Source organism: Pseudoneobacillus rhizolycopersici (assembly GCF_054786815.1).
The window spans coordinates 1-57,671 of record NZ_JBTOOE010000007.1 but is presented as its reverse complement, the minus strand read 5'-3'; the positions used below and the strand labels follow the sequence as shown (position 1 = coordinate 57,671).

Sequence of the window (57,671 nt, the reverse complement as noted above, 5' to 3'; positions counted from 1 at the left end):
TGGCAAACGCTCTTAGCCCATCTAAGGTGTTAGATGTAATTGTTAATGAGGCAGACAAAGCGACTACGGTAGTTGTCCCTGATTACCAATTATCGTTAGCCATCGGGAAACGTGGTCAAAATGCACGCCTAGCCGCAAAATTAACGAATTGGAAAATAGACATCAAATCTGAAACAGATGCACGTGAGGCAGGGATATATCCTCGTGCTGAATCTATTAAATTATTTGATGATGAAGATTTGGATGATTATGACTTTCAAGAGGACGAAGATTTTTAAAAGGAGTGAATGTATGTGAACAAAGGGAAAAAAGTTCCGATGCGAAAATGCGTGGCAACTGGGGAAATGAAACCCAAAAAAGAACTCGTTCGCATCGTTCGCTCAAAAGAAGGAATCGTGAGTATCGACCTTACTGGCAAGAAGTCAGGTCGAGGAGCATATCTATCGAAAGAGAAGGAAGCTGTATTATTAGCTCAAAAAAAGAATATTTTGGCTAATCATCTAGAAGTAAAAATAGAAGATTCCATTTACCAAGAATTATTGGATATGATTGAGAAGGAGAAACGACTATCCTAATGAAATCAACAGGGTGGATGTCATTATTGGGTTTAGCCAATCGAGCACGGAAAATTATATCTGGTGAAGAGCTTGTCCTTAAAGAAATTCGTAATGGCAGAGCCAAACTAGTCTTACTAGCAGCAGATGCTTCTGCAAATACAACAAAAAAGATTAATGACAAATGTCTTTTTTACCAGGTCCCGATAAAAAAAGTTGATAATCGAAATAGTTTAGGTCAGGCAATTGGGAAGGAAGCACGCGTTGTAGTTGCTATATTAGATAATGGATTTGCCGAAAAACTAGTCACGTTGCTCGATTAATTTTTGCGGGGGTGAAGGAATGAGTAAAATACGTGTTTATGAATACGCCAAAAAACATAATGTTTCAAGTAAAGATGTTATTCATAAATTAAAAGGTATGAATATCGAGGTTTCTAATCATATGGCCACGATTGAAGATGAGACTTTAATGAAATTAGATAAAATTTATGTTAAGAGTACTACCATTGGTCAGGAGAAACTGGCGTCGAATAATCAACACAAAAGTGGCAACAAGTCACAAAATAAACCACAACAACAGGTGAAAACATTGGGAAAAGAGATACCTAAAACAAAAGTGAATATAGATGAAGAAGATAAAAATATTGATCCAACAAAGGTAAAAGTAATAACTCCTCCTAAAAACAAAGAAGGAAAAAAACACGACTCTGAATATCAGTCTAAGGAAAATAAAGCGTTTAAATCAAATAACAATAACAATAACAATAACAAAAACAAAAAGCCTCAGCACCAAAATAAAAGGCAGCAACCAGTTGCACAGGCTCAACCACAGCGGAAAAAGGAAAAAGAACTTCCAGCTAAAATTACCTTTAGTGAATCCTTGACAGTTGCGGAGTTAGCGAAAAAATTACACCGTGAACCATCGGAAATTATTAAAAAGCTTTTCTTATTAGGCGTAATGGCAACGATTAATCAATCTCTTGATAAAGATGCGATTGAGTTAATTGCTGGTGAATATGGAGTAGAAGTTGAGGAAGAAATCAAAGTCGATATAATGGACCTAGAAAACTACTTTGTAGAAGATGAAGGTGCCATTCTTCGCGAACGTCCTCCTGTAGTTACCATTATGGGACACGTTGACCATGGGAAAACGACCCTATTAGACTCGATTCGAAATACTAAAGTCACTGCTGGAGAAGCAGGTGGAATTACCCAACATATTGGAGCGTACCAAGTTACTGAGAAGGGTAAGAAAATCACCTTCTTAGATACCCCAGGACACGCAGCCTTTACGACAATGCGAGCACGTGGTGCCAAGATTACTGATATTACCATACTAGTTGTAGCAGCTGATGATGGTGTGAAGCCACAAACAGTCGAGGCGATTAGCCATGCCAAAGCAGCAGAAGTACCAATCATCGTTGCCATTAATAAGATGGATAAGCCATCGGCAAACCCAGATCGTGTCATGCAGGAATTAACCGAATATAATTTGGTTCCAGAAGCATGGGGTGGGGACACAATCTTTGTTCCGATTTCTGCCTTAAACGGTGAAGGAATCGATCAACTCTTAGAAATGATCCTACTTGTTGCTGAAGTGGAAGAATATAAAGCGAATCCTAATCGCAATGCAGTTGGAACAGTTATTGAAGCCCAATTGGATAAGGGACGCGGTTCTGTTGCAACCCTTTTAGTTCAAAATGGAACATTAAAAATTGGGGATCCAATTGTAGTTGGTAATACTTTCGGTCGTGTTCGAGCAATGGTCAGTGACATTGGTCGTAGAGTAAAAGAAGCTGGTCCATCAACACCAGTGGAAATCACTGGATTGAATGATGTACCACAAGCTGGAGATCGCTTCGCCGTTCTTGTTGATGAAAAAACAGCTCGCCAAGTAGGAGAATACCGAGCACAACAAGCTGTTTTAGCACAACGTGGCGAAAAATCCCGTGTAACATTAGAAACGCTCTTTGAACAAATGAAGCAAGGTGAAATGAAGGATTTAAATATCATCGTTAAGGCTGACGTTCAAGGGTCTGCTGAAGCACTTAGTGCGTCATTACAAAAAATTGATGTAGAAGGCGTGAATATAAAAATTATTCACTCTGCCGTTGGGGCTATTACTGAATCCGATATTACATTGGCTTCTGCTTCTAATGCCATTGTAATTGGCTTTAATGTACGACCTGATGCTAATGCCAAACGCACTGCCGATGCGGAGAATGTTGATGTTCGTCTTCACCGCATCATTTATAAGGCAATGGAAGAAATCGAAGCGGCAATGAAAGGGATGTTAGACCCAGAATTTGCTGAAAAGGTGATCGGTCAAGCTGAAGTTCGTCAAACCTTTAAGGTTTCAAAAGTTGGTACCATTGCTGGTTCATACGTAACCGACGGGAAAATTACTCGTAATAGCGGAGTTCGCTTAATTCGTGATGGCGTTGTCATTTTTGAAGGTGTCATTGATGATTTAAAACGTTTCAAAGATGATGCGAAAGAAGTAAGCCAAGGTTACGAATGTGGTATTACAATTAAAAACTTTAATGATGTTAAAGAAGGCGATATCATTGAAGCCTATATTATGGAAGAAGTGGAACGAAAATAATGATTGGCTTAGCCGAGTGTGAGTGCATAATATATAATGCATCTTCTCTAAAGGATAAAAGAGCTGTATTGCAACGAATACTCACTAGGGTCAAGCAGAAATTTAATGTATCCGTCTCAGAGATTGATTATCAAGATGTATGGCAACGGACAAAAATAGCGATTGTTACTGTTGCCTCTAATAAGGTGTCTGCTGAAGTAGAAATTCAAAATGCCCTTAAACTAATTGATTCCTTTCCTGAGATTGAACGTACCATTACGGAATTTGAATGGTTATAAGGTTTGAGGTGAAGTGATGAGTCTTAGAGCAAATAGGGTTTCTGAGCAAATGAAGAAGGAACTTAGCGATATCATTGGGCGAAAAATAAAAGACCCACGTATCGGTTTTGTGACTGTTACAGATGTTCAAGTGACAGGAGATCTTCAACAAGCAAAGGTTTATATCTCTGTATTAGGGGATGAAGAACAACGTGAAAATACGTTAAAAGGATTAGCTAAAGCAACTGGGTTTATTCGTACTGAAGTTGGCCAGCGTATCCGCCTTCGTAAAACCCCTGAAATTATCTTTGAATTTGACGAATCAATTGATTACGGTAATCGGATTGAAAATTTGCTCCACCAAATTCAAAAAGATACGAGAGATAAGGAAAAACAAGAGGAATAAACTTAGCGGGGCTGTCCGAATGGAATGAATAGTCGATTCCTTTTGGTAGCCCCTTTTTTCTTAATAGGGGGTAATGTAGATGGATGGTATTCTCCCGCTTTTTAAACCAGCTGGAATGACATCACATGACTGTGTTTTTAAGCTTAGAAAAATACTAAAAACAAAAAAAGTAGGGCATACTGGAACACTTGATCCAGAAGTAACAGGTGTACTTCCGATTTGTATAGGAAGAGCTACCAAAGTGGCTGAATACATAACAGATGCTGGTAAGGCGTATGAAGCTGAGGTAACGCTTGGTTACTCAACGACAACCGAGGATGCAACAGGAGAAATGGTTGAATCCCGAAAAATTACTACAATTATTTCAAGAGAAACCATACTGTCCATATTAAATTCATTTCTTGGTGTGATAGACCAAACACCACCAATGTATTCAGCCGTAAAGGTTAATGGGAAAAAATTATATGAATATGCAAGAAAGGGTATTGAAGTTGAACGTCCAACACGGAAGGTAACAATATACTCAATCGAATTATTGGATGAACGATCTGAATTTTCAGGTGACACAATTTCATTTCGAATTCGAGTTTCTTGTGGTAAAGGAACGTATATTCGGACATTGGCAGTCATGATTGGGGAGCGATTAGGTTTTCCTGCCCATATGTCACAGTTAACCAGGATTCAGTCAGCTGCCTTTTCATTAAAGGATTGTTATTCACTCCAAGAGGTGGAGGACCTAATGCAAAGTGGAATGATTGAAACGGCATTACAGCCAATAGAGTTTGGTATTTCGCATTTGCCGAAAATAAAAATAAGTGATAAAGTAGCAGAGAAAGTGAAAAATGGGGTTGCCTTGCCGATATCCGAATATATGGTGACTACGGAAGGTCCGATTGTCATTATGAATGAAAAAGAAAAGGCCATAGCAATCTATATCCAACATCCAACAAAACCATCAGTTATTAAACCATCTAAAGTGTTGGTTACTGATCATACCTAGTAGTTTCAATAGAAAAGGTGAGTCATATAGTGGAAGTTATTTATTTAGAATACCCTCATCAATTATCAAATATGCCACCTTTAGCTTGTGCAATAGGGTACTTTGATGGGGTTCATCTAGGACACCAAAAAGTGATTTTAGAAGCGAAAAATCAAGCAAAATTGTTGGGTATTAATAGTGCTGTTATAACATTTGATCCTCATCCTTCCGTTGTTTTAGGAAAAAACATCCAGCATGTCCAATATATTAGTCCTTTAAAGGATAAAGAAAAGCTGATTGGTGAATTAGGGATAGATTATCTTATCATTATTCATTTTACATTGGAATTTGCCCATCTATTACCTCAGCAGTTTATCGATCAATATATTATTAATCTTAATATTAAGCACCTGGTTGCTGGTTTTGATTTTACTTATGGAAAGTTCGGGAAAGGAACGATGGAAACATTACCTTTTCACTCACGAAATCAATTTTCTTATACAGTAATAGAAAAACTTACCAACGATGGCGAAAAAATAAGCTCTACTTTAATTCGCTCTTATATTAATAATGGAAAGATGGATTTATTAGTCCCATTATTAGGTCGATATTACACAACAATGGGTGAGGTTATCCATGGTGATAAACGAGGGCGAACAATTGGATTTCCGACTGCAAATATAGATTTGCTTGATGATTATCTAGTTCCTCCATTGGGGGTTTATGCAGTAAAAATTAAAGTAAATAATCATTGGTTTATAGGTGTAGGAAATGTTGGGCATAAACCGACTTTTAAACTTGAAGCAGGTTTGAAACCATCGATTGAAATTCATATTTTCGATTTTGATGAGGAAATATATGGTCAAATCGTTCATATTGAGTGGCATAAATACATTCGCAAAGAACAAAAATTTAATGGAATAAATGAATTAGTTGCTCAAATACAAAAAGATAAGCAAACAGCCTTAAACTATTTTCAGGAAAATTAGAATTTGAGAAAATTAGATGTTAGACTTGCTTTTTACTCGAGAAAGTTGTATTCTAATAAACGTATCATGAACCTTTGCTTGGCAAAGCGTATCTCCGACGCTTGCTCGGTAACTGGGGATTTGAAATTATTTTTAGGAGGTGAAAAGGATGGCAATCACACAAGAACGTAAAAATGAGCTTATCAACGAGTATAAGACACATGAGAACGATACTGGATCTGCAGAGGTTCAAATCGCTGTCCTTACAGAATCAATCAATAATCTAAATGAGCACTTACGTACTCATAAGAAGGACCACCATTCTCGTCGTGGATTATTGAAAATGGTTGGTAAACGTCGTAATCTTTTAACTTACCTTCGTAACAAGGATGTTCAACGTTACCGTGAGTTAATTAATAAGCTTGGATTACGTAGATAAGACAAGGTAAGAAAGCGGGATTTTTCCCGCTTTTTTAGTGTTTATTGAAAATTACATATACATAATGATTTTAAGTATGCCTCTATGGGTCATACTAATATTGGACATTTTTATAGCGAAATGCTTTTGTATATAGGTTTTAGTTAACTTGAAATATGATTAATTTGCATTATGAATGATGAGAGGGGTAAAAGAAAATTATGGACCAAGAAAAACATGTTTATTCCATAGAATGGGCTGGTCGGCCACTTGTAGTTGAACATGGCCAATTGGCAAAACAGGCAAGTGGTGCTGTTTTAATTCGCTATGGAGATACAGTTGTATTAAGCACCGCAACAGCTTCAAAAGAGCCGAAAAATTTAGACTTTTTTCCGTTAACGGTAAACTATGAAGAGCGTTTATATGCAGTCGGAAAAATTCCTGGGGGCTTTATTAAACGTGAAGGTCGTCCAAGTGAAAAAGCAATCTTAGCTAGCCGATTAATTGACCGACCAATTCGTCCGTTGTTTGCTGATGGATTTCGAAATGATGTTCAAGTTGTAAGTATGGTAATGAGTGTTGACCAGGATTGTTCGTCAGAAATGGCAGCAATGTTTGGTTCATCCCTAGCACTTTGTGTTTCGGATATCCCATTTGAAGGACCTATTGCCGGCGCGATTGTTGGCCGTATTAATGGAGAATTTATTATTAACCCAACCGTTGAGCAAACCGAAAAAAGTGATATTTATTTATCAGTTGCCGGAACAAAAGATGCGATTAACATGGTTGAAGCTTCAGCCAATGAAGTACCAGAAGAAGTTATGTTAGAAGCGATTATGTTTGGACATGAAGAAATTAAGCGCTTGATTGAGTTCCAAGAAAAAATAGTCGCAGAAATCGGTAAAGAAAAGCGAGAAATCGTTCTTTTTGAAATTAATCGTGAAATTGAATCAGCAGTCCGTTCATTATGTGAAGCAAAGATGATTCAAGCAATTCAAGTACAGGAAAAGCATGCTCGTGAAGATGCTATTAAGGAAGTTAAAAACGAGGTTATGGCAAAGTATGAGGCTGAGGAAGCCGATGCAGATACGATTAAACAAGTGAAACAAGTTTTGGACAAGATGGTTAAGGAGGAAGTTCGTCGTTTAATTACCGTCGAGAAGGTTCGTCCCGATGGTCGGAAAATTGATGAAATTCGCCCACTATCATCTGAAATTGGATTATTGCCACGTACTCATGGGTCTGGGTTATTTACCCGTGGACAAACTCAGGCGTTAAGTGTATGTACACTTGGGGCTCTAGGGGATGTACAAATTTTAGACGGATTAGGACTGGAAGAAGAAAAGCGATTTATGCATCACTATAATTTTCCACAATTTAGTGTTGGGGAAACCGGCCCTTCAAGAGGTCCAGGTCGACGCGAAATCGGCCATGGTGCACTAGGGGAAAAAGCACTTGAACCAATTCTTCCTGATGAAAAGGATTTTCCTTACACAATTCGCCTTGTGTCTGAGGTACTAGAATCGAACGGTTCAACCTCTCAAGCAAGTATTTGCGCGAGTACTTTAGCTATGATGGATGCTGGTGTACCGATTAAAGCTCCTGTTGCTGGTATTGCTATGGGTCTTGTAAAATCGGGAGAACATTATACTGTACTAACCGATATTCAAGGAATGGAAGATCATCTAGGGGATATGGATTTTAAAGTAGCTGGAACTTCCAAAGGTGTAACAGCTCTGCAAATGGACATAAAAATAGAAGGTTTATCGAGATCCATTTTAGAAGAGGCACTTGCACAGGCAAAAGTAGGAAGAATGCAAATCTTGGAATCAATGCTAAGTACGATTTCCGCTCCAAAAACTGAGTTATCGCAGTACGCACCTAAAATTTTAACAATGGCTATTAACCCTGATAAAATTCGAGATGTTATCGGACCAAGCGGTAAACAAATCAATAAAATTATTGAAGAAACTGGCGTAAAAATCGATATCGAACAAGATGGTACAATCTTCATCTCCTCTACAAATGAAGAAATGAATCAGAAAGCGAAACGAATTATTGAAGATATTGTCCGTGAAGTGGAAGTTGGACAAATGTACTTAGGGAAAGTTAAACGAATTGAAAAATTTGGTGCATTTGTTGAGATTTTTTCTGGAAAAGATGGACTTGTTCATATTTCTGAGTTAGCCGAGGAACGGGTAGGTAAAGTTGAAGATGTGGTATCAATCGGTGATGAGATTCTAGTAAAGGTAACAGAGATTGATAAACAAGGAAGAGTCAATCTATCTAGAAAAGCCGTATTAAAAGAACAGAAAGAAAAAGCTGAACAACAATAGGCATGAAGTCAGGTGCACCCTGACTTTTTGTTTGTATATAAAATGAATAAGTTGTCCTTTTATTTCATAATGTTTATGGAAGGAGGACGGTAAAATGGTCAATAAATGGTTAAAAATCGTATTGATTTTTATTTTTACTTTAGTAATTATGAAAAATCCTTTTACAAATGAATATGTTGAAACAATAAAAATGGTGTCCATTCCCGTTACAAAACAGCAAAATTCATTAAAGACCGAGATAGAATTACAAGCAAAAAATTATGAAATCCCAGCAGCAGACGCTAAAATCGATAGGGTTTGGAAAGCGATTCCAGGTTATAACGGCTTAAAGGTTGATATTGAACAATCCTATCAGAATATGAAAAAATTGGGCATTTTTGATCCTAAAAAATTGGTTTTTCAACAAGTATCTCCAAAAGTTCATTTAATGGAATTACCTCCATCTCCTATTTATCGTGGACATCCAGATAAGGAGATGGTAAGTTTTATTATTAATGTCGCTTGGGGAAATGAGTACTTACCTGGGATGCTCGAAACGTTAAAAAAACATCATGTACATGTTACCTTTTTCCTTGAAGGGAAATGGACGCAAAAAAATCCTGAGTTAGCTAAGATGATTGTAGCTGCAGGACATGAAATCGGTAATCACTCTTTTTCGCATCCTGATATGAAGATTCTCTCTGCCCCTCGTACCCGAGATGAAATCATTCAAACGAATAACGTGATCAAAGCAACAACAGGAATCGAGCCAAAGTGGTTTGGACCACCTTCAGGAAGCTATCGGGATGAAACGGTGAAAATTGCAGCTGAATCTGGAATGGGTACCATTATGTGGACCGTTGATACGATTGATTGGCAAAAGCCTCCGGTTGATGTTTTAATCGATAGAGTTATGAAAAAAATTCATAATGGTGCGCTAATTCTCATGCATCCAACCGATTCAACAGCGAAATCCATGGATCAGTTAATTACATTGATTAAACAGAAAAATTTGCAAATTGGTACAGTTTCGCAAGTTTTAGATGAAAGAAGAATAGTGAAAAATAATCTATTTATTGGAGAAGATAAACCATAAAAGAACCTGCATAAGAGAAAATGTGTCTTCCCAAGGAGGAATCTTTGTTGATAAAAAAATATACTTGTCAAAATGGAGTTAGAGTTGTACTTGAACATATTCCTACTGTCCGTTCTGTGGCTATAGGCGTATGGATTGGCACTGGTTCAAGAAATGAAACCCCTGAAAATAACGGAATTTCCCACTTTTTGGAACATATGATTTTTAAAGGGACGAAAACAAAAACAGCTAGGGAAATTGCTGAATCCTTTGATAGTATAGGTGGTCAGGTAAATGCTTTTACCTCAAAGGAATACACTTGCTACTATGCGAAGGTTTTAGATACCCATGCAGATTTTGCCTTAGAAACCTTAGCTGATATGTTTTTTAATTCGATTTTCGATGAAGAAGAATTAAAAAAAGAGAAAAAAGTCGTTTATGAAGAAATTAAAATGTATGAGGATACCCCAGATGATATCGTCCACGATTTATTAAGTAAGGCTATCTATGAGAATCACCCTCTAGGCTACCCGATTTTAGGGACAGAGGAAACATTAGCAACCTTCTCGGGTGACACTTTAAAAAATTATATGAACGAATTGTACACACCTGATAATGTCGTCATTTCCATTGCGGGAAATGTTACTGAATCTTTTATTAAGGGCGTTGAAAAGTTTTTTGGATACTATGAATCAAAAAATTCCGCCGTTGTTGAAAACAAACCAAGTTTCCATTCTAATCAAGTTACTCGCAAGAAGGATATTGAACAAGCTCATCTTTGCCTTGGTTATAAAGGACTTCAAGTTGGACATGAGGATGTTTATAGTCTGATTGTGTTAAATAATGTCCTTGGTGGGAGCATGAGCAGCCGTCTATTCCAAGATGTTAGGGAACAAAAAGGACTAGCATACTCCGTGTTTTCTTATCATTCGGCATACCAAGATAGTGGGATCTTAACGATATATGGTGGCACAGGCAGTAGTCAATTGGATGTATTGTTTGAAACTATTCAAGAAACTTTAGGTAAATTGAAAAATGAGGGAATAACCGATAAAGAACTCACCAATTGTAAGGAACAATTAAAAGGAAGTTTAATGTTAAGTTTAGAAAGCACAAACAGTCGGATGAGTCGTAATGGGAAAAATGAATTACTCCTGAAGAATCATCGTTCTTTGGATGAAATTGTTAACTTGATTGATCAAGTATCAAAAGAGTCTGTCAATCGTTTAGCAGATTCCATTTTCTCAGACCAATACTCTGTTTCGATAATTAGTCCTGAGGGCGAATTACCAGAAAAATTAAAATAATATCAAACAATACCCCTAACTGCTATGGTTAGGGGTATTAAATTATTTGATTGCAAAAGTCTAAATAGAATGGACTTCCTATAGACTATTACTAAGTGAATAAAAGGAGGAAATTCATTTGAGACTAAGTGAATTAAGTGGAAAAGAAATTGTGGATGCAAAAAAAGCCGAACGACTTGGTGTATTGGGCCAGACTGATTTAGAAATAAATGAAAAGTCTGGTCAAATTCAAGCGCTCATCATCCCATCCCTCAAATGGTTTGGCTTACGCAAAACGAATGGAGAGGTAAGAGTGCCATGGAAACATATTAAAAAGATTGGCGCAGACATGATTATTATTGATATCGATGAGGAATAGGAAAATAAGAAAGAGCCCAAGCAATCAAGTTATTGCTTGGGCTTTTTCTTTAGACCAATCACCGATTTTTAACCCAGTACATAGTATGTTGAAGTAGCTCATTGTAAATCAAGATTCTTTTTGCGATTTTTCAAAAAAGAAGGTGAATATTAAATGCTTACAGGAATGCAAATTGCTGTAATCGGTGGGGACGCAAGACAGTTAGAGATAATTCGTAAATTGACTGAGCTAGATGCAAAATTGGTATTAGTTGGCTTCGAACAACTTGACCATGCCTTTACTGGAGCAATTAAAGAAAAAATCAGTGAAGTTGATTTTAGTCAGACAGATGCAATTTTACTACCTGTGCCTGGAACAAATTTAGAAGGGCATGTGGAAACTATATTTTCAAATGAAAAGGTTGTTTTAACAGAGGAACTTCTTTTAAAGACACCACCCTATTGCACCATATATTCGGGTATTAGCAATTCCTATTTAAATGGAATAGCAAAAAGTTCTAATCGACGTTTAGTTCAATTATTTGAACGCGATGATGTAGCGATCTATAATTCGATTCCTACAGTTGAAGGAACGATTATGATGGCCATTCAACATACAGATTTTACGATTCATGGATCTAAGGTTGCTGTTTTAGGCCTTGGACGTGTTGGAATGAGTGTAGCTAGGACCTTCCATGCTCTTGGGGCTAAGGTTATGGTTGGGGCACGGAAAAGTGAACATCTTGCCAGAATCACCGAAATGGCACTAGTTCCATTTCACCTAAACAACCTTGTAGCGGAAGTAAAGGATGTAGATATCTTAATTAATACGATTCCTACTATGATTGTAAATGCGAATGTCATTTCGAAAATGCCTCCTCATACACTTATCATCGACCTTGCCTCGAAGCCTGGAGGTACTGATTTTAGATACGCAGAAAAACGCGGAATTAAAGCGCTTTTGGCTCCAGGTTTACCCGGAATTGTTGCTCCAAAAACAGCTGGGCAAATATTAGCCAACATACTTTCGCAGTTATTAAAAAAGGACCTATTAGGTAGGAAGGAGAAATAATAATGGATTTAAAAGGTAAGCGCATTGGGTTTGGACTAACAGGCTCACATTGTACGTATGATGCTGTTTATCCGGAAATCGAAAAGTTAGTCAACGCGGGTGCGGAAGTGATTCCAGTTGTTACGTTTACCGTGAAAAATACAGATACACGTTTTGGAAAAGGTGAGGATTGGATCGAAAGAATCGAGAACTTAACAGGAAATAAATCAATTGATTCGATCGTAAAAGCAGAGCCTTTAGGGCCAAAAATGCCACTAGATTGTATGGTTATCGCACCACTAACGGGAGTTTCGATGAGTAAATTTGCTAACGCTATAAATGACTCACCAGTATTAATGGCAGCAAAGGCAACTTTGCGCAATCAAAAACCTGTTGTTTTAGGAATCTCAACTAATGATGCCCTTGGCTTAAATGGCGTAAATTTAATGAAATTAATGGCAGCGAAAAATGTTTTCTTCATTCCCTTTGGTCAAGACGATCCAGTCAAAAAACAGAATTCGATGGTAGCAAGAATGACTTTGTTGACCGAAACTGTCGAGGCTGCATTAGAGGGAAAACAGTTACAGCCAGTTCTAGTTGAAAGGTTCCGTGACTAAAGTTAAATCTTTTTTCCTTCATGAAAACATTATTCTTTAATAGTGTTGTATGATAAAATAAATCATATTATGAAATGGAGGCAATTTTGGCCTCCTATTTCTAATCAATTAAAGAATAGAAACTAAAAAGGCTGTGTTCATGGTAAATGTTGTTTAAAGCACCAGTAGCGGAAATTAACAGACTTCATTAACACAGCCTTTCGAAAAAAGGTGGAAGGAGACACCAAATGGGACTAAATAATGGATTGCATATAGCTGTAGTTGGAGCAACTGGAGCAGTTGGTCAACAAATGATTCGAACATTAGAAAGTCGTGATCTACCAATCACAGAACTTTCGTTTTTATCATCGGCACGATCAGCCGGTTCAAAAGTTACATTTAAAGGTAAGGAATATATCGTGCAAGAGGCGAATTCGGAAAGCTTCAAAGGGGTTGACATTGCCCTTTTTAGTGCAGGTGGGAGTGTCTCTAAAGAACTGGCACCGGAAGCTGTAAAGCATGGTGCAATTGTGATTGATAATACGAGTGCATTTCGAATGGATGAAAACGTGCCTTTAGTGGTTCCAGAAGTCAATGAATCTGACTTAAACCATCATTCCGGAATTATCGCAAATCCAAATTGTTCTACGATTCAAATGGTGGTAGCATTAGAACCAATCCGTCAAAAATATGGCATTAAAAAGATTATTGTGTCTACTTATCAGGCTGTTTCAGGAGCAGGTACTGTAGCAATTGAAGAGTTAAAAGACCAAACAAAGGCTATCATTAGCGGTGAGAATTACGAGCCAAAGGTATTACCGGTTAGAGCAGATAAAAACCATTATCAAATTGCCTTTAATGCCATTCCACAAATTGATAAATTTACTGATAATGGCTTTACTTATGAAGAAATGAAAATGATTAATGAAACGAAAAAAATTATGCATTTACCACAACTGCAAGTCGCAGCGACTTGTGTTCGTTTACCGGTTGAAACAGGACATTCCGAGTCAGTTTATTTTGAAATTGAATCCGAAGGTGTTTCCGCAAATGAAATAAAAGAACTATTAAAAGATGCACCAGGTATCGTTTTACAGGATGATCCAGAAAATCAACTATATCCAATGCCTGCCTATAGTGTCGGCAAAAATGATGTATTTGTAGGAAGAATTCGAAAAGACATTGATGTAGATTTCGGATTCCATATGTGGGTTGTTTCCGATAATTTGTTAAAGGGAGCTGCCTGGAATTCTGTCCAAATTGCGGAAAGTCTAATTAAGCTGGGCTTAGTTAAGACAGAATAAATTTTACAACCTTCTCCTAAGATATGAGGTGTGAAGTATGAAACTAGTTGTTCAGAAATTTGGAGGAACTTCCGTTAAGGATGAAAAAAGTCGGGAATCTGCCCTTCGCCATATAAAAAAAGCAATAGCGGATGGCTATAAGGTTGTAGTGGTCGTTTCCGCAATGGGAAGAAAAGGCGACCCATATGCCACTGATACCCTCCTAGCATTAATTGGTGGGACAGGTAGCCCTATTAGCAACCGTGAGCAGGATTTATTATTGTCATGTGGGGAAATTATTTCAAGTGTAGTATTTACGAATTTACTCCTACAAAATGGAGTAAAGGCGATTTCATTAACAGGGGCTCAAGCCGGCTTCAGAACAAACGATGATTTCGCGAATGCCCGGATTATTGAAATGAAGTGTGACCGACTGTTAAAAGAGTTGGAGCACCATGATGCTGTTGTGGTTGCAGGTTTCCAAGGCGCTGCGAAAAATGGGGATGTAACAACGATCGGTCGTGGGGGAAGTGATACATCCGCTGCGGCTTTAGGAGCTGCATTAAATGCAGAATGGATTGATATTTTTACAGACGTTGATGGGATAATGACCGCAGACCCTCGAATCGCCGAAAATGCAAGGCCATTGCCAGTTGTAACTTATACTGAGGTTTGTAATATGGCTTACCAGGGGGCAAAGGTAATTCATCCACGTGCAGTTGAAATTGCGATGCAAGCTAAAATTCCGATTCGGATTCGCTCTACTTATTCCAATGGATTAGGTACATTGGTAACGACTATTAATAAAGGGAATCAGGGGACCGATATTAAAGAAAGACCAGTAACAGGTATAGCCCATGTTTCTAATGTGACCCAAATTAAGGTATTTGCTAAAAAGGAACAGTATGATTTGCAATCTGAAGTTTTTAAAGCGATGGCTCAAAATAAGATTAGTGTGGATTTTATTAATATTTCGCCAAATGGAGTCATTTACACCGTTTCAGATGAAATGGCAAATAAAGCTATTCAAATATTAACATCTATTGGCCATGAACCAGTAATTGAGCGGGCTTGTGCTAAAGTTTCAGTAGTAGGAGCTGGAATGGCTGGCGTTCCTGGTGTAACATCAAAGATTGTGACAGCATTATCTGAAATAGGAATCCGAATCTTACAATCAGCAGATAGCCATACGACAATATGGGTTCTTGTCAAGCAGGAAGATTTAGTCACAGCAGTTAATGCTCTACATGATGCTTTTCAATTACAAGAAGAAACGGTAAAGTATGAACTATAGATTAATAATTAAGGTTGGTGGGAGTTATGGTAATGTTTGGCCGTGTATCAACAGCTATGGTAACACCTTTTGACAGAAAAGGGCATATTGATTTTGCGAAAACAACACAGCTTATTAACCATTTAATTGAAAATGGGACCGATTCACTTGTCGTAGCAGGAACAACCGGGGAATCCCCTACTTTGTCAAAAGAAGAAAAGGTTGCTTTGTTCCAACATGTAGTTAAAGTGGTGGATAAACGAATTCCAGTGATAGCGGGTACTGGAAGCAATGATACCTACGCTTCCATAGAATTAACAAAAAAAGCAGAAAGCTTAGGCGTCGATGCTGTCATGTTGGTGGCACCGTACTATAATAAGCCAAATCAGGAAGGACTATACCAACATTTTAAAGCAATTGCTGAAAGTACTAGTCTACCGGTTATGGTCTATAATATCCCTGGTCGAGCGGTTGTGAATATTTTACCTGATACGATTGTAAGACTTTCAAAAATTCCAAATATTGTTGCCGTAAAAGAAGCAAGTGGTGATTTAAATGCAATGAGCCATATCATTGCCAATACACCTGAAGATTTTTTACTGTACAGCGGTGATGACGGGATAACGGTACCAGTACTTTCCATCGGTGGTGTCGGTGTTGTTTCGGTAGCTTCTCATGTGATGGGGAATGAAATGCAGCAAATGATTGGGGCATTCCTGGAAGGTAATCATGTTAGCAGTGCTAAATTACACCAAAAGCTCCTTCCAGTGATGCAAGGTTTATTTGCCGCACCAAGTCCGGCTCCTGTTAAAACAGCATTACAATTAAAAGGATTAGATGTTGGTTCCGTACGTTTGCCACTGGTTCCTTTATCTGAGCAAGAACGCAATACTTTAGCAAATCTTATGAAGTCTTTATAGAGTAGAAGAATAATAGGCTGACAAAGAAGTGATATCTTTTTGTCGGCCTTTTTATTTTATTTATAAAAAAGGGGCTGAAGGTTGTAATCATTTTCTATCATCAAGTATACTGGAGATAATTAATCATCGAAAATTAAAATTAGGAGGAAAGAAAATTAATGCATAGAAATAAACATAAAATTAAATTTGTTGCCCTAGGGGGGGTAGGGGAATTCGGGAAAAATATGTATCTTGTTGAAATTGATGAAGACATATTTATACTCGATGCTGGGTTAATGTTCCCAGAAAATGAGATGCTAGGAATCGATGTTGTTATACCTGATATCAGCTATCTTCAAGAAAATAAGCATCGCGTCAAAGCAATTTTTTTAACTCATGGTCATGAAGACCATATAGGAGCACTTCCTTATGTTCTTCGGGAAATTGAAGCCCCTGTTTTTGGGACAAAGTTAACTTTAGCATTAGCAAATGCCCAGATAGTTGAGCAAGGCTATTTATCGTCATTTCAATTTGAAGAAGTTGACTCGCAAACAAAACTGCAATTTGGTTCTGTACAAGTTTCGTTTTTTCGGACGAATCATAGCATTCCCGATTCAATCGGAATTGCTATTCATACGTCATTGGGGGCAATTGTGTATACTGGTGATTTTAAATTTGATCAGGCTGCATCAGAATTATATCGCCCTGAAGTTGGGAAAATGGCTCAAATAGGTGAAACGGGTGTTCTGTGCCTATTATCTGATAGTACTGAAGCCGAGCGTCCTGGATACACTACCTCTGAAGCAATTGTAAAAAAGGATTTATCAGACGCTTTTTATAATGCAAATGGACGAATTATTGCCGCTTGTTTTGCTTCAGACTTAAATCGAATTCAGCATATATTTGATACCGCAGCCTCTTATGCTAGAAAAGTTGTAGTTGTTGGAAACAACCTCCAAAGAATCTATCATATTGCGTTAGATTTGGGATATTTAGCTATAGATAATGATTTAATCATTCCATTTTCAGAAATGAATCAATATCCTGATGACCAATTGGTAATTTTAACGACTGGTGTATTGGGAGAACCATTTGAAGTGTTACAAAAAATGGCGAAACAGATTCATAAGCAAATTAATATAAAACAAGGGGACCTCGTCCTTATTACCGGCTCGCCGTTAAGGGGAACAGAAGTAGCCTTGTATAAAACTATGGATCTACTCTACAGGGCAGGCGCCAGCGTTATTTCAAGTAAACATTCGATCCAGGCATCTAGTCATGGAAGTCAAGAAGAATTAAAATTTATGCTTAATCTAATGAAACCTAAATTCTTCATCCCTGTTCATGGTGAGTATCGGATGTTAATCGCTCATAGTAAATTGGCTAAAACAGCAGGTGTACCAAAAGATAACATTATTATTCCGGAAAATGGCGAAGTAATAGAGATGTCTGAAACAGAAATTAGTTATAGTGGAAAGGTTCCTTCTGGAAAAGTTTTGATAGATGGTAATGGTGTCGGTGATGTAGGTAACATCGTTTTACGTGATCGAAAGCTGCTTTCTCAAGATGGGGTATTAGTCGTAGTAGTGTCAATCAAGAAAGCTGATAGAAAAATTGTAGCCGGTCCGGAGATTATTTCAAGAGGATTTGTATATGTAAGGGAATCAGAAAAGCTTATCGAAGATTCAACCAAACTAGTACAAGCAGCTATTGAAAAGTATTTACGAAAAGAAAGTTTTGATTGGGGTGGAATTAAACAAGAAACAAGGGATATTTTGAATCAATACTTATTTGAAAAAACAAAACGTAAGCCAATGATATTACCAATCATTATGGAGGTTTAACGATAGCACTGGGCTTCCCAGTGTTTTTTTTTTGCCTTTTCACATGTAATAACCTTTTATGGATAATACTAACTGTATTGACGTCATGAAGGGAGAAAAGAACATGGATATACAACGTTTTCATAATGATCTAAACGAGGAAGGTCAGGAGCCAGTAAAAGAAGATAAACCTTCGAGTTTAATCGAGAAAATACAGCAACTTGGACAAACAAATGTACCTCAGCTTTCTAATGACTCAAAGATCCATTGTTTAACGATTATCGGCCAAATTGAAGGGCATTTGACATTACCACCACAGAATAAAACCACAAAATACGAGCACATTATCCCCCAATTAATTGCGATTGAGCAAAATCCAAATATTGAGGGACTTATTATTGTTTTAAATACCGTGGGTGGAGATGTAGAAGCGGGTTTAGCGATATCAGAAATGTTAGCATCTTTATCTAAACCAACTGTTTCAATTGTCTTAGGAGGTGGTCACTCAATTGGTGTACCAATTGCAGTATCTTGTGATTATTCCTTTATCGCAGAGACAGCGACCATGACGATTCATCCAGTTAGATTAACGGGATTAGTCATCGGTGTCCCTCAAACATTTGAATACCTTGATAAGATGCAAGAGAGAGTAATAAATTTCGTAACCAAACATTCAAATATTAAAGAAGAAACATTTAAGGAATTAATGTTTGCGAAGGGAAATTTGACTAGAGATATCGGCACGAATGTAATCGGTAGAGACGCAGTGAAATATGGCTTAATTGATGAAGTGGGTGGAATAGGTCAAGCGATTAGGAAATTAAATGAATTAATTGACCTACAAAAAAATGAACAGGATGGAATGATCCAATGATCCATTATACGATGTTGCCTCAGGAACTCATCTATCCCAATGATTATTCTGGGTTGAATAATCAATTGACACTTGAATATAATGGGATCCCCTTATTAGTAGGAAAAACAGATACCAATGAATATCAAGTAATTCAAATATTGAGTACTGATCCAAAACATTTCTTAGATAGTCGCTGTGCACCAGGTGCTAAAATTTCGATGATTCAATAAGCTTATCGTAGTCACTCGCAATATGATATAATAGGAAACAAAATGATAGAGCAGCCATAATGGCTGCTCTACTTTCCAATTTAAGGGTGATGATTTTGGCCAAAAGGAAACGTAGAGGAAAAACTACTAAGGATCAATTTAAAGAAACGATAAAGTTTGAAATAATAGGTTTACTATTATTTACACTTGCCATTCTATCCTTAGCGAAAATTGGAAGAACCGGGGAAAAGACAATCCTTTTCTTTCGCTTTTTCTGGGGGAACTGGGATTTTGTTGGGGTTTTATGGTTAATGGGTTTAAGTATTTATTTTATGGTGAAAAGAGCTGTTCCTCATTTTTTTCACATCAAAATGGTAGGAATGTACATCATAACTTGCGCCATTTTAATCCTAAGCCACTTAAATATTCTTGAGTTAATGTCAAGCGACGGTAAATTTGCTAACCCAAGCGTTGTAATGAACACCTTTGAAAACTTTAAAGTAGAATGGGAAGGTAAACCGAACCCGAAAGGCTTGGGTGGTGGGATGATAGGAGCCGTATTAACGGCCGTCTCCTACTATCTATTTGATGAAGGTGGAACAAAATTAATTACTTTCCTATTAATTATTATAGGTTCTGTCCTCATAACCGGCCGCCCAATTGGCGAATTTGTTTCAAAAATACTTCAATTAACAGGGTCATTTTTTAGCAGTCAATGGAAACAATTTTTACAAGATTTTTCAGAATGGAAAAAGAATATAATCGAAAAAAGACTAGAAAAGAAAAAAGCGAATCAGAAAGGCGTAACTGAGCGTCCGGAAGAAACAAAGGTAGTTCCGATACTTTCACAGGCTACAGAAGAGAATACTGTCAATCCAGAACCGATTATTTCTAGTTTTACTGAAAAAGTTTTTCCTAACCTAGAAGAGAGCGAACCAAGGTCCAATCCGGAAATGGTTGAAAAGGATGAAGAAGTCGTCCCCCCAATTGCCTTTACGGAGGTTGAAAATCATGCTTATGAGCTTCCGCCCCTACATATCTTAAAAATGCCCAAGCAAACAGACCAAAGTGGCGAATATGAACTCATTCATGCTAATGCAGCGAAGCTTGAGAGAACTTTTCAAAGCTTCGGTGTAAAGGCGCGAGTAACCCAAGTTCATCTAGGGCCTGCTGTCACAAAGTATGAGGTTCATCCGGATGTGGGTGTAAAGGTTAGTAAAATCGTCAGCCTTAGCGATGATTTAGCTCTTGCTTTAGCTGCTAAGGATATTCGGATTGAAGCGCCAATCCCTGGAAAAAGTGCAATCGGGATTGAGGTCCCAAACTCTGAGGTAGCTATGGTTTCTTTAAGAGAAGTATTAGAAGCTAAACAAAATGACAAACCGGATTCCAAACTTTTAATCGGTTTAGGTCGTGATATTACTGGTGAAGCAGTCTTAGCTGAATTAAATAAAATGCCTCATCTTTTAGTTGCAGGGGCTACAGGAAGCGGTAAAAGTGTATGTATTAATGGAATTATTACAAGCATTTTAATGAGGGCTAAGCCCCATGAGGTAAAACTTATGATGATAGATCCTAAGATGGTTGAATTAAATGTTTATAATGGAATTCCTCATTTACTAGCCCCAGTTGTTACCGATGCCAAAAAAGCATCTCAGGCTTTAAAAAAGGTAGTTAACGAAATGGAAAGAAGATATGAACTTTTTTCCCATACGGGAACTCGGAATATTGAGGGATATAATGATTATATAAGGCGGATTAATTTAGAGGAAGGCGAGAAACAGCCACTATTACCTTACATCGTTGTAATTGTGGATGAATTGGCCGATTTGATGATGGTAGCTTCCTCTGATGTAGAAGATTCAATTACAAGATTAGCTCAAATGGCACGCGCTGCTGGTATTCACTTAATTATCGCAACTCAACGGCCATCCGTTGATGTCATTACTGGTGTTATTAAGGCAAATATACCATCGAGAATTGCTTTTGCGGTTTCTAGTCAAACTGATTCAAGAACGATTTTAGATATGGGAGGAGCTGAAAAGCTCTTAGGACGTGGTGATATGTTGTTTTTACCAGTTGGTGCATCAAAACCTATAAGAGTCCAAGGGGCATTTTTATCCGATAGTGAAGTCGAGGATGCTGTGGAGTTCGTCATTGGACAACAAAAAGCACAGTATCAAGAGGAAATGATACCGGAAGATGTTCCCGAGGCAACTGGTGCTGTGGATGATGAATTATACGAAGAGGCTGTTGAGTTAATCATTGAAATGCAAACCGCTTCCGTATCTATGTTGCAGAGAAGGTTTAGGATCGGTTATACGAGAGCGGCTAGATTAATTGACGAGATGGAAGCCCGTGGAGTCGTAGGACCATATGAAGGAAGTAAGCCAAGAGTCGTATTAATATCAAAATCTAAGGAAGAGGCAAGTAGTTAGAACTAGGTCAGATTACCTAGTTCTAACTACTTTTTTTGTAAATATATTTACAATAAAGGACGGTGAAATCGTTTTCAAAGCATGATTGAGTATTTAAAAATATTCATTTTGTCAAGTGGTATAAGGATTCTTAAGCAATATTCCTTTTTTCGACAAATTGTTGAAACCCTATTTATTTATCATAAAAAAAATGTTATAGTAATTTCGATTAGTAGGAATGATAATACATCTGAGGTCTGATGTCTTAGGGAAATAGTTGGAGGAAGTTTGCATGTCTATTAAGTCAGATAATCGTCACTTGTATTTACAGGTAATTGAACGATTGAAGCAAGATATTGAGAAGGGGATTTACAAAGAAAGAGAGAAACTTCCTTCTGAATTTGATTTAGCCAAGCAACTCGGTGTAAGTCGGGCAACTCTTCGAGAAGCTTTGAGAATTCTTGAAGAAGAAAACGTTATCATTCGTCGTCATGGTGTCGGTACGTTTGTCAATGCACGACCTTTATTCACATCGGGAATCGAACAATTAACTAGTGTTACAAGTATGATTAAACATGTAGGTATGAAACCTGGGACTATCTTTCTAAGTTCATCTTCTCAAAGCCCTACCGAAGAGGATATTCGTCGCTTTTCCTGCTCTAAGGATATGGAGGTTATTGTGATAGAACGGGTTCGGACTGCAAATGGTGAACCGGTTGTTTATTGTATCGATAAAATTCCGGAAATTTATTTACCGGAAACCTTCTCACATGATGAAGAATCGATTTTCTCAATCATTGAAGAAGTTACGAATCGAAAAATAACCTATGCCGTTGCTAAAATAGAACCAATCGGTTATCATGAGAAAATTTCTCCAATCTTGGAGTGTGATCCTGAAACAGCATTGCTTGTCTTAAAGCAAATGCATTTCGATGAAATGGATAATCCTGTGTTATTTTCGGTAAACTATTTCAAAGCTGATAAATTTAGTTTTCATGTGTTGAGAAAGCGAATTTAATTTTTTTGAACAAATGAAAACGGAAACATGTCGGTAAATATTAAACATTCCTACAACTAATCATTTAAAACATAGGGGGTAATACTGTGAAAAAACGCAAGTTTGGATTAGCCATGTCAATGCTTTTGGCTGCAGGAACTTTGTTATCGGCTTGTAACAGCTCTGACGAAGGTAAAGGTGGAGACAAAGAACCCAAAAAAGATGCACTTAAAGTAGGTATGGTTACTGACTCAGGTACAATTGATGACAAGTCATTTAACCAAGGTACTTGGGAAGGTATCTTACAAGCTAAAGATGAGCTTGGAGTTAATACAAAATATCTTAAGCCAACTGGTACTACTGAAGCAGATTATTTAAAAGAAATCGGTAACCTTTACGATGCTGGATACAAATTTATCGTAACACCAGGATTTAAATTTGAAACAGCTGTTTTCCATGCACAAGATAAATATACAGATGCAAAGTTTGTCATTATCGATGGAAACCCACATTCTGGAGACTACAATCCAGTTGTTAAGGACAATACTGTAGCTATTTTCTATGCAGAACATGAGTCAGGTTTCTTAGCTGGTGTTGCAACAGCTCTTCAACTTAAAGAGGGAGACGCTGGATTCATCGGTGGTATGGAAATTCCTCCAGTACAAAAGTTTAACTGGGGCTTCCAACAAGGTGTTAAGTACGCTAATGAAAATTTAGGTACAAATATTACGATTAAACAAGAAAACGTAGTTTACCAAGGTAGCTTTGATAATTTAGCAGCCGGTGGACAAATCGCAGCTCAAATGTTTGACCGTGGCGTAAAAGTAATTTTTGCTGCTGCTGGTGGTGTAGGTGTTGGTGCAATCAACGAAGCAAAAACACGTGTGAAAGCTGGCGAAGATGTTTGGATGGTCGGTGTTGACGTAGACCAATATGCTGATGGAGTATATGAAGGCGACAAATCTGTCATTTTAACTTCAGCTATGAAAAAAATCGGCCATTCTGCATTTGAAATGATTCAACAAGAATTAGATGGTAAATTCCCTGGTGGTCAAACTTTAGTATTCGATGCTAAAAACGATGGTGTTGGTATCCCTGAAAATAACCCTAACCTAAGTGAAGAGACTATTTCTGGGGTAAATGAAGTTTACGGAAAGATTAAAAATGGTGAAATTACTGTTGCTGGTGAACAAGGAGATTTATTTAAGTAATCAACTAAACAAAAGGGACGGTCTCTTCCGTCTCTTTTGTACATTATCTCGCTAAATTTTGAAAATTAAAAAATGGATTAAACCAACTAAAAATACCAAGGATTTCAAAATTAATCACCATTGCCGTTCGTGAAAGGGGACTCCCTAATTTTGAAGGAAAAGAAGTCTATAAAAAAAGGTGAGTGCTACTATGAGTTATGTTGTTGAGATGTTGAATATAAGGAAAGAATTTCCAGGGATAGTGGCGAATGATAATATTACCCTCACGTTAAAAAAAGGGGAAGTTCATGCTCTATTAGGTGAAAACGGAGCGGGAAAATCTACCCTTATGGGTGTTTTATTCGGTATGTATCAACCGGAACAAGGTGTCATTAAAATTAATGAACAAGAAGTAAAGATCACGAATCCAAACGTTGCTAATCGTTTAGGAATTGGAATGGTTCACCAACATTTTAAATTGGTTGAGAATTTTACTGTCACGGAAAATATTATTCTCGGAAGTGAACCTTTAAAAAGTGGTCTTGTATTGGATACAGAAAAAGCGGCTAAAAAAATTGCTGAATTATCTAAGTACTACGGATTAAATGTTGACCCTTATGCCAAAATTGAAGATATTTCAGTTGGGATGCAACAAAGGGTTGAAATTATGAAAATGCTATATCGCGAAGCGGAAGTTCTCATTTTTGATGAACCAACGGCAGTTCTGACACCAAGTGAAATTGAAGAATTAATGAAAATCATGCGCAATCTGATTAATGAAGGAAAATCTATCATTATTATTACCCATAAGTTAAAGGAAATTAAAGCAGTGGCAGACCGTTGTACGGTCATTCGCAGAGGAAAAGGTATTGGGACAGTTAATGTAAAAGAAACTAGTGAAGCAACCCTTGCTGAAATGATGGTTGGTCGTCACGTAAACTTCAAAGTGGATAAGAAAGAAAGTACACCAGGTAATGTGGTGCTTAAGATAGATTCTGTTTCGGCAAAAAATAATCGAAAAGTAATGGGTCTTAAGAATTTCTCTCTGGAAGTACGAAAAGGTGAAATAGTCGGAATTGCCGGAGTGGAAGGAAATGGACAATCCGAATTGGTCGAAACCATTACAGGCCTTCGTAAAGTTGAATCTGGTAAAATTATGTTAAATGATGAAGAAATAACTAATTTACCTATTCGTCAAAGAACTCAAAAAGGGATAGGTCACATTCCTGAAGATAGACAAAAACGTGGTCTAGTCTTAGATTATACGTTGGAATCAAATATGGTTATTGAGGTTTATAATAAACCTCCATTTTCAAAATTTGGCTTATTAAATTTTTCAGCCATAAAGAATTATGCTAAAAAGATCATCGAAAATTTCGATGTTCGTTCAGGTGAAGGAGCTGCTTCGATTACCAGAACGATGTCAGGTGGTAACCAGCAGAAAGCCATCATTGGACGAGAACTCGAATTAAATCCAGATTTATTAATCGCTGTCCAACCAACACGTGGATTAGACGTTGGATCTATTGAGTATATCCATAAACGACTAATTGAACATCGCGATAGCGGAAAAGCAGTTTTGTTAGTTTCATTAGAATTGGATGAAGTATTACAACTTTCAGACAGAATCGCAATTATTAATAATGGCGAATTAGTTGGAGAAGTAGTGGCATCTGAAACGAATGAAAATGAGGTTGGACTAATGATGGCTGGTGTAGGTAAGGAGAAGAGCGTATGAGAAATACGATAGTAGCTTTAATTTCTGTTCTTTTAGGTCTATTAGCGGGTGGAATACTGATGTTCCTTATTGGCAGTAACCCAATCGAAGGATATACCTATCTGATTCAAGGTGGATTAAGAAATATTGAACGGGTAGGTAATACTTTAGCAACTGCCACTCCGTTAATTTTTACTGGTCTTTCGGTTGCATTTGCCTTCCGTACAGGACTATTTAATATTGGGGCTTCTGGTCAAATGTTGATTGGTGGACTTTGTGCAACTGCCATTGGTTTATCTTTAGACCTATCAAGACCGATATTATTGATAGTAATGATATTTGCTGGATTAGCAGGAGGTGCTCTTTGGGCATTTATTCCGGGTCTAATTAAAGCTAAATTTAATGTTCATGAGGTAGTTTCTACCATCATGATGAACTGGATTGCTTATTGGACTGTTTACTATATCGTTCCTGGATATTTCAAAGGTGGTACAGAGACGGAATCGGCTAAACTTGCTTCTGAAGCTACTTTGATTACGCCATTTTTAACGAAAATATTTCAAGGTTCGTATATCAACTTAGGAATTTTTCTTGCTGTAATTGCTGTAATTATTATTGCATTTATTATTAATAAAACAACCCTTGGTTTTGAATTAAAGGCCGTTGGATTTAATCGTCATGCTGCAGAGTATGCGGGAATGCAAGTAAATCGAAATATTATTATGTCTATGCTTATTTCTGGAGCACTTGCTGGTCTGGGGGGAGTGGCTCTTTATACTGGAAACGCTTCAAGTATCCAGATTGGTATATTACCATCTCAAGGCTTTGACGGGATAGCAGTAGCTTTATTAGGTGCTAATTCTCCTATTGGCGTCTTTTTCGCAGCTGTATTTTTTGGGATTCTTTATTCAGGTACAGGTTTCATGAACGCCATGACGGAAATTCCACCTGAAATCGCCAATACAATTATTGCTATCATTATCTATTTTGCTGCAACTAGCGTTCTGATTCATCGATTATTGAATAAGAAGCGTTCAACTAAGAAGGGGGAAGCATAAAATGTGGACGATTATTGAACAGATTTTTCCATATGCCATCGTATTTACAATCCCTCTTCTCATAACAGCATTAGGTGGTTTATTTAGTGAACGAAGTGGTATTGTTAATATTGGGTTAGAAGGTTTAATGGTTTTTGGGGCATTTGGAACAGCCATTACGGTTTATTACCTTCAAGACAAAATGGACAACTATACCTTAGTACTATGGATTGGTATCTTAGTAGGTGTGATAATTGGTACTTTGTTTTCTTTATTACACGCATTTGCTAGTATTAATTTAAGCGCGAACCAGGTTATTAGTGGAACAGCTATTAATATGATTGCTGCGGCTCTAACAGTATTTCTAGCTAGAAACATTACAGGAAGTGGAAATATACGTTTAAGAAGCAGTTTTGATCCAATGAACATACCAATATTACATGACATTCCTATTATTGGCCCACTTCTATTTACAAGAACCTATCCGACTACTTGGTTTATTTTGGTAGTTCTATTAATAAGTACATTTGTTTTGTATAAAACAAAGTTCGGACTTCGTTTACGTTCTTGTGGTGAATTCCCACAAGCCGCTGAAGCAGCAGGAGTAAATGTAAGAAGAATTCGTTATATGGGTGTTATGATTTCGGGAGCTTTTGGAGGACTTGGGGGAGCAATTATTATTGTTACCTATGCTGGAGAATTTACAGGTACGGTTTCCGGTCTTGGATTCTTAGCTCTTGCGGCATTAATCTTTGGTCAATGGCGACCATTTGGTGTATTAGGAGCAACATTGTTCTTCGGTTTTGCAAGTACAATTGCTAACGTATCACAAGTAATTCCAGAATTGGGAGCTATACCGCCAATTCTTCTGAAAATTTTCCCTTATGTTGTTACATTAATTGCTTTGGTTATTTTCTCTAAATCTTCACAGGCACCTAAAGCTGCTGGGGAAACATTTGATTCAGGAAAACGATAATTTATTGTTAAAAGGACTAGCATTTTTTGCTAGTCTTTTTATTTTTTCGGAAATTGGGAAAAATAAGTGTAACAGACTTTACATAAGATGAAATAGTGTCTACATTTCAGAGGGGGCAAGATTATGTCATTGTTACCGGAAAAGATTATTAAGTTGAAGGGATATAACCTTCATCTTGTTAAAACACCAAAATACAAAACGAATACAATTGTTTGGAAAATGAAAGCTCCAATCACCAGTGAGGATGTAACCTTAAGAGCATTACTTCCGCATGCCCTTCAAAGCAGTTCAAAAAAATATGCGACAACGACTGAGCTTAGGTCATATTTAGATGAGCTATATGGAACAACACTGTTTGTTGACCTTTCCAAAAAAGGTGAGTATCAAATAATTAGTTTTGTAATGGAAGTGGCGAATGAAAAATTTTTAACCGATTCTACACCATTACTTCAAAAGGCAATGGAGTTTATGTCTGAAATTCTCCTTCATCCCAATACAGAAGGCGATTATTTTAATAAAGAAACTGTAGAAAAAGAGAAAAAAACCTTAAAACAAAGAATTCAATCTGTTTTTGACGATAAAATGCGCTATTCTAATTTGCGTCTTGTTGAAGAAATGTTCCCTAACGAACCCTATTCACTTCCGGTGAATGGGGTCCTTGATCAAGTTGATTCAATAACGCCCCAAGGCTTATATCAATATTATCAAAAGGCATTTAGAGAGGATGAAATTGATTTATATGTGATTGGGGATGTTAATGAATCGGAGGTGGAACAAATTGCAAATCGACTTTTTCAATTTGAACCTCGTTCGCCAAAAACGATTGGCGATTATGATCGTAAAAAAATCGATTCTGTTCATGAGGTAAAAGAAGAACAAGATATAAAACAAGGTAAATTAAATATTGGTTACCGTACCAACGTTGTTTTTGGTGATAACGATTATTTTGCACTTCAAGTCTTTAACGGTATTTTCGGGGGGTTTTCGCATTCCAAGCTTTTTATCAATGTTCGGGAAAAGGCAAGCTTGGCCTACTATGCTGCCAGTAGAATTGAGAGCCATAAAGGAATCTTAATGGTGATGTCTGGTATTGATTTTAAAAATTTTGATCAAGCTGTAGGGATTATTAAAGAACAAATGGACGCCATGCAAAAAGGAGAATTCACTGACCAAGAGCTGTCCCAAACGAAGGCTGTTATTGAAAATCAATTATTAGAAACGATTGATACTTCGCGAGGGATTGTAGAGGTTTTATACCATAATGTAGTTGGTGGTCATTCCATTGGTCTTGATCAGTGGTTAGAAGAAACGAGAAAGGTGACAAAAGAAGAAATTGTAGCTGTTGCAAAAAAAATTGAGATGGATACGATATACTTCTTAACCGGAATCGGGGGAGGCAAATAAAATGAAGAAAATTACATTTAATCAGCTTCAAGAGGAGTTATTTTATGAAAAATTACCGAATGGATTAGAAGTATATATCTTACCCAAAAAAGATTTTAATAAAACCTATGCCACCTTCACAACCAAATATGGTTCCATTGATAATCATTTTGTACCAAAAGGGGAAAATGATTTTGTAAAGGTGCCGGATGGTATTGCCCATTTTCTTGAACATAAACTTTTTGAAAAAGAAGATGGTGATGTATTCCAACAGTTTAGTAAGCAGGGAGCTTCAGCTAATGCATTTACTTCATTTACAAGAACGGCCTATTTATTTTCAAGCACTTCAAACTTTGATCGGAATTTGGAAACGTTAATTGATTTTGTCCAAGACCCATACTTTTCGGAAAAAACAGTCGAAAAGGAAAAGGGAATCATTGGCCAAGAAATAACGATGTATGATGATAACGCTGATTGGCGGTTGTATTTTGGGATCATTCAAAATATGTACCAAAATCATCCTGTTAAAATTGATATTGCAGGAACAATTGATTCTATTGCTGAAATTACGAAAGATATGCTTTATCAATGCTATTACACTTTTTATCATCCAAGCAATATGCTCTTATTTGTGGTTGGTCCTGTTGATGTAGATGAAACGATGAAGTTTATTAAAGAGAATCAGGCTAAAAAACCGTTTGAAGAACAACCCGAAATCAAACGACAATTTGCTGAAGAGCCAGAACAAGTAGCTGAAAAAAAGAAAATTTTACAGATGAATGTTCAAACACCAAAATGTTTAGTGGGAATAAAGGCGCAAAATGAAGAGTTGAGTGGAAAAGAAATGCAAATAAAGGAGTTAACAATAAATTTATTGTTAGACCTCTCATTTGGTAAAAGCTCTGAAAATTATCAAAAGTTGTACTCTGAAGGATTGATTGATGAGACTTTCTCTTATGATTTTACAGCGGAACACGGCTTTGGCTTTGCGATTCTTGGTGGAGATACTCGAGAGCCCGATCAATTGGCCGCAAGTCTAGAGAATATGTTAATAGATACCGCAAAAGGAACCGGGATTACAGATGAAACGTTAAATAAGGCGAAAAAGAAAAGGATTGGTGCATTTTTGCGTTCCATCAATTCCCCGGAATATATTGCCAATCAATTTACACGGTATGCGTTTAATGAAATGGATCTATTCGAAGTGGTGCCAACATTAGAAAAGATAACAGTGGAAGATGTGAAATCGACGGCAGCAGAGTTTATTTCAGAAGAAAGGTTTACCGTTTGTCAGGTAGTGCCAAAAAAATAATGAAGTTGGAATGACTTTAAAAGTCATTCCCTTTTTTCGGATTAAGCTATCGCTTGTTATTTTTATACGTTAAAATGAGGATAAAAACGGGGAATGAAGGATGAAACGATTTATTTTTATTACTGGTGCAAGTGGGGGAATTGGCAAAGCCATTGCAACTCAATTGGCAAAAGAGGGTTATAACTTGTACTTACATTACCATCAAAATAAAGCTCAAATTGCCGATTTACTAAATGAATTGAAAGTCTATAAAGGAGAATACATTCCCATTCAGGGTGATTTAAGCAACGAAAGTGAATATGATAGAATGGTTTCAAATATTTTTTCATTAGATGGGATTGTACATTGCGGTGGACATACACATATAGGTTTATTGACAGATATTGACCGGGAATCTGTGGAAAGATTAATTAAAGTTCATATCACAGCACCATTGTTATTAACAAAAATGCTTTTGCCTAAAATGATTAGGAAAGGGAAAGGAAATATCATTGTCATTTCATCGATTTGGGGACAGACTGGAGGGGCTTGTGAAGTCACTTATTCCACTGTCAAAGGTGCACAAATTGCATTTGTTAAGGGGTTAAGCAAAGAGGTTGCACCTTCGGGGGTAAGGGTAAATGCGATTGCACCTGGAGTAATTGATACAAGAATGAATCAACATATAAATGAAGAAGAAATGAACTTAATTAGTAGTGAAATTCCAATGGGAAGGTTAGGTAAACCAGAGGAAATTGCTAATGGGGTTTCGTTTTTACTTTCTGATATGTCCTCCTATATTACGGGACAAGTCCTAGCTATTAATGGTGGTTGGTACACTTAAAATGGCTAAAAAACCTTCTATTTTTCAAAGGAAGTCGCGTATAAATTATTACATAGGTCACATAATATACTTGTACTACTTATATAGGAGGTATATATATGTCTGTTTTAGATAACTGGCAACAATGGAAAGATTTCCTAGGAGAACGCTTGGACCAAGCACAAGACCAAGGAATGAGTAATAATGTTATTACTGATTTGGCCTACCAAATTGGTGATTATCTTGCTGGGCAAGTAGAACCTAAAAATGATCAAGAAAGAATTTTGTCTGATCTTTGGTCAGTGGCAAGTGAGGAAGAGCAGAAAGCTATTGCTAATATGATGGTGAAATTAGTCCAAAAATAGTTTCAAAAAAGAGAGGGTGAAACACCCTCTCTTTTTAGCGTTATCTTTTGTTCTTTGGTGTTTTTTCTTTCATAATAAGTTAAAATCAGATATGATAGGTAGGGAGGTTTTTGCGAAAAATGTCGTTTAGACTTCTTTCTTAAACCCTGTTGCTATTTTAATTTCGTTTCGAGCTTTCAATAAATTCAGGAGGGTTCTTATGGATAAAAAAGAATGGTATTTAGAATATGAAATTCAAAAAAATCGTCCTGGTTTATTAGGAGATATTTCATCGCTTTTAGGGATGCTCTCTATCAATATTATCACGATTAACGGTGTGGATGAAGGTCGAAGAGGATTATTAATTTTAGCAAAAGATGACTATCAGATCCAAAGATTAGAGTCTATTTTAGCAACGATGGATACAATAAAAGTAATAAAAATAAGGGAACCGAAGCTTAGAGATCGTCTAGCTGTACGACATGGGCGTTATATCCAAAGAGATGCAGATGATAAAAAAACGTTTCGGTTTGGTCGTGATGAACTTGGATTGTTAGTAGATTTTATGGCAGAATTATATAAGCAGGAAGGCCATAAATTAATTGGCATTCGAGGAATGCCTCGTGTTGGGAAAACAGAATCAATTGTAGCTGCAAGTGTTTGTGCGAATAAACGATGGCTTTTTGTTTCGTCGACATTATTAAAGCAAACGATACGTAATCAGCTCATTCAAGATGAATATAACGTAAATAACCTCTTCATTATTGATGGAATTGTCTCTACTAGGCGTGCAAATGAACGCCATCTTCAGCTGGTACGTGAAATTATGCGCTTATCTGCCGTTAAAGTGGTGGAGCATCCAGATATATTTGTTCAAAATACAGAATACACATTAGATGATTTTGACTATATCATTGAATTAAGAAGCCATCCTGACGAAGAAATTACATATGAAGTAGTAAATCAAAATCAGATGTTCTCTGACTCGGATTTTGGAGGATTTGATTTTTAAAATGGAAGGTGTTTGCATTGACAGAATTAGGTAATCGATTAAAGGAAGCTCGGGAAGCAAAAGGTATTACCTTGGATGAATTGCAGAATTTAACAAAAATTCAAAAGCGGTACTTACTTGGTATCGAAGAAGGCAATTATAAAATTATGCCTGGAAAATTTTATATACGGGCATTTATTAAGCAATATGCTGAAGCAGTGGATTTAAATCCGGAGGAAATCTTTGACCTTTATAAAGAGGATGTTCCTTCGATTGTAAGTACAGAATTGCCAGAACTTTCTCGTGTTAAAACTAGAAAAAGCATCCCCGAAGGAAATTCAAAAGTACTGGATTTGCTACCTAAAGTATTAATTATTGTATTTCTTTTAGGTGCGGCAGGCTTGGCCTATTATTTTCTTCAAAAATATGCAGGAGACCAATCAAATGAACAACTGGAAACAGACAGTGAGCCAGTTCAATACCAGGTTGATAATGCAGGTGAAAAACAGAAGAAGGAGCCAGATTCAGAAGATAAGTCAAATGATGTTGTAACAGATAATCCCACACCAGAAAGTCCCAATAGTCCAGATAGTAATGATCCTATTGAAGAAACACCTGATACACCCTCTCAGGAAATCTCTGTCGTTTCTTCCAGTGGATACAAAACTACATATGAATTAAAGAATACCGATCGTTTCGAATTAAAATTAGTTTCTACAGGTGAAACTTGGGTAAATATGAAAAATGGTAAAGGTTTTTCTTTATTTCAAGGAATGTTGAAAAAAGGTGGGCAAGAAAGTCAAACGGTTGATTATTCAAAAGAATCAGAGGCTGTTTTGATTATCGGAAGATCTATAGACACAGAAATATATGTGAATGATCAAAAAGTCGAGTATGCGATTGCCCCAGGCGATGAAGTTCGCCAGGATATCGTGATTCGTTTTGTTCCTACTGTTGAATAGACATCTTTCAGATGGCTATTCTTTTGTGTGCTTTCATGTAGGAACAAATTTGATCGGACGTTTGATATTGGTAATTGGAGGTTTTAGGGATGAATATTCCAAATAAAATAACGGTTTCTAGAATTTTACTTATTCCCTTGTTTTTAATTATTATGTTAATGCCATTCAACTGGGGAGAAATGTATTTTCTTGGTGTTGATTTACCCGTTACACACTTTGTAGGAGCTTTAATATTTATATTTGCCGCCTCTACAGATTGGGTGGACGGTCATTATGCGAGAAAACATAATCTTGTAACCAATCTCGGTAAGTTCTTAGACCCGCTCGCGGATAAGCTCTTAGTATCCGCCGCATTAATAGTATTGGTTGAATTTAACTATATTGCATCTTGGATTGCGATTGTTATTATTAGTCGTGAGTTTGCCGTCACTGGATTAAGATTAGTTCTAGCCGGCCAAGGTGAAGTGGCCGCAGCGAAAACGCTTGGGAAAATTAAAATGTGGGCACAAATTGTGGCCATTTCGGCATTTCTTTTACACAATACCATTTTTGAATATTTTTCCATTCCGTTTGATGAAATTTCCATGTGGGTGGCTCTTATCTTTACGGTTTGGTCTGGCTGGGATTATTTTGTGAAAAATAAAGCTGTATTTAAAAATTCCAAGTAAGTTGGTAAGGAGGATTCAGCCTTTGAATGCTGAAATTATTGCAGTTGGTTCTGAACTTTTATTAGGGCAAATCGTTAATACGAATGCCCGTTTTTTGTCTCAACAATTAGCTGAATTAGGTGTAAATGTATATTATCACACCGTTGTTGGGGATAACTCCGAAAGACTTAAACAGGCACTTAAGATTGCCGACACTAGATCGGATATTATCCTCCTAACAGGAGGTCTTGGGCCGACTAAAGATGACCTAACAAAAGAAACAATTGCTAATCACTTAAAAACTTCATTAATTATGGATGAATTTGCTCTTCGTTCTATTGAACAATTTTTTGCAAAAACCAATCGAGTAATGACCGACAATAATAAAAAACAAGCACTAGTTTTAGAAAACTGTGAAGTTTTGCAAAATGACAATGGTATGGCCCCAGGTATGTTATATAAACATAATGAGAAAATTTATATTTTATTACCCGGTCCTCCAAAGGAAATGGAACCAATGTTTTCGGTGTATGGCCGCAAGGCGTTACATACTAAATTGGCAACGAACGATAAAATTATTTCTAGGGTTCTACGCTTTTTTGGAATTGGAGAAGCACAGTTGGAAACAGAGTTAGAAGATTTAATCGATGCCCAGACGAATCCAACGATTGCCCCACTTGCCTCAGATGGTGAAGTTACGTTACGATTAACGGCCAAACATGATAACGAGACCGAGGCGTACAAATTACTAGACCAAACGGAAGAAAAAATTCGCAAACGAGTCGGTCAGTATCTTTATGGGTACGATGATACATCCTTGCTGAAAGAAGCATTTTCGCTAATTCATAAAAATGCCTTAACAATCTCGTGTGCCGAGAGTTTAACTGGTGGAATGTTTCAGGAACAATTTACCTCCATTCCCGGCGCAGGCAGCCACTTAATGGGTGGTGTTGTCTGTTATACCAATGACGCAAAGATCAATCTAGTAAAAGTAAATCCAAGTACGATTGATTATGATGGTGCTGTCAGTGAGGCTTGTGCTACTGAATTGGCAACGAATATGGCAGAACTATTGAAGTCAGACATAGGGATAAGCTTTACGGGGGTTGCTGGTCCAGATGAGTTGGAAGGTAAACCAGTAGGAACAGTGTATATTGGGCTTCATATTAAAGGAAAGCAATTTGTAGAAAAATTAAATTTAGCTGGCAGTAGAGAGGCGATTAGAACCCGAGCCGTGAAGTTTGGCTATTATTTTTTAATAAAGTACCTATCTGAAAGCGCAGATTGAACATTTGATGTTCACTGTGCTTTTTTCAGTCAATTTTACAAAATGAATATTTAAGCGCGATATTTTAGTAAAGTACTCCATTTTTGTTCTGATTTTGCAACTTTGAGCCAAGTATTAGAAAAATAAAATCGAATGAATGTTCGATTTTATGCTCGACAAACTTTCAAAAAACGTTTATAGTAGAGTTAGAATTTAAAGATGTAAGAATGCTATTTACTAGATTTTTCTTACTTCATTTTAAAGGAGGAAATAGAGTGAGTGATCGTAAAGCAGCCTTAGAAATGGCTTTAAAGCAAATAGAAAAACAGTTTGGTAAAGGCTCTATCATGAAACTTGGTGAACAGACAGATCGGCAAATTTCAACTGTTCCTAGTGGTTCATTAGCCTTAGATGCGGCGCTCGGAGTGGGTGGATACCCTAGAGGGCGTATTATTGAAATTTACGGACCAGAGAGTTCAGGTAAAACTACTGTTGCCCTACACGCCATTGCAGAGGTGCAAGCAAGTGGAGGACAAGCAGCCTTTATTGACGCTGAGCATGCACTTGACCCTGCCTATGCGCAAAAATTAGGAGTTAATATTGATGAGTTATTATTATCCCAACCGGATACTGGGGAACAAGCGTTAGAAATTGCTGAGGCTCTTGTACGAAGCGGGGCGATTGATATTATTGTTATCGACTCTGTTGCGGCATTGGTTCCAAAAGCGGAGATTGAAGGAGAAATGGGAGATGCTCACGTAGGTCTTCAAGCACGCCTCATGTCACAGGCTTTACGGAAACTTTCCGGTGCAATCAACAAATCCAAAACGATCGCTGTATTCATCAACCAAATTCGTGAAAAGGTTGGTGTCATGTTCGGAAACCCTGAGACGACACCTGGCGGACGTGCCCTAAAGTTCTATTCTACCATTAGACTTGAAGTGCGTCGTGCTGAGCAATTAAAGCAAGGAACTGACTTAGTTGGTAATAAAACCAAAATTAAAGTAGTAAAAAATAAAGTTGCTCCGCCATTCCGTACAGCTGAAGTTGATATTATGTATGGAGAAGGTATATCTAGAGAGGGCGAGATCGTTGATATCGGCTCAGAGTTGGATATTATCCAAAAGAGCGGATCTTGGTATTCTTATAACAATGAGCGCATTGGACAAGGCCGTGAAAATGCGAAACTATACCTAAAAGAGAACCCATCACTACGCCAGGAAATTCAACAAAAAATTCGCGACCATTTTGGTCTTGATGGAGTAAAGGTTGTTACCGAAACCGAAGAAGATGAAGATCAAATTGAACTTTTAGATTAATTTATTGAAGGGACTAGAATATTTCTAGTCTCTTTCGTTTTAAGGAAAAAGCCGTTCAAAAACAGAAGAGTTTCTAGATATTTCTAGCATAGACTGGCAAACCCTTGACAATGGTCTATATGCAGCTATAAAATTAAATATGTATATTTTACATTTTTTATGAGTATTGAAGGTTTGAAAGCCTTTGCGCTGTATGTTGATATTTTGACAATGTACATGCCGACACTTAAAAACGTAAAAAGTTCATAGCAAGAGGAGGTGTAACGATGCAATATTTTATACTCATCATCTCCATTTTGCTGAGCCTTATCGTCGGTGCAGTTGTTGGCTATATTATTCGTAAATCCACTGCGGAAGCAAAAATTGCTGGTGCAAAGACTGCTGCAGAGCAAATCCTTGAAGATGGCAAACGTGAAGCGGAAAGCTTGAAAAAGGAAGCTTTGCTTGAAGCAAAGGATGAAATTCACAAGCTTCGTACAGAAGCAGAACGTGATGTTCGTGAACGAAGAAATGAACTGCAAAAACAAGAAAATCGTTTACTGCAAAAAGAGGAGAATCTTGACCGAAAGGATGAATCACTTAATAAGCGTGAAATTCAATTGGAGAAAAAAGACGATTCTCTAAACCAAAGACAACAGCATATTGAAGAGATGGAAAGCAAAGTGGAAGAGATGGTACGATTACAGCAAACTGAACTCGAACGTATCTCTAGCCTAACGAGAGAGGAAGCAAAAGCGATTATTTTGGATCGTGTCGAACAAGAGCTTGCACATGACATAGCAGTAATCGTAAAAGAGTCTGAGAGCCGTGCAAAAGAAGAAGGCGATAAAAAAGCTAAAGAAATTCTTTCATTGGCAATCCAACGTTGTGCCGCTGATCATGTCGCTGAAACAACGGTTTCGGTTGTCAACCTTCCTAATGATGAAATGAAAGGGAGAATCATTGGACGTGAAGGTCGCAATATTAGGACTCTTGAAACACTTACGGGAATTGATTTAATTATTGACGATACACCGGAAGCCGTTATTCTATCTGGGTTTGATCCAATTCGCCGTGAAACAGCTCGTTTAGCATTAGATAAGTTAGTTCAAGATGGACGTATCCATCCAGCCCGAATTGAAGAAATGGTTGATAAAGCGCGACGTGAAGTCGATGAACATATCCGAGAAATTGGTGAGCAAACCACTTTTGAGGTTGGAGTTCACGGATTACACCCGGATTTAATTAAAATTTTAGGCCGCTTAAAATACCGTACAAGTTATGGGCAAAATGTTCTGAAGCATTCAACTGAGGTTGCTTATTTAGCTGGTCTACTTGCAGCCGAACTAGGCGAGGACGAGACATTAGCCCGCCGTGCTGGTTTATTGCATGATATTGGTAAGGCAATTGACCATGAGGTGGAAGGTAGCCATGTTGAAATTGGAGTGGAGCTTGCTACTAAGTATAAAGAGAATGCTATTGTAATAAATAGTATTGCCTCCCATCATGGAGATACCGAGCCTACATCGGTGATTGCGGTATTGGTAGCTGCTGCAGATGCCCTATCCGCAGCAAGACCTGGAGCAAGAAGTGAAACGTTAGAAAACTATATCCGCCGTCTAGAAAAACTAGAGGAGATTTCAGAGTCTTATGAAGGTGTTGAAAAATCCTTTGCGATACAAGCTGGTCGAGAAATTCGAATTATGGTTAAGCCAGAAGCAATCGATGACCTTGCTGCCCATCGCTTAGCGCGGGATATTCGTAAACGAATCGAAGAAGAACTTGATTATCCTGGACACATTAAAGTAACTGTTATTAGAGAAACAAGAGCAGTAGAATATGCCAAATAATTAAGTACTAAGAGGCGGTGCAATAGCACCGCCTTTATAATTTTAGGTTGTTAATATAAAGTTATTATTTGTGCTAAAATAGACTAAACGACATGTTATAGAAAGGAAATTCTAATGTATATATTATTTATCGGTGATGTGGTAGGTTCACCTGGCCGAGAAATGGTTAAACAATACCTACCTAAATTAAAGGAAAAGTACCGACCTCACCTTACCATTATTAATGGAGAAAATGCTGCTGGGGGCAAAGGGATAACCAATGAAATTTATCGACAGTTTTTAGAATCAGGTGCTAATGTCGTGACACTTGGGAATCATACTTGGGATAACCGAGAAATCTTTGAATTTATCGATGAAGCAAAGTATCTGGTTCGTCCCGCTAATTTTCCTGAAGAAAATCCCGGCAAGGGAATGGTCTTTTATAGGATGAACGAGTTAGAAGTTGCTATCATCAGCCTTCAAGGAAGGACCTTTCTTCCAGCTATTGACTGTCCTTTCAAAAAAGCGGACGTGTTAATTCAAGAAGCAAAGAAAAGAACATCGATAATCTTTGTTGATTTTCATGCTGAAGCCACAAGTGAAAAACAGGCTCTTGGCTGGTATTTAGATGGTCGGGTTACAGCTGTTATTGGGACACACACACATGTGCAAACGGCTGATAACAGAGTATTGCCGCAAGGGACAGCCTATTTAACTGATGTAGGAATGACTGGTCCGTATGATGGAATACTCGGGGTTGAAAAGGATTTAGTCATCAAGCGTTTCTTAACGAATTTACCCGTTCGTTTTGAGGTGCCAAAGACGGGAAGATCCCAACTAAATGCTGCTTTAGTTCATCTAGATCCTAAAACAGGATTAGCTAAAAAAATTGAGCGAATTTTGATCAATGATGACCAACCACTATAATGGTTGTTTAAAAACCTCTTTTGAAAGAGGTTTTTTTATTTTTTTATACAATTTTTATACAATATTTGTCCAAGCCGGAATATGCGATTCATTCCCTGAATATAGTAGCAGTGGAACGATTTATCAGTACTAGGGCTAGAAATAGTCTTATTAGTACCCGATTATATCTACTGCAAGATTATTGGTGTAGGAATTTCACGAAGCCTAATAATCATTTTTAGAATTAACCTGATTTACATGGAGAATCATGCACAGATCGGGATTAAACAAGGAGGAGCTAGGGATGGAAATCTTAAAAGTTTCAGCAAAATCTAATCCTAATTCGGTAGCTGGTGCGCTTGCTGGAGTTCTGCGTGAAAGAGGGGCTGCAGAAATTCAAGCAATTGGTGCGGGTGCATTAAATCAAGCTGTAAAAGCAGTAGCAATTGCACGAGGGTTTGTGGCACCTAGCGGGGTCGATCTTATTTGTATCCCAGCATTTACCGATATTAAGATTGATGGAGAAGAACGAACAGCCATCAAACTGATCGTTGAACCGAGATAAAAATAGTATCATTTCCAAGGCTCGCCAAAAGGCGGGTTTTTTCTTTTTATTACGAATTATCCAAAAAATATATTATTATTTTTATAAATAAAAAATATTCATATTTTGTTCAATAATTAGGCTGAAAGGGTTGCATTTTTTGGCTCATAGGTCTAGAATTGAAAGCGTTTAGTACGCCTACATACATTTTTTTTATATATCGTATAGAGGTATACTATCAGAATTATAATAACGTTTTTTACATATTTAAAGGGGTGTAAGTCATGATAAAGCAACTTTCATGGAAAGTTGGTGGACAGCAAGGGGAAGGTATTGAAAGTACCGGAGAAATTTTTTCAATTGCTTTGAACCGACTTGGTTATTATTTATACGGTTATCGCCACTTTTCCTCACGTATTAAAGGTGGTCATACCAACAATAAAATCCGGGTAAGCACGACGGAAGTTCGTTCTATTTCTGATGATTTGGATATTCTTGTAGCTTTTGACCAAGAAACAATCGATCTTAACTACAAAGAATTACATGACCATGGTGTCATTATGGCAGATGCAAAATTTGATCCGAAAAAACCAGAAGATACAAACGCGGCATTATATGCAGTACCATTTACAGATATTGCGACAGAACTTGGAACATCCCTTATGAAAAACATGGTTGCGATTGGGGCTACTTCAGCTGTACTTGACCTAGATATTAATGTTTTTGAAGAGGTAGTTCAAGAAATTTTTGGTCGTAAAGGTCAACAAGTTGTTGATAAAAATATGGAAGCCATTAAAGCTGGCTTTGACTATATGAAAAATGAACTAGGCGACGTTGAAACGATGCAGCTAGAAAAAGCTGATGGTAAAAAACGTTTATTTATGATTGGTAACGATGCTATCGCACTTGGTGCATTAGCAGGTGGTACTCGCTTTATGGCTGCATACCCAATTACTCCAGCTTCTGAGATTATGGAATATTTAATTAAGAAGCTACCAGCACTAGGCGGGACAGTTATTCAAACAGAAGACGAAATCGCAGCGGTAACAATGGCGATTGGAGCAAACTATGGCGGTGTTCGTGCTATTACAGCATCTGCTGGACCTGGCCTTTCATTAAAAATGGAAGCAATTGGTTTAGCGGGTATTACAGAACAACCTATCGTTATTATTGATACGCAGCGTGGAGGTCCATCAACTGGATTACCAACAAAACAAGAGCAATCTGATTTAATGGCCATGATTTATGGTACTCACGGTGAAATTCCTAAGATTGTAATGGCGCCAAGTACGGTTCAAGAAGCTTTCTATGATACAGCTGAAGCGCTTAACCTTGCTGAAGAATATCAATGCCCTGTCATTTTAATTACTGATCTTCAGTTATCTCTTGGTAAACAAACGGTTGAACCTTTAGAACTTGATAAGGTTGAAATCCGTCGTGGTAAACTATTAGCTGGCGATCTTCCAGAAGTAGCAGATAAAGGTTATTTCAAACGTTTTGAAGTAACTGAGGATGGTGTATCTCCTCGTGTAATTCCAGGAATGAAAAATGGTATTCACCATGTTACAGGTGTTGAACATGATGAAACTGGTAAGCCATCTGAATCTGCGGCAAACCGAAATGCACAAATGGATAAGCGTTTACGTAAGATTGAAAATATTCGTTTCAATACACCTGTTTATAAAAATGCTCAACATGAAGAAGCAGACCTTTTAATCGTTGGTTTTAACTCTACTCGTGGTGCAATTGAAGAAGCGATGGAGCGTTTAGAGAAAGACGGAATCAAAGTGAATCATGCACATATTCGTTTAATTCACCCATTCCCAACAGATGAATTGATGCCGTTAATTAAGTCTGCAAAGAAAATTGCGGTTATTGAAAACAATGCTACTGGCCAATTAGCAAACATTATGAAAATGAATGTCGGTCATGGTGAAAAAATAACTAAAATCCTAAAATATGATGGAAATCCATTCTTACCGCATGAAGTACACACAAAATGTAAGGAGTTGTTCTAAATGGCCACTTTTAAAGACTTTCGTAACAGCGTAAAACCGAACTGGTGCCCAGGCTGTGGTGACTTCTCTGTACAAGCTGCCATTCAGCGTGCAGCAGCAAATGTTGGTTTAGAACCTGAAAATTTAGCTGTCATTTCAGGAATCGGATGCTCAGGCCGTATTTCTGGTTATATCAATTCATATGGTTTCCATGGAATTCATGGGCGCTCACTACCGATTGCTCAAGGTGTCAAAATGGCTAACCGTGATTTAACTGTAATTGCCTCTGGTGGAGATGGCGATGGATTTGCAATTGGTATGGGTCATACTGTTCATGCCATTCGTCGTAATCTTGATATCACATATATTGTTATGGATAACCAAATTTACGGATTAACAAAAGGACAAACCTCACCGCGTTCTGCGGCAGGTTTTAAAACAAAATCTACGCCTGCAGGTTCCATTGAGCAAGCTATTTCACCAATGGAATTGGCATTAACAGTTGGAGCTACGTTTGTTGCACAAAGCTTCTCAACGGATTTAAAAGATTTAACAGCTTTAATTGAAGCTGGATTAAACCATAAAGGTTTTTCTTTAATCAATGTTTTTAGCCCTTGTGTTACGTACAATAAAGTAAACACATATGATTGGTTTAAAGAAAATCTAACAAAATTATCTGATATTGAAGGTTATGACCCACATAACCGTGAACAGGCAATGCAGACCTTAATGAAACATAACGGTCTTGTTACAGGATTAATTTATCAAGATACAAACCGTAAATCATACCAAGAGTTAGTTCAAGGCTACTCTGAAAAACCGCTTTCTCAAGCAGACTTAAAGCTTGATCAAGCTCATTTTGACAAGTTAGTAGCAGAATTCGTTTAATATTTATAAAAATCCCGTGGCATTGATCCCGGGATTTTTTTAAAATAAAAAGATATTGGGGGAAACTAAATGTTCTTTACTGTTAATGGATTTCTACAATCTTGGTTATATGAATCGGCTGTAACTCTTCGTCTATTTAATCAACTAACTGATGAATCACTTAAGCAAGAAATTACCCCGGAGAATTGGACGTTAGGACGGGTTGCTTGGCATATTGTTACGGCGATTCGCGCGATGACAGAACCTACAGATTTAGCATTTGTCGCTGAAAGTGAAGACTTCCCAGTACCACCTTCTGCTAAATTCATTGCTGACAGTTATTCTCAGGCAAGTGAAGCATTTTTTAATGCAGTTGTCAATCAATGGACAGATGATGAGAAATTAGAAGAAACAGTTAATTTCTTTGGTCGTGAAATGAGAATCGGAATGCTGTTACAGTTTTTAATCCAACATCAAATTCACCACCGTGGACAAATGACCGTTTTGATGCGTCAGGCTGGTCTTTCCGTCCCTGGGCTTTATGGTCCCTCCAAAGAAGAATGGGAACAAATGGGTATGCAAGCTCCACAAATGTAATCCATTTTAGATAAGCTCTTTACAACCTAACCAACGGAAAATCCTAAAAAATAGACCCCATTAATGGGGTCCTTTTTTTGATAAATTTTGTTGGGCCATTTTTACTAGTTCTTTAACCATATTCCCACCCAATTTGCCACCGACTTTACCGGCCTGATACGAAGTCAATTGTCCATTATAGCCTTTTTTAAGTGGAACACCTAATTCTTCGGCAACTTCAAATTTGGCCATTTCTGGATGATTTGTTTGGGCTACCTTTGCCTTTAATTCATCCAAGCCTTTTCTTGCTTCCGGAACTAATATTTTATTACGATTTCGCATTTAATCCCCTCCTATTATCATTATCGATTTTGACAATACACATCGATGATCGCTTTCATCCGCTCCACTTCATCGGTCCGTATATGATAATGGTCTCCATGTTGTTCTGTTTGAAAATTTTTTAATCCTTGCCTTTTTATAAAATCATCTACATCTCTTAACTCATCACTTGCGTTTAATAAGGTCTTATATCCGATAAAATCATTGTTAACATAAATCTCATAGCGATCTTCATTCAAATTCGAATCATCCCCTGATAGATCCATACTAGTAATGGCCAGGCCTAATGATTGATTTTGAAAAGGTTCTGACAATGCGCTCACTCCAAACTTAACTTTTACTATAGTTTTATCCAACTAATAAGCTTGTATGAAAGGGAATATTTAACGATGATTGTGACGAATGTCACTTTCAACTTTCATATCTTTCGTTAAAATAGCCTACAGTATCAAGGTTTAAGCCGCCTGGACTATTCCTATTTTCTATTGTTTTCAAGTAAAAAAACCTTTATACTATAATAATGTGCATGTGAAAAATGCATATCATGAAAGATGTTTTTGGCTAAGATTTTATCATAAAATAATTACCGAGAAAGGGGATTTACAAGCGAATGAATGAGAAACAAAGATTAGAATCCGGACAAGTAGAGTCTACTAATTCTTCGGACAAAAAATCCGCAAAGGATTATAGCAAATACTTTGAAACGGTTTTTCAAGCTCCTTCATTAAAAGACGCTAAAAAGCGAGGAAAAGAAGAAGTAAAGTACCATAACGATTTCCAAATTCCAGAAGAATTCCGTAACATGGGGGATGGACGTAAATTTTACATTCGTACCTACGGATGCCAAATGAATGAGCACGATACGGAAGTAATGGCAGGTATTTTCATGGCTCTTGGTTATGAAGCAACTGCTACAGTTGAAGACGCAAATGTCATTTTATTAAATACATGTGCTATCCGCGAAAATGCAGAAAATAAGGTGTTTGGTGAGCTGGGACACTTAAAGTCGTTAAAAAAGGAAAGACCAGATCTACTAATCGGTGTTTGCGGCTGTATGTCACAGGAAGAGTCAGTTGTCAATAAGATTCTAAAGACCCATCAACATGTTGATATGATTTTTGGAACTCACAATATTCACCGTTTGCCAAACATTCTTCAAGAAGCATATATGTCAAAAGAAATGGTGATTGAAGTTTGGTCCAAAGAGGGAGATGTAATCGAAAATCTTCCTAAGGTACGCCGTGGTAATATTAAGGCATGGGTTAATATCATGTATGGCTGCGACAAATTCTGTACCTATTGTATCGTACCATACACACGTGGTAAGGAGCGCAGCCGTCGACCGGAAGATGTCATTCAAGAAGTTCGACAGTTAGCAGCTCAAGGATACCAGGAAGTTACCCTTTTAGGGCAAAATGTTAACGCCTATGGAAAAGATTTTGAAGATATTAAATATGGCTTTGGTGACTTAATGGATGATATCCGTAAGATTGATATCCCAAGAGTTCGGTTCACAACAAGTCATCCAAGAGATTTCGATGATCATCTAATTGAAGTATTGGCTAAAGGCGGGAATTTAATGCCGCACATCCATCTTCCAGTTCAATCCGGATCGACAGATGTATTAAAAATAATGGCCCGGAAATATTCTCGTGAATCGTATTTGGAACTGGTTCGTAAGATTAAAGCAGCGATTCCGGATGTATCTTTATCGACGGATATTATTGTTGGTTATCCAAATGAAACGGATGAACAATTTGAAGAAACTCTTTCCTTATACCAGGAAGTTGGTTATGAAATTGCTTATACCTTTATTTATTCGCCGCGTGAAGGTACTCCAGCAGCCCAAATGGTTGATAATGTTCCAATGGATGTTAAGAAAGAACGTTTACAACGTTTAAACAATCTTGTTAACGAACTTTCAGCTGAAGCCATGAAAAAGTACGAGGGACAAGTTGTGGAAGTGCTTGTTGAAGGTGAAAGTAAAAATAACCCTGATATATTAGCTGGTTACACACAAAAAAATAAACTTGTCAATTTCAAGGCTCCAAAAACAGCTATTGGTAAAATTGTCAAAGTAAAAATTAATGAAGCAAAGACATGGTCTTTAAACGGAGAAATGGTTGAAGAATTAGTTGAGGTGAACTAGGTTGGCAAAATATACAAAAGATGATATTGTCCTCCGTGCAAAAGAACTTGCACGAATGATTGCTGAAACAGATGAAGTAGATTTCTTTAAACGTGCGGAAGCACAAATTCATTCAAATGAAAATGTTCGTTTATACATTTCGGAAATAAAAGGATTGCAAAAACAGGCTGTCAACCTACAGCATTATGGGAAACCAGAGGCACTTAAGCGTGTTGAAAATAAAATTACTTCGATTGAGGCAGAATTAGATGCGATTCCAATTGTAAAGGAATTTAAACAATCCCAAGTTGAGGTTAATGAACTACTTCAATTAATCGCTAATACAATTTCCAACACTGTAACGGATGAACTTATTACTTCTACAGGTGGAGATGTTCTTCGTGGTGAAACTGGGGCCAATGTACAAAATCAATCCGGCTGTCACCATGATCACGATCACGACCATTAATAGATTGGACCAGGCTAACGACTAGCTTGGTCTTTTTTGTCCCTTCCTTCAATCCCACATTCTAACAGTATACCACTATGCATAAAATATATAGAATTTATCGATATTTTTCTGCCTAGGAACATCCTGCCCACTAAAGCATATGATGAATTATGACTAAACTTTTATCCACTATATGTAATATTTCTCGCACACTAGTCTAATGTCCCGCATAGGATGAATTGAAAATGAATGAGGAGGGTTCGCTCGATATGGGAGAATACAGAGAGATTTTTGCGAAGGCGGTCGTAGCGAAAGGACGCAAATTTACTGAGTCCAATCATACTATTCGCCCGGAACATAGCCCAACTAGTATCCTTGGCTGTTGGATCATCAACCATAAATACGAGGCGAAAAAAATCGGTAAAACGGTAGAAATTTGCGGCTCCTATGACATTAATGTTTGGTACTCCTTTAACGATAATACAAGAACAGAAGTTGTTACGGAGCGCGTTTCCTATACAGATGTCATCAAGCTTAAATACCGTGATCCTGATTGCTATGATGATCAAGAAATTGTTGCAAGAGTACTTCAGCAACCAAATTGTTGTGAATGTGCAATCTCGCCTAATGGTAACAAAATCATCGTACATGTTGAAAGGGAATTTTTAGTTGAGGTAATCGGCGAAACAAAGATATGCGTAAAAGTTTTCCGTGACTGTAAAGAAGATGATGAGTGGGGAACAAACTTCGATGATCAATTCGAAGATTTAAATCCCGATTTCTTACTTGGTGTTGAAGAGGAATAAAAGCTTGCTAGGAAGGTTAAACTTCCTAGTTTTTTTTTGTTTGTTCACCTTAATAATATGGTAAAATAGTGTAAATATTACGAAAAATGTTATGGGAGGAAGTTGGTTTGAAATTCCCAATTATTAAAACGAAGCTCCTTGTCCCTGCAATTAATGATAATTTGTTAAGAAGATCGGATCTCTTTAAAAAACTGAAGAAAATGACAGATTATCAACTTACTTTAATCCATTCGGGTGCAGGTTATGGAAAGAGTACGGCCCTTGCCTTATTTTTGCGTGATGAAAATCGGACGGCATGCTGGTATTCCCTTTCGTCGACAGATGATGATATATTACCATTTTTAACCTATATTACTTTTTCGATTCGCAACATCCATCCTACCTTTGGAAATGAACTATTGCTTTATATGAATGAAATGGATAGGTATATTCGCGAAGAAGAAACGAACTTGCTTTGCTCTCTTTTCATAAACGAACTGTTGGAAATTGATGGCCCATTAACCATAATCTTAGATGATTTTCACCAAATTGATCATTCTTATACGATTAATAGTTGGATGGAGACGTTCCTCCGTCATATTCCCTCACATATTCATTTGGTCATTTCAAGTAGAAACAGACCTAGCTGGAAACAGTTAACAAAAATGAAGGTAAGCGGCCAATTATTAGAAATCACAAAAGAGGACCTAATTCTCTCAATCGAAGAGGTCGAAATTCTTCTTTTAGATAATTACGATTTGGAATTACCTGAAAGTGAGCTTGGTAAAATTTATCAGTTAACGGAAGGATGGGTCATTGCACTTTGCCTAATAGCCCAACAAGTTCCAACCGATAAGGACCTTCTCAGACTTAAGGAATACTCCACCCTACAAGACTTGTTTCATTATTTAGCTATGGAGGTTTTTGTTAAGCAACCATTAATGATTCAACAATTTTTAGAGCAGGTATGCATTCTAGAAGAGCTGACGGAGGATATTTGTAATGAAATCATTGGAACAATTACCTCTAATGTGTTGCTAGAACAATTAGTGGAGAGGAATTTATTTATCCAAAAAATAGGGGACAAGCAATACCGTTTTCATTCATTATTTAAAGAGTTTTTAGAAACTAGACTCGAGCATCAGCAACCAGGTCAGTTCCGAATCCTGCATGAAAAGGCAGCGAGGTTTTATGAAAAAAAGGGTTTGTGGGAAACAGCCCTAAACCACTATAAAAAAATGACCTATTTTCCTGCTATAGGTGCTATTTTAGAAGATAAAGGTAGCGAGATATTAGAAACAGGAAAAATGGAAAGCTTGTTAGACTATATATCAATAATCCCGGAAGATCAAATTGACCGGTATGAGTTTCTTTGGTTTTTAAAAGGTGAGATTTATCGGTATCGTTCGCAATTTGGTGAAGCGGAGGAATGCTATTTAAAAGCCTATCATCTCTATGAAAAAAAGAATAATCATATCAGGATGAGTCAAGTTTTAGAAGGAAGGGCCAAAATCTATCTTGATACAATTCAGCCATATCAAGCGGAAAGGCTGCTTTATGAAGCGATTAAGCTAAGGGAAAGTTCAGGTGTTGAGTCGCCAGTAGAAACAGGTAGACTTTATTATTTATTAGCAGAAAATCTACTAAATCAAGGAAAGCCGAATAAATCAGAATATTGGTTAAATCGAGCAAAATCACTGGATGTCACTGTGGAAGATAGTAATTTGGAGGCAAGAATTTTTTTGCGTACGGGAAGATTTACAGAGGCGAAACGGCTCTTAATGCCAAAAAAAGAATCGATTCCGTATAAAATAACTGCTAATCTTCCGAAATCACACCGTGAAACCAATATTTTGTTATCCTTAATAGAGGCTTTTACTGGGAATGAACGAGAGGCAAAAGAATTAGCGCAATCGGGGATTCAATTGGGTATAAAGCTGAAGGCACCATTTGTAGAGGCTTGCGGTTGGATTCGGATGGGACATTCTGTTCTAATTGGCAGTAAATATGATTCTAGTTTAGCCGAGAGTTGTTATGAAACCGCACTGGAAATGATGGAAAAATTACAAATTTCTCGTGGTAAAGCCGAACCGTTAATGGGATTATGTGGATTATATGGAATGAAAAAAGATTATGAGCGAGCCATAGAGGCTGGGAAAAAAGCCCTGCTAGAAACAGATAAAGTAAAGGATTATTGGTTGTCATCATTAATAAATTTGAGTTTAGGTAAAACCAATATTTTAAATGACCATCTCGAAGAAGGCATCGATTATTTACTGGTTGCAGAACAAAATTTTAAAGATTGTCAAGATTCCTACGGTGAAACTCTTTGCCATTTTTGGAAGGCATATATTTACTTTACTAAAAATCAGTTAGAAGAATTTATGCTTGAAATAAGTCTATTTATTAAAATGGTCCAAATCTTTCATTTTGAGTTTCTTCTCCGTAAACGAACCCTTTTCGGACCCAATGATTTACAAGTATTTATTCCTATGTTAATTGAATGCTCAAGGCTTGATATTGAGCGGCCATTTGCTACGAAGTTACTGCAAGATATGGGGATGAAGAGCGTAGAATCCCATCCGGGTTACTCTATTCGTATTCTATCGTTAGGTCCGTTTAGAGTGTGGTTAGGAGAAAAAGAATTAACCGAAAAAGATTGGCAGCGGGATAAAGCAAAGGAATTATTTCAATTATTTATCACTCACCCGAAACAAACTTTTACAAAGGAAGAGATTACTCAAACGCTATGGCCAGCTTTGGATAAACAAAGCGGTGACCGGGATTTTAAAGTAGCTATGAATGCTCTTAATAATACTCTGGAACCTCACCGAAAGGCTAGGTCGACTCCGTTTTTTATTATTCGAGATGGGAGTTCATATGGATTAAATCCTGTTGCCGCAATTGAATTAGATACAATATTGTTTCAGGATTGGATTGAAGCAGGGTTAAATGAAACAAACCGCGATAAAATGAAGCAATATTTAGAAAAATCGTTAAGGATATATAAGGGAGACTACTTACCAGAACGAAGGTATGAGGATTGGTGTATAAGTAAGCGAGAAAAACTGTTAGTCTTGTTTCTGCGTGGAGCTGAAAAGATGGCTCAATTGTATGTGCAGAACGAAAACTATGATTTGGCTATCGGCTGGTGTGAACAAATACTAGAACGTGATCGAACTTGGGAGGAGGCCTACCGACTATTAATGTATTGTTATTACCGAAAGAATAACCGTCCGAAGGCGATGAAGTGGTATGAAAAATGCATTGAAATTTTAGAAGAAGAACTAGGGGTTTCACCGCTAGAGCCTACGAAACATATGTATGATATGATCTTAGAATCAACTAAATATCAGGAGCAGATGTATAAATAAAGGATGGGAGCCCCATCCTTTTTTTGTGTAACTTCTCTGTAACTATTAATTTATATGATGATGTCAAAGCTTTAGAATTTTCAAAAAACGAAACAAGGGGGAAACAAAGTGAAAAGACTTTCACGAAAAATGCTGTTTATTCAATTGCTTGCTTTCTTAATGATTTTTACAAGCGCATGTAGTTCAAGTTCGAAAGAAACGTCAAAAGAGCCAAAAGATGACGGGAACAACAATCAATCTGAAGAAACAAATAGTGAACCAATCAAAATTGGTCTCCTCGCTTCACAGACAGGTGGTTTAGAATCATACGGTAAGCAAACAATCCAAGGTTTCCAGCTAGGTTTGGAGTATGCAACTGGTGGAACAATGGAGGTTGCTGGTCGAAAGCTTGAGGTTATTATTGAAGATACTGAAACAAAGCCTGAAGTAGCAGTCCAGAAAGCAACCAAATTATTAGAAGAAGATGGTGTTGATTTTCTTGTAGGATCGTCAAGCTCTGGTGACACTTTAGCAGTATTACCACTTGCAGAAGAATATGAAAAAATTATGGTTGTTGAACCTGCTGTTGCCGATAGTATTACAGGTTCTGAGTTTAATAAATATATTTTCCGTACAGCACGTAACTCGTCTCAAGATGCGGTTGCTGGTGCAGCTGCCATTGCTGGGGAAGGGGTAAAAATTGCTACATTAGCTCCAGACTATTCGTTTGGTCGTGATGGAGTAGCGGCGTTTAAGGAAGCGGCTGAGAAACTAGGTGCAGATATTATACATGAAGAATATGCAGATCCTGCTGCAACTGATTTTACATCAAACATTCAAAAGATTATTGATGCAAAACCGGATTATTTATTCGTAGTATGGGCAGGAGCTAACTCTCCTTGGAATCAAATTGCAGATATGAAGGTTCAAGAAAAAGGAATTAAAATCTCAACAGGAGCTCCGGATATCCCTGCTCTAGCTACAATGGAAGCATTAATCGGTATGGAAGGATTTACTGTTTATTATCATAACTTACCACAAAACGACATCAATAAATGGTTAGTTGACGAACATAAAAAGCGTTTTAATGGAGATGTTCCAGACCTATTTACACCTGGTGGAATGAGTGCGGCGATTGCAATTGTCGAAGCGTTAAAGAAAACAGAGGGCGATACAAATGCTAATACTCTGATTAGCACAATGGAAGGAATGAGCTTTGATACACCGAAAGGGACAATGACCTTCCGTCCTGAAGACCATCAAGCATTACAAAGCCTATACGCAATCAAGTTAGAAAAAGTAGACGGAGTACCTTACCCAGTTCCAGTGTTAGTTCGTGAATTAACACCGGATGAAACGGCTCCTCCGGTTCGAAACTAATTCTTTACATGAACTTCGGTAATTTTACCGAAGTTCATTATGTCTATATATAACGAGGTGAACGTTAGTGACGACCTTAATTGAAACAAAAGATTTAACCATTAACTTTGGTGGGCATACCGCCGTTGATGGGGTGACTATTTCGGTTCCGAAAAATCAATTCAAGTCCATCATTGGTCCGAATGGTGCTGGAAAAACGACTTTTTTTAATTTACTAAGTGGTCAATTATCCCCTACACGTGGGTCAATCTTGTTTAAAGGAAAGGATATTACCAAATTTAGTCCAACAAAAAGAACTCGTGAGGGCATTGGTCGATCGTTTCAGATTACGAATGTCTTTCCAAATTTAACGGTTATGGAAAATGTTAGGCTTGCTGTTCAATCACAGGCTGGACTTCGATACCAAATGTTAGCCCACTTTAAACATTATAAACAATTCGAATCGAAAGCGATCGAGTGGCTAAGGCTCGTTTTATTAGATGACAAAAGCGATTATTTAGCGAAAAACTTAGCTCATGGTGAAAAAAGAAAACTTGAAATTGCTATGTTGCTAGCATTAGAAACAGAAGTTCTATTACTTGATGAGCCTACAGCTGGAATGTCTTTAGAAGAGGTTCCTGCTATTTTAGAGGTCATTAAAAAAATCAAAGACCAAGGTAATCGAACAATCATTTTAATCGAGCACAAAATGGACATGATTTTAGATTTATCCGATACGGTGATGGTGTTGTTTAACGGAAGATTGCTAGCGGACGGCACACCCGATGAAATCATGCAAAATGAATTAGTACAATCCGCTTATTTAGGAGGACTTTACGATGAGTGAGTTGTTAACGCTTCAAAATGTTGAGACATATATCGGACAATATCACATTTTGCAAGGAATTTCACTTACAGTTAAAAAAGGTGAGGTCACCGTCTTATTAGGAAGAAATGGTGCTGGGAAAACGACAACACTAAGAACCATCATGGGCTTAAATCCTGCAAGTGTTGGTTCAATTCATTTTAAAGGTGAAGCAATACAGAAGCTACCTACCCACACTGTTGCGCAAAAGGGGATAGGCTATGTTCCGGAAGATCAAGGGATCTTTTCCGGCTTGACGGTCGAGGAAAATATGAAGGTTGCTATTCAGAAGGAAGATGCCGATACAAAAGCCAGAATGGATTATATTTTAGATTTGTTCCCCGATTTAAAAACATTTTGGAAGAAACCAGGTGGTCTATTAAGCGGTGGGCAAAAACAAATGCTATCCATCGCAAGAGCTTACATTAATAATAATGAACTACTCCTAATAGATGAGCCTAGTAAAGGCTTAGCGCCGATAGTCGTTGAAAAAGTAATGGAATCGATTGTCCAAATGAAGGCACAGACCACTATTGTTTTAGTTGAACAAAATTTTATGATGGCAAGCACCATTGGCGATTGTTTTTACATCATCGATGATGGTAGAACCGTAAGTCACGGCATAATGGATCAATTAAAACAAGATGGGGAAATGCGTAAGAAGTATCTAGGTATTGCGTAGGAAGGAGGGTGAAAGCATTTGGAAGTTCTCATTAATTTATCATTAAACGGTCTTGCAACCGGGATGTTAATTTTTTTATTGGCCGCTGGACTTACATTAATCTTTGGATTAATGGATGTTTTAAACTTTGCTCACGGCGGCTTATTTGCATGGGGAGCCTACAGCGGCATTTGGATTTATTCGCAAACAGGGAGCTTTTTCATCGGCATCATTGGCGCAATTCTTTGCGGTTTTGTGCTCGGTATCCTTACCGAAAAGTGGATTATCAAGCCGGTTTATGGAAATCATGTCCAGCAAATCTTGATTACATTAGGTTTGATGCTTGTTTTATCCGAAATGTTAAAAGTGGTCTGGGGACCGAATCAACTTTCAGCTAAACCTCCATCCTACTTGGCGGGAAGCTGGGAACTAGGCGGAGTCATTATTATTAAATATCGCTTATTTATTATTGGGGTAGGGTTACTAGTCTTTGCTGGAGTTCAATTCTTACTATCGAAGACGAAAATTGGTCTCGTCGTTCGTGCAGGCGTGATGAATAAGGAAATGGTACAGTCACTTGGTATCAATATCCAAAAGGTATTTATGTTTGTATTTATGATAGGAGCCGGGATGGCAGCATTAAGTGGCGTGTTACTTGGACCTTATTCGGGTGTCATCCATGCTGATATGGGCTTAGAATTTGCCATTTTAGCATTTATCGTCGTCGTAATTGGCGGAATGGGGAGCTTTAAAGGATCATTGCTTGCTGCGGCTTTAGTGGGATTATCAGGTTCCTTTATGGCCTATTATGTACCCGATTTAGCGCTGGCAGCCAATATGCTTTTGATGGCTATTGTATTAGTGTTTAGACCACAAGGCTTATTTGGGATGAAGGGGTGAAAGAAATGAATTGGATACGAAGTCAACGTGCCAATGTAATCTATTTAATCGTAGCAGCCTTTTTGCTTCTTTTACCATTTGTCTACGATTCTCGCAGTATGTTTATTTTATTAACACAAGTGTTTATCTTTTCGATCTTAGCAATGAGTTACGACATTCTTCTTGGGTATACCGGAATTGTTTCCTTTGGGCACGCTATGTTCTTTGGAATCGGTGCCTATTCAATGGGGATATTTATGAAACGCTTTGAGCCGACAACGATGAACTTTTTCTTAGCGATTTTAACAACTTTATTGTTAACAGCTGTCATTAGTTTTTTTGTTGGATTATTGACTTTACGGTTAAAAAGCCATTTCTATGCGATGTTAACACTCTCTTTGTCAGGATTATTTCTTGTACTGGCAGAAAAATGGCGTACACTGACTTACGGTAACGATGGCTTTACCTTTCGTGTCCCAGAAATGTTAAAAGATCGCACCGATTTCTACCTTATTAGCCTTATTTGTATGATTGCAGTATTTTTTATTTTAAAAAGATTTACCAATTCGCCTTTAGGACGCGTCCTTCAGGCCATTCGCGAAAATGAACAAAGAACTGAATCACTAGGCTACCAAGTATTAAATTATAAAATTATCGCCAGTATTTTAGCCGGAATGGTTGCTGGAATTGCTGGAATTTTGTATGCCATTTCACTTCGTTTCGTTAATACGAGCGTTTTCACGATGGATATAACCTTAGATGCCCTGTTAATGACTATTATTGGTGGGGTTGGCACATTAGTAGGCGCTATTATCGGAGCTGGTCTAATTGAATTTGCTCATCATTGGTTGACAGCGCTTGCCAAGGAACATTGGATTTTTGAAAGATGGATTATCTTCTTTGGGATTATTTATATTTTAGCCGTCATGTTTTTTCCGCTTGGAATCGTTGGAACACTAAGAACCTTGTTTAAAAAACGGAAGAAAAAGCCAGAAGTAAAAAAAGTGGAGAAGTTGGCTGGTTAGGAGGTTTCTATGGAGCTTAACCAAATTGCATCATTTGTTGTACGATTTCAATTGGCTGGTGTTAACGAAAACCCGGATAAGAAACAGTGGAGAATTAAAGTCACCCATGTACAAGATGAAGTTGAGCATTTGTTTGATTCAATCGAGGAAGCATGCCTGTTTATGCAGAACCTAGCCGAAAATTCATAATCAGAGAGTTTGATAGTGGGCAGATCGAGCGGTAGGTTTCCATTAAGCAGGAATTTACATTGCTGCTGTCGAAGGAATTTAAGACTGTAAATTTTTTGAATTACGAAACAATCAATAGGAGAAAGGGGACATGCAAATGAAACAAATCGTAATGAAGGAAGTTCTATTACCGAATGGAGAGAAATTGACCTACCGTGAAAGAGAAGGCGGAGCAAAGAATCTATTATTGATTCATGGAAATATGACATCTTCAAGGCATTGGGATCTAGTATTAGAAAACCTAGACGATGATTATAAGATGTACGCTCTAGATCTCCGCGGATTTGGGGGTTCTAGTTATCTCACTCCAATTAACTCAATCAAAGATTTTTCCGATGATGTAAAGTTTTTTGTTGATGCCATTGGTTTACAGGATTTCTCAGTGGCCGGCTGGTCAACAGGTGGGGCGATTGCCATGCAATTTGTGGCAGACCATCCTAACTATTGCGATAAATTAATATTACTAGCTTCAGCTTCAACGAGAGGATATCCTTTCTTTGGCTTGAATAATGATGGTCATCTGGATGTTAATCTTCGTTTTCAAACTTATGAGGAAATTAAGACTGATGTGGTTAGAACACTACCAATTCAAGGTGCTTATGATCGTGGCGACCGAGACTTTTTAAGAACTGTTTGGAATTCTTCGATTTATACGAAGAATCAACCGACTGCAGAACTTTATGAGGAATATATTGATGATATGCTGACGCAGCGGAACTTAGCCGAAGTTTATCATGCTTTAAATACATTTAATATTAGTACAGTCGATAATGTGGCTGCTGTCGGAAATGGACTTGTGAATAAAATAAACATACCAGTACTCGTTTTACGGGGGGATCGGGATTATATAGTTTCTGTGCAAATGACCGAAGAAATCTTAGAGGATTTAGGCCAGAAAGCAACCTTTATTGAACTTAAGGATTGCGGTCATTCTCCATTAGTAGATGATCTTGATCAATTGTTAAGTGCCATGGATGCATTCTTAAAAAATAAAAATGGCGAAGTGGTAAATCAAAAATGAACATAAAAAAAGGGAATCCACTTAGGAATCCCTTTTTTTATGTTAGACATATCTTGTATTTTATAATAGCAAAATAGTATATAGAAGTCTATATTTTTGTTGTTTTTTATTCATTGTTGTCATGGATTTATGCATGGAATGTATGTTAAACTAGTTTGTCAGGAAATTTATTGAAGAATAGGGGTGTTTTGGAACGAATAATCGGAAAGCGTTTCTATATTTATTTTTCTTTATCTCTGAAAAATAATAATAGATTGTGAGGAAAATGATTTATGATAATGGAACTTAGTTTAAATAATTTTTCGAAAATCAAACCACTGTTGAAAGGGCTTGGGTTAGAAAAACATCCTGTCATCAATGGGGTTCTTGACGGTAATAATCGCGGAAGAGTATTTGTTGATTGCACTGAATCCCCTACCACGGCTTTTGTATGGGCGAAGATGGAAATGTTTTATTTGCTTGGAAATAGCGGAAATCTATCTTTTATTGAAGAACTTGATAATTTTATGATAGATATAATAAAGCCTGCTGCCCTAGCGATTGGGGACAATGATTTCAATTTAGAGATATATCCTTATGAGGATTGGAAAAAGGTCATGAATGACGTTTTTCGGGTACCGTTAAATAAAGGATTAAGAGTTCCTTTTGTGTTTGATCGCCGACGGTTTATAGATTTTGTTGAAAAGAGGTCAACGGAGATTGCTCATGGTTATGAATTAGCTCTTATTGATGAGACTCTAGCTGGTTATGATTTGATTGATTGTGAAATTTTAAAATTCTGGGAGACCTTGGACGATTTTTATCGGCACGGCCTTGGCTATTGTGTTTTGAAAGATGGCGAAGTTATCGGAACTTGCATTTCTGCTTTTGTTTCCGGAGTTGAATACGAAATTGGAATAAATACCTATGGCATAGAACATCGTGGTAAGGGTATAGCCTCGAATATGGCAATGGCCTTTATCTCGGAATGTCTGGAGAGGGGCGGTATTCCTCACTGGACCACCGAGCATTTCCGGAAGGACTCCATCACGATCGCGTTAAAAATGGGATTTGTTGAGATGCCGAGGTATGAGGTTTACTATTTGGGGTTTGCGGAGTGGGAATGAGGTTCTAGCCAAAAATGTAACTTAGGTACGTTTTTAATAGCGAAAATTCACCAGAGGAAGCACAACTTGGATAGATTTTTACCATAAATCCTACAAAACCTACCGAAGTAAAGGAAGTTCGGTAGGTTTTGTAGGAAAAAATAGTCAAGTCCATTTAATTGTGTAAAAGTGTCAACAATAATTTTCAACCTAATTAA

Annotated in this window: 56 protein-coding genes (1 of these 56 running past the window's edge); 54 read left to right on the top strand and 2 right to left on the bottom strand. The window is 37.4% G+C overall.

The genetic code is table 11. The features are described from left to right. The 42 genes from nusA to ACX9YW_RS09330 all read left to right on the top strand — a co-directional run. Positions 1 to 278 carry the 3' end of a transcription termination factor NusA gene (gene nusA / locus ACX9YW_RS09535; protein ID WP_460345423.1) on the top strand. Its footprint begins 847 nt before the window's first position, so the window shows 278 of its 1,125 coding nt (coding positions 848-1,125); the start codon falls outside the window, past its left edge; the stop codon is at positions 276 to 278. Positions 279 to 293: 15 nt separating this feature from the next. Continuing rightward, on the top strand, positions 294 to 575 hold the full coding sequence (gene rnpM, locus ACX9YW_RS09530; protein WP_460345420.1) for an RNase P modulator RnpM: 282 nt from the start codon (positions 294 to 296) through the stop codon (positions 573 to 575). Continuing rightward, on the top strand, positions 575 to 877 hold the full coding sequence (locus ACX9YW_RS09525) for a YlxQ family RNA-binding protein (RefSeq protein ID WP_460345417.1): 303 nt from the start codon (positions 575 to 577) through the stop codon (positions 875 to 877). The genes rnpM and ACX9YW_RS09525 overlap by 1 nt, the downstream gene beginning before the upstream one ends. Positions 878 to 896: 19 nt before the next feature. Then, the gene (infB, locus tag ACX9YW_RS09520; RefSeq protein WP_460345414.1) at positions 897 to 3,161 is read left to right on the top strand and encodes a translation initiation factor IF-2; all 2,265 of its coding nucleotides are present in this window, start codon (positions 897 to 899) and stop codon (positions 3,159 to 3,161) included. Further along, positions 3,161 to 3,439, top strand: coding sequence for a DUF503 domain-containing protein (locus ACX9YW_RS09515; RefSeq protein WP_460345411.1), 279 nt, complete (start codon positions 3,161 to 3,163; stop codon positions 3,437 to 3,439). The genes infB and ACX9YW_RS09515 overlap by 1 nt, the downstream gene beginning before the upstream one ends. Positions 3,440 to 3,455: 16 nt before the next feature. After that, a complete protein-coding gene (rbfA, locus tag ACX9YW_RS09510; RefSeq protein ID WP_460345408.1) occupies positions 3,456 to 3,824 on the top strand; it encodes a 30S ribosome-binding factor RbfA in 369 nt (122 codons plus the stop codon). Positions 3,825 to 3,903: 79 nt separating this feature from the next. Continuing rightward, the gene (gene truB, locus ACX9YW_RS09505) at positions 3,904 to 4,824 is read left to right on the top strand and encodes a tRNA pseudouridine(55) synthase TruB (RefSeq protein WP_460345405.1); all 921 of its coding nucleotides are present in this window, start codon (positions 3,904 to 3,906) and stop codon (positions 4,822 to 4,824) included. A gap of 29 nt (positions 4,825 to 4,853) precedes the next feature. Then, positions 4,854 to 5,792 (top strand): bifunctional riboflavin kinase/FAD synthetase, encoded by a 939-nt coding sequence (gene ribF, locus ACX9YW_RS09500; protein WP_460345402.1) that lies wholly within the window; start codon positions 4,854 to 4,856, stop codon positions 5,790 to 5,792. A gap of 148 nt (positions 5,793 to 5,940) precedes the next feature. Beyond that, the gene (gene rpsO / locus ACX9YW_RS09495; RefSeq protein WP_223588488.1) at positions 5,941 to 6,210 is read left to right on the top strand and encodes a 30S ribosomal protein S15; all 270 of its coding nucleotides are present in this window, start codon (positions 5,941 to 5,943) and stop codon (positions 6,208 to 6,210) included. 200 nt (positions 6,211 to 6,410) lie between these two features. After that, on the top strand, positions 6,411 to 8,525 hold the full coding sequence (gene pnp, locus ACX9YW_RS09490) for a polyribonucleotide nucleotidyltransferase (protein ID WP_460345397.1): 2,115 nt from the start codon (positions 6,411 to 6,413) through the stop codon (positions 8,523 to 8,525). 94 nt (positions 8,526 to 8,619) lie between these two features. Further along, positions 8,620 to 9,600, top strand: coding sequence for a polysaccharide deacetylase family protein (locus ACX9YW_RS09485; RefSeq protein WP_460345394.1), 981 nt, complete (start codon positions 8,620 to 8,622; stop codon positions 9,598 to 9,600). 47 nt (positions 9,601 to 9,647) lie between these two features. Then, positions 9,648 to 10,886 (top strand): M16 family metallopeptidase, encoded by a 1,239-nt coding sequence (locus tag ACX9YW_RS09480; protein WP_460345391.1) that lies wholly within the window; start codon positions 9,648 to 9,650, stop codon positions 10,884 to 10,886. Positions 10,887 to 11,004: 118 nt separating this feature from the next. Continuing rightward, positions 11,005 to 11,244, top strand: a complete 240-nt coding sequence (locus ACX9YW_RS09475; protein WP_460345388.1) for a YlmC/YmxH family sporulation protein — start codon at positions 11,005 to 11,007, stop codon at positions 11,242 to 11,244. A 153-nt stretch (positions 11,245 to 11,397) separates the two neighbouring features. Next, the gene (gene dpaA, locus ACX9YW_RS09470) at positions 11,398 to 12,294 is read left to right on the top strand and encodes a dipicolinic acid synthetase subunit A (RefSeq protein WP_460345385.1); all 897 of its coding nucleotides are present in this window, start codon (positions 11,398 to 11,400) and stop codon (positions 12,292 to 12,294) included. Between the two features lie 2 nt (positions 12,295 to 12,296). Continuing rightward, positions 12,297 to 12,890 carry a dipicolinate synthase subunit B gene (locus tag ACX9YW_RS09465; protein WP_460345382.1) on the top strand — a complete coding sequence of 198 codons (594 nt, stop codon included), beginning with the start codon at positions 12,297 to 12,299 and terminating at the stop codon, positions 12,888 to 12,890. 227 nt (positions 12,891 to 13,117) lie between these two features. After that, positions 13,118 to 14,173, top strand: a complete 1,056-nt coding sequence (gene asd, locus ACX9YW_RS09460) for an aspartate-semialdehyde dehydrogenase (protein WP_460345379.1) — start codon at positions 13,118 to 13,120, stop codon at positions 14,171 to 14,173. 37 nt (positions 14,174 to 14,210) lie between these two features. Continuing rightward, positions 14,211 to 15,446, top strand: a complete 1,236-nt coding sequence (dapG, locus tag ACX9YW_RS09455) for an aspartate kinase (protein WP_460345376.1) — start codon at positions 14,211 to 14,213, stop codon at positions 15,444 to 15,446. 26 nt (positions 15,447 to 15,472) lie between these two features. Beyond that, positions 15,473 to 16,345, top strand: a complete 873-nt coding sequence (dapA, locus tag ACX9YW_RS09450; RefSeq protein WP_460345373.1) for a 4-hydroxy-tetrahydrodipicolinate synthase — start codon at positions 15,473 to 15,475, stop codon at positions 16,343 to 16,345. 158 nt (positions 16,346 to 16,503) lie between these two features. Next, positions 16,504 to 18,168 (top strand): ribonuclease J, encoded by a 1,665-nt coding sequence (locus tag ACX9YW_RS09445; RefSeq protein WP_460345370.1) that lies wholly within the window; start codon positions 16,504 to 16,506, stop codon positions 18,166 to 18,168. Positions 18,169 to 18,271: 103 nt separating this feature from the next. Beyond that, entirely contained in the window at positions 18,272 to 19,021 is a 750-nt protein-coding gene (locus tag ACX9YW_RS09440) for a ClpP family protease (protein WP_460345367.1), read from the top strand. Beyond that, positions 19,018 to 19,233 carry a YlzJ-like family protein gene (locus tag ACX9YW_RS09435; RefSeq protein ID WP_460345364.1) on the top strand — a complete coding sequence of 72 codons (216 nt, stop codon included), beginning with the start codon at positions 19,018 to 19,020 and terminating at the stop codon, positions 19,231 to 19,233. Before ACX9YW_RS09440 ends, ACX9YW_RS09435 begins: the two co-directional genes overlap by 4 nt. Before the next feature lie 95 nt (positions 19,234 to 19,328). After that, complete coding sequence (locus ACX9YW_RS09430; protein ID WP_460345361.1) at positions 19,329 to 21,650, top strand: DNA translocase FtsK; 2,322 nt, start codon at positions 19,329 to 19,331, stop codon at positions 21,648 to 21,650. Between the two features lie 271 nt (positions 21,651 to 21,921). Continuing rightward, positions 21,922 to 22,647 carry a GntR family transcriptional regulator gene (locus ACX9YW_RS09425; RefSeq protein WP_460345358.1) on the top strand — a complete coding sequence of 242 codons (726 nt, stop codon included), beginning with the start codon at positions 21,922 to 21,924 and terminating at the stop codon, positions 22,645 to 22,647. A gap of 86 nt (positions 22,648 to 22,733) precedes the next feature. Beyond that, a complete protein-coding gene (locus tag ACX9YW_RS09420; RefSeq protein WP_460345355.1) occupies positions 22,734 to 23,837 on the top strand; it encodes a BMP family lipoprotein in 1,104 nt (367 codons plus the stop codon). Positions 23,838 to 24,027: 190 nt separating this feature from the next. Further along, positions 24,028 to 25,554 (top strand): ABC transporter ATP-binding protein, encoded by a 1,527-nt coding sequence (locus ACX9YW_RS09415; protein ID WP_460345352.1) that lies wholly within the window; start codon positions 24,028 to 24,030, stop codon positions 25,552 to 25,554. After that, positions 25,551 to 26,591 (top strand): ABC transporter permease, encoded by a 1,041-nt coding sequence (locus ACX9YW_RS09410; protein WP_460345349.1) that lies wholly within the window; start codon positions 25,551 to 25,553, stop codon positions 26,589 to 26,591. The genes ACX9YW_RS09415 and ACX9YW_RS09410 overlap by 4 nt, the downstream gene beginning before the upstream one ends. 1 nt (position 26,592) lies before the next feature. Next, positions 26,593 to 27,546: an ABC transporter permease gene (locus ACX9YW_RS09405; protein ID WP_460345346.1), complete on the top strand. Its 954-nt coding sequence runs from the start codon at positions 26,593 to 26,595 to the stop codon at positions 27,544 to 27,546. Positions 27,547 to 27,669: 123 nt separating this feature from the next. Further along, a complete protein-coding gene (yfmF, locus tag ACX9YW_RS09400; protein WP_460345343.1) occupies positions 27,670 to 28,950 on the top strand; it encodes an EF-P 5-aminopentanol modification-associated protein YfmF in 1,281 nt (426 codons plus the stop codon). Position 28,951: 1 nt separating this feature from the next. Beyond that, complete coding sequence (yfmH, locus tag ACX9YW_RS09395; protein ID WP_460345340.1) at positions 28,952 to 30,241, top strand: EF-P 5-aminopentanol modification-associated protein YfmH; 1,290 nt, start codon at positions 28,952 to 28,954, stop codon at positions 30,239 to 30,241. A gap of 100 nt (positions 30,242 to 30,341) precedes the next feature. Beyond that, positions 30,342 to 31,064: an elongation factor P 5-aminopentanone reductase gene (ymfI, locus tag ACX9YW_RS09390; protein WP_460345337.1), complete on the top strand. Its 723-nt coding sequence runs from the start codon at positions 30,342 to 30,344 to the stop codon at positions 31,062 to 31,064. Between the two features lie 98 nt (positions 31,065 to 31,162). Continuing rightward, positions 31,163 to 31,408 carry a DUF3243 domain-containing protein gene (locus ACX9YW_RS09385; RefSeq protein ID WP_460345334.1) on the top strand — a complete coding sequence of 82 codons (246 nt, stop codon included), beginning with the start codon at positions 31,163 to 31,165 and terminating at the stop codon, positions 31,406 to 31,408. A 199-nt stretch (positions 31,409 to 31,607) separates the two neighbouring features. Next, positions 31,608 to 32,399, top strand: a complete 792-nt coding sequence (locus ACX9YW_RS09380) for a DUF3388 domain-containing protein (protein ID WP_460345331.1) — start codon at positions 31,608 to 31,610, stop codon at positions 32,397 to 32,399. Positions 32,400 to 32,407: 8 nt separating this feature from the next. Then, the gene (locus ACX9YW_RS09375) at positions 32,408 to 33,340 is read left to right on the top strand and encodes a helix-turn-helix domain-containing protein (protein ID WP_460345328.1); all 933 of its coding nucleotides are present in this window, start codon (positions 32,408 to 32,410) and stop codon (positions 33,338 to 33,340) included. Between the two features lie 89 nt (positions 33,341 to 33,429). After that, the gene (pgsA, locus tag ACX9YW_RS09370; RefSeq protein WP_460345326.1) at positions 33,430 to 34,008 is read left to right on the top strand and encodes a CDP-diacylglycerol--glycerol-3-phosphate 3-phosphatidyltransferase; all 579 of its coding nucleotides are present in this window, start codon (positions 33,430 to 33,432) and stop codon (positions 34,006 to 34,008) included. Positions 34,009 to 34,030: 22 nt separating this feature from the next. Further along, positions 34,031 to 35,275: a competence/damage-inducible protein A gene (locus ACX9YW_RS09365; RefSeq protein ID WP_460345323.1), complete on the top strand. Its 1,245-nt coding sequence runs from the start codon at positions 34,031 to 34,033 to the stop codon at positions 35,273 to 35,275. Between the two features lie 254 nt (positions 35,276 to 35,529). Beyond that, positions 35,530 to 36,573, top strand: coding sequence for a recombinase RecA (gene recA, locus ACX9YW_RS09360; RefSeq protein ID WP_460345320.1), 1,044 nt, complete (start codon positions 35,530 to 35,532; stop codon positions 36,571 to 36,573). Between the two features lie 266 nt (positions 36,574 to 36,839). Further along, positions 36,840 to 38,402 carry a ribonuclease Y gene (gene rny, locus ACX9YW_RS09355; protein WP_460345317.1) on the top strand — a complete coding sequence of 521 codons (1,563 nt, stop codon included), beginning with the start codon at positions 36,840 to 36,842 and terminating at the stop codon, positions 38,400 to 38,402. A 114-nt stretch (positions 38,403 to 38,516) separates the two neighbouring features. Next, a complete protein-coding gene (locus ACX9YW_RS09350; protein ID WP_460345314.1) occupies positions 38,517 to 39,308 on the top strand; it encodes a TIGR00282 family metallophosphoesterase in 792 nt (263 codons plus the stop codon). A 283-nt stretch (positions 39,309 to 39,591) separates the two neighbouring features. Continuing rightward, positions 39,592 to 39,852, top strand: a complete 261-nt coding sequence (spoVS, locus tag ACX9YW_RS09345) for a stage V sporulation protein SpoVS (protein ID WP_026692408.1) — start codon at positions 39,592 to 39,594, stop codon at positions 39,850 to 39,852. 263 nt (positions 39,853 to 40,115) lie between these two features. Continuing rightward, entirely contained in the window at positions 40,116 to 41,849 is a 1,734-nt protein-coding gene (locus ACX9YW_RS09340; RefSeq protein ID WP_460345310.1) for a 2-oxoacid:acceptor oxidoreductase subunit alpha, read from the top strand. Continuing rightward, positions 41,850 to 42,716 (top strand): 2-oxoacid:ferredoxin oxidoreductase subunit beta, encoded by an 867-nt coding sequence (locus ACX9YW_RS09335; protein WP_460345307.1) that lies wholly within the window; start codon positions 41,850 to 41,852, stop codon positions 42,714 to 42,716. A 69-nt stretch (positions 42,717 to 42,785) separates the two neighbouring features. After that, positions 42,786 to 43,292, top strand: a complete 507-nt coding sequence (locus ACX9YW_RS09330; RefSeq protein ID WP_460345304.1) for a DinB family protein — start codon at positions 42,786 to 42,788, stop codon at positions 43,290 to 43,292. A 60-nt stretch (positions 43,293 to 43,352) separates the two neighbouring features. Here ACX9YW_RS09330 and ACX9YW_RS09325 read toward each other — a convergent pair whose 3' ends face one another. Next, entirely contained in the window at positions 43,353 to 43,613 is a 261-nt protein-coding gene (locus ACX9YW_RS09325) for an alpha/beta-type small acid-soluble spore protein (protein WP_460345301.1), read from the bottom strand. A 20-nt stretch (positions 43,614 to 43,633) separates the two neighbouring features. After that, positions 43,634 to 43,927, bottom strand: a complete 294-nt coding sequence (locus ACX9YW_RS09320) for a hypothetical protein (RefSeq protein WP_460345298.1) — start codon at positions 43,925 to 43,927, stop codon at positions 43,634 to 43,636. Between the two features lie 296 nt (positions 43,928 to 44,223). Between ACX9YW_RS09320 and miaB the strand changes: the two genes are divergently transcribed. From miaB to ACX9YW_RS09260, 12 genes are all read left to right on the top strand, one after another. After that, positions 44,224 to 45,762: a tRNA (N6-isopentenyl adenosine(37)-C2)-methylthiotransferase MiaB gene (gene miaB, locus ACX9YW_RS09315; protein ID WP_460345295.1), complete on the top strand. Its 1,539-nt coding sequence runs from the start codon at positions 44,224 to 44,226 to the stop codon at positions 45,760 to 45,762. A gap of 1 nt (position 45,763) precedes the next feature. Then, positions 45,764 to 46,210 carry a YlbF/YmcA family competence regulator gene (locus ACX9YW_RS09310; RefSeq protein ID WP_460345292.1) on the top strand — a complete coding sequence of 149 codons (447 nt, stop codon included), beginning with the start codon at positions 45,764 to 45,766 and terminating at the stop codon, positions 46,208 to 46,210. 251 nt (positions 46,211 to 46,461) lie between these two features. Continuing rightward, positions 46,462 to 46,998, top strand: a complete 537-nt coding sequence (locus ACX9YW_RS09305; RefSeq protein WP_460345886.1) for an outer spore coat protein CotE — start codon at positions 46,462 to 46,464, stop codon at positions 46,996 to 46,998. 107 nt (positions 46,999 to 47,105) lie between these two features. After that, entirely contained in the window at positions 47,106 to 50,351 is a 3,246-nt protein-coding gene (locus ACX9YW_RS09300) for a winged helix-turn-helix domain-containing protein (RefSeq protein WP_460345289.1), read from the top strand. Positions 50,352 to 50,480: 129 nt separating this feature from the next. Further along, positions 50,481 to 51,710 carry a substrate-binding domain-containing protein gene (locus ACX9YW_RS09295; protein WP_460345883.1) on the top strand — a complete coding sequence of 410 codons (1,230 nt, stop codon included), beginning with the start codon at positions 50,481 to 50,483 and terminating at the stop codon, positions 51,708 to 51,710. A 67-nt stretch (positions 51,711 to 51,777) separates the two neighbouring features. After that, positions 51,778 to 52,536, top strand: a complete 759-nt coding sequence (locus ACX9YW_RS09290; RefSeq protein ID WP_460345286.1) for an ABC transporter ATP-binding protein — start codon at positions 51,778 to 51,780, stop codon at positions 52,534 to 52,536. Beyond that, positions 52,529 to 53,236 carry an ABC transporter ATP-binding protein gene (locus tag ACX9YW_RS09285; RefSeq protein ID WP_460345283.1) on the top strand — a complete coding sequence of 236 codons (708 nt, stop codon included), beginning with the start codon at positions 52,529 to 52,531 and terminating at the stop codon, positions 53,234 to 53,236. Before ACX9YW_RS09290 ends, ACX9YW_RS09285 begins: the two co-directional genes overlap by 8 nt. Before the next feature lie 18 nt (positions 53,237 to 53,254). Continuing rightward, entirely contained in the window at positions 53,255 to 54,115 is an 861-nt protein-coding gene (locus ACX9YW_RS09280) for a branched-chain amino acid ABC transporter permease (RefSeq protein WP_460345280.1), read from the top strand. A gap of 5 nt (positions 54,116 to 54,120) precedes the next feature. Beyond that, on the top strand, positions 54,121 to 55,119 hold the full coding sequence (locus ACX9YW_RS09275; protein ID WP_460345277.1) for a branched-chain amino acid ABC transporter permease: 999 nt from the start codon (positions 54,121 to 54,123) through the stop codon (positions 55,117 to 55,119). 9 nt (positions 55,120 to 55,128) lie between these two features. After that, positions 55,129 to 55,308 (top strand): hypothetical protein, encoded by a 180-nt coding sequence (locus ACX9YW_RS09270; RefSeq protein ID WP_460345274.1) that lies wholly within the window; start codon positions 55,129 to 55,131, stop codon positions 55,306 to 55,308. Between the two features lie 136 nt (positions 55,309 to 55,444). Then, on the top strand, positions 55,445 to 56,368 hold the full coding sequence (phaZ, locus tag ACX9YW_RS09265) for an intracellular short-chain-length polyhydroxyalkanoate depolymerase (RefSeq protein WP_460345271.1): 924 nt from the start codon (positions 55,445 to 55,447) through the stop codon (positions 56,366 to 56,368). 272 nt (positions 56,369 to 56,640) lie between these two features. Continuing rightward, positions 56,641 to 57,474, top strand: coding sequence for a GNAT family N-acetyltransferase (locus ACX9YW_RS09260; RefSeq protein ID WP_460345268.1), 834 nt, complete (start codon positions 56,641 to 56,643; stop codon positions 57,472 to 57,474). Positions 57,475 to 57,671 lie beyond the last annotated feature (197 nt).

Bases quoted from the DNA above. Each gene is read 5' to 3' on its own strand.
- ACX9YW_RS09525 (WP_460345417.1), top strand. From the start codon at position 575: ATGAAATCAACAGGGTGGATGTCATTATTGGGTTTAGCCAATCGAGCA.
- infB (WP_460345414.1), top strand. From the start codon at position 897: ATGAGTAAAATACGTGTTTATGAATACGCCAAAAAACATAATGTTTCA.
- ACX9YW_RS09515 (WP_460345411.1), top strand. From the start codon at position 3,161: ATGATTGGCTTAGCCGAGTGTGAGTGCATAATATATAATGCATCTTCT.
- rbfA (WP_460345408.1), top strand. From the start codon at position 3,456: ATGAGTCTTAGAGCAAATAGGGTTTCTGAGCAAATGAAGAAGGAACTT.
- truB (WP_460345405.1), top strand. From the start codon at position 3,904: ATGGATGGTATTCTCCCGCTTTTTAAACCAGCTGGAATGACATCACAT.
- rpsO (WP_223588488.1), top strand. From the start codon at position 5,941: ATGGCAATCACACAAGAACGTAAAAATGAGCTTATCAACGAGTATAAG.
- pnp (WP_460345397.1), top strand. From the start codon at position 6,411: ATGGACCAAGAAAAACATGTTTATTCCATAGAATGGGCTGGTCGGCCA.
- ACX9YW_RS09485 (WP_460345394.1), top strand. From the start codon at position 8,620: ATGGTCAATAAATGGTTAAAAATCGTATTGATTTTTATTTTTACTTTA.
- dpaA (WP_460345385.1), top strand. From the start codon at position 11,398: ATGCTTACAGGAATGCAAATTGCTGTAATCGGTGGGGACGCAAGACAG.
- ACX9YW_RS09465 (WP_460345382.1), top strand. From the start codon at position 12,297: ATGGATTTAAAAGGTAAGCGCATTGGGTTTGGACTAACAGGCTCACAT.
- asd (WP_460345379.1), top strand. From the start codon at position 13,118: ATGGGACTAAATAATGGATTGCATATAGCTGTAGTTGGAGCAACTGGA.
- dapG (WP_460345376.1), top strand. From the start codon at position 14,211: ATGAAACTAGTTGTTCAGAAATTTGGAGGAACTTCCGTTAAGGATGAA.
- dapA (WP_460345373.1), top strand. From the start codon at position 15,473: ATGGTAATGTTTGGCCGTGTATCAACAGCTATGGTAACACCTTTTGAC.
- ACX9YW_RS09445 (WP_460345370.1), top strand. From the start codon at position 16,504: ATGCATAGAAATAAACATAAAATTAAATTTGTTGCCCTAGGGGGGGTA.
- ACX9YW_RS09440 (WP_460345367.1), top strand. From the start codon at position 18,272: ATGGATATACAACGTTTTCATAATGATCTAAACGAGGAAGGTCAGGAG.
- ACX9YW_RS09435 (WP_460345364.1), top strand. From the start codon at position 19,018: ATGATCCATTATACGATGTTGCCTCAGGAACTCATCTATCCCAATGAT.
- ACX9YW_RS09425 (WP_460345358.1), top strand. From the start codon at position 21,922: ATGTCTATTAAGTCAGATAATCGTCACTTGTATTTACAGGTAATTGAA.
- ACX9YW_RS09415 (WP_460345352.1), top strand. From the start codon at position 24,028: ATGAGTTATGTTGTTGAGATGTTGAATATAAGGAAAGAATTTCCAGGG.
- ACX9YW_RS09410 (WP_460345349.1), top strand. From the start codon at position 25,551: ATGAGAAATACGATAGTAGCTTTAATTTCTGTTCTTTTAGGTCTATTA.
- ACX9YW_RS09405 (WP_460345346.1), top strand. From the start codon at position 26,593: ATGTGGACGATTATTGAACAGATTTTTCCATATGCCATCGTATTTACA.
- yfmF (WP_460345343.1), top strand. From the start codon at position 27,670: ATGTCATTGTTACCGGAAAAGATTATTAAGTTGAAGGGATATAACCTT.
- yfmH (WP_460345340.1), top strand. From the start codon at position 28,952: ATGAAGAAAATTACATTTAATCAGCTTCAAGAGGAGTTATTTTATGAA.
- ymfI (WP_460345337.1), top strand. From the start codon at position 30,342: ATGAAACGATTTATTTTTATTACTGGTGCAAGTGGGGGAATTGGCAAA.
- ACX9YW_RS09385 (WP_460345334.1), top strand. From the start codon at position 31,163: ATGTCTGTTTTAGATAACTGGCAACAATGGAAAGATTTCCTAGGAGAA.
- ACX9YW_RS09380 (WP_460345331.1), top strand. From the start codon at position 31,608: ATGGATAAAAAAGAATGGTATTTAGAATATGAAATTCAAAAAAATCGT.
- pgsA (WP_460345326.1), top strand. From the start codon at position 33,430: ATGAATATTCCAAATAAAATAACGGTTTCTAGAATTTTACTTATTCCC.
- rny (WP_460345317.1), top strand. From the start codon at position 36,840: ATGCAATATTTTATACTCATCATCTCCATTTTGCTGAGCCTTATCGTC.
- ACX9YW_RS09350 (WP_460345314.1), top strand. From the start codon at position 38,517: ATGTATATATTATTTATCGGTGATGTGGTAGGTTCACCTGGCCGAGAA.
- spoVS (WP_026692408.1), top strand. From the start codon at position 39,592: ATGGAAATCTTAAAAGTTTCAGCAAAATCTAATCCTAATTCGGTAGCT.
- ACX9YW_RS09340 (WP_460345310.1), top strand. From the start codon at position 40,116: ATGATAAAGCAACTTTCATGGAAAGTTGGTGGACAGCAAGGGGAAGGT.
- ACX9YW_RS09335 (WP_460345307.1), top strand. From the start codon at position 41,850: ATGGCCACTTTTAAAGACTTTCGTAACAGCGTAAAACCGAACTGGTGC.
- ACX9YW_RS09330 (WP_460345304.1), top strand. From the start codon at position 42,786: ATGTTCTTTACTGTTAATGGATTTCTACAATCTTGGTTATATGAATCG.
- ACX9YW_RS09325 (WP_460345301.1), bottom strand. From the start codon at position 43,613: ATGCGAAATCGTAATAAAATATTAGTTCCGGAAGCAAGAAAAGGCTTG.
- miaB (WP_460345295.1), top strand. From the start codon at position 44,224: ATGAATGAGAAACAAAGATTAGAATCCGGACAAGTAGAGTCTACTAAT.
- ACX9YW_RS09305 (WP_460345886.1), top strand. From the start codon at position 46,462: ATGGGAGAATACAGAGAGATTTTTGCGAAGGCGGTCGTAGCGAAAGGA.
- ACX9YW_RS09295 (WP_460345883.1), top strand. From the start codon at position 50,481: ATGCTGTTTATTCAATTGCTTGCTTTCTTAATGATTTTTACAAGCGCA.
- ACX9YW_RS09285 (WP_460345283.1), top strand. From the start codon at position 52,529: ATGAGTGAGTTGTTAACGCTTCAAAATGTTGAGACATATATCGGACAA.
- ACX9YW_RS09275 (WP_460345277.1), top strand. From the start codon at position 54,121: ATGAATTGGATACGAAGTCAACGTGCCAATGTAATCTATTTAATCGTA.
- ACX9YW_RS09270 (WP_460345274.1), top strand. From the start codon at position 55,129: ATGGAGCTTAACCAAATTGCATCATTTGTTGTACGATTTCAATTGGCT.
- phaZ (WP_460345271.1), top strand. From the start codon at position 55,445: ATGAAACAAATCGTAATGAAGGAAGTTCTATTACCGAATGGAGAGAAA.
- ACX9YW_RS09260 (WP_460345268.1), top strand. From the start codon at position 56,641: ATGATAATGGAACTTAGTTTAAATAATTTTTCGAAAATCAAACCACTG.